Genomic DNA, 42,658 nt, shown 5'->3' with positions numbered 1-42,658 from the left:
TTTAGACAAGATAATTACAGCCACGATTTAAGCTGATTTATATGGGACAGCCCTGCCCTAAAGGGGCAGTTGTGACTAGCTTTGCTAAACGATTCTTTAGCACGGAACTAGGCTTCCTGCCTGGCCAATTGCTTGAAGGCAGGTATTGAGTACTTCTGTTGTTACCCTGGCCCTATTAAAAACGATGTCACATAGGATAGCAAAGACAAAACTCAAGTAGCCAACATATGCAAAACCGGTATAGTCATTGTAAATGATTGTGTAGAGCCAATTTTGCTCAAAGAGATAAAAATATGAGCACATAACTGTTGATATCAGCATTAAGCCACCAGGTAGGAATAACTGTTTGATAGCCTTGGGCTGCATAAATGAAGCAATTAATAAAAAAATAAAAACAATTGAGTTTGCAGCCAAGAAAATACGTACGTCCAGAGTTAATTTATGAACAATTTCCATGTACTTGACATGGCTGAAATCAATTAGCTTAGACTTTGTCATTTCAAGCGAGGCAAGCTTGGATTGCATAGATACTTTGATGGATTGTTCCCATTTTTTACGACACTCACAATCCAAATTTCGAAGTTTTGCAATTTGAGTTGCCAGAATGGCTGGTGCATCTGTCTTAAGTTGTTGCTTTACCTTTTCAAGATCTCGTTCAGTTTTAGCTCGGAATTCTCGTGCCTTGGCTCCTAGCAGTCCTTCTAGCTTGGTTGGCGCAGGAAGTCGTAAGGCCTCAATCTTCTTATCTGCTTCAGATTTAAGCTTCCACTCGATAAAGGACTCGCCTGATTTCTCTATGGTATGAGGGGCGGCGAATGTAAATAGGAATAGAGGGGCAAATAAAACCATCCCCAGAATCCCCCAAACTCTTAGTGATACTTTTTCCATGTATTACTCAGGTACCATTTAATAGCGTTTTCAAAAGAAACTGAATTATATCACTGGTTAACATACCCCAAGAATGGGAAACCACTCCAATTAAAAAAGAAAATAAATCAGTACATTAGCCAGGGCTAGCATAAAATCTCTTTAGTGGATATATTGAGGCTTCAATATATCTCGGTATTTTGTTCCTTTTGATTACAAGTGCAAACCATTAAAACACAATAAGTTAGCGCCTAGGTTACTGTGGATATACGAAGATGCTCTTGATTTTTGGTTTTGACGACATAAGAAATCGTCAAATGCTGTGCCGTATATGAAAACAGAACAAAGAAAGTGAGATAGATGATATCTGCCCAAAACCATCAGCTAAACCAGAGTGCTTTATAGACATTCTGGATCAGCATATTCGCAAGCAGGGGCTATCATACCGGATAACCCTAGTCTTAAGGGCTAAATGAAATAAGGCCACCACAGCCAATAGCGCAGCCACCCAAATTTTACAGAGAACCTTTCAGCTCAGAGGGGCCTTCACGCAAGCAGACAGGGTTGGAATTGCCCAGCTCGTGAATACCCCCCCAAAGTGCTGCAAGCACCGCGCCCTAAATATCTAAAGCCTAAAATGGTTAAAGCCTTAAACAATTCGTACCCTAAGCGCGGCGCAGTAGCGCGCGCTTGCGTAGACAAAAAATGGCATAAACCACAAAGCACAGCCCATATAAAATAGCCAGGCCATACATAGCCCATGCGGGATCGTTGGCACTAAACTGAAGGGCAAATAACAGCGGCATATAAAAAGCACCGAAAGCACCCAAAGCCGTGCCCCAGGTCCAAAGAGAGCGCAATTGCAGAGGGGAAAAGGTGCCCAGCAGGCTGTGTACCAAGCCCCCGCTGGCGCCGCCGAGCGCCATAAATAAGAGTACTATACGCCACGTTAACGGCGACAAAACCACCTGGGGGTTCTCGGCATCAAAGGCTACCTGGACAAGATTCCCGCCGGAAAAGGCTGCCCATCCCATTACAATGAGGCAGGCGAGCGTAATCCAGCTGCCGCCGAAGCGCTTCGCCAGCCAGCCACCCAAAGCGCGTGCCAGCAGTGCAGCTGGGAGCCCCAACAAGGCAATCGAAAAGATCGACAGACTATTAACTTCCGAATTCATCGCGTGGCCAAGTCTGATGTCACCGCGGAAGTAATGTTGATACTCAAATAGCGCCTTAAACAGCATCGCCGAGACGCTCAAAAGCCCGGTAAAGCTGGCAAAAATAATCCCGTAAAGTGCCCCCATCAACCAGGCTTCACGGCTGACAGTGCCAGACCTCCCGCTATCGTAGAGTCGATATCGGCTTTCCTTTGTTGCCAGAAAACGCCAGACCGCGACGAAGTAGGGCCCTGCGATTAGCAGCCCAAGGGCCTGCATCACCCCAAAACTGATTACCGGCTGCCTCCATCCAAAAAACTCCACCTGCGCCTCAAGCCAGTGTAAGGGTGCCCGCAACCAGGCAGTTAGGCCGCCTTCTTGCGCAAGAAAAAAAATGCCCACCGAAAAGGCGAGTAGCAGCCCCAGCCACAGGAGCCCTCCCATTTTAAAAAGAGCCCCAAATAGCCCAATCTTTTCTTGCCCCACGCTAGTTTTAACAAAGCGGCCTGGTCCAAAGCACAGATAGGCAAACAGGCAGTTCCCGTAAGCCGCCAGCAAAAGTCCCCACCATTCCACGCGCTGGGTATAAAAGCGAATGCGATAGAGATAGACCGCGAGCGCACCACACACCAGCAGGGCGAAGATCAGGCTCTTGCGCCAACCAAATCGCTGCAAAAAATAGCTGCTGGGTAGCCACAATACCGCCGCCAGAAAGCCCACCTCAGCCAAATAGGCAAACTGAGAGACAAGCTCAAAACGATAATCGCCCGACAGCCCCTGCCGTGACATCTGGCTCCAAATCAGCCACACCACCAGGGCGCCGAAGAGTGCCGGTAAAGTTATCCAGAGACTACGCCATACTTTTGGCTCGTCGGAGGCGGACGATGGTTTCGGAGGCTGAACGTGCCCGGTGCCAGGAGTTAAAGTTCGCGATTTGTTGGCGATATCCATTACGTTTTACCAATACACTTTTTTGCATAGACACCTCGGGGCTCGATTTCGAGTCGAGGATTTAGGAGGGTTCAAGGGGAATATTGCTGGAGTCTTAGCAGGCGCTGGGGAATTTAAGCCGACAAGCTAATACATACAAGCTCTGCTTCCAGCCAAAAAGCCGGGGAAAAATGCCTTTCATACAGAGCATTGAGTGTTTTTGGATTTGGATTGCAGTCCTGACCCCTCGGGGCCGGGGAGAAAGGGTGTTTTAATCAGAGCCAAGCGCCGCCTGTATCTATAGTTTCGCAATCTATTAAACAGCAATAAGTGAGTGCTTTATAAATATCCTTGATTAGCCTACCCGTAAATGGGGCTATTGTACCGAGTAGCACTGATCCTAAATAAAAATTGAAAGCTGTATTATCAATAGGGCGGATACCCGAATCTTATAGAAATATCTTCAAAGCCCGTAAGATACTTAGGCCATCGAGCAATCTATGGCTGCCCAAGATTGCTCGATAGGGTAGACGCCCAAGTCTCACAGGGAATCCTCCAAAACAGAGAGGCGTTACCTTTGTCAGTGGAGGCTTCACGCAGGTAGTCCGGGTTGGGGTTGTCCTGCTGGTGAACAAACCTTCGATAATGTACAGCAGGCACCCGCCTCACCAATATTGAAAACCAAAGCGGTCAAAGATTTAAGCGATTCGCGCCCTAAGAGCGGCGCGATAGCGCGCGCATGCGCAGACAATAAATGGCATAAACTACAAAGCACAGCCCATATAAGGCAGCCAGCCCATTGAAAACCCTTGCGGGATGATAGGCACTAAACGGCGTGGCAAATAATAGTGGCATATAAAAAGCGCCGAAAGCCCCTATAGCCATGCTCCAGGTACAGATAGCGCGAAATTGCAAAGTGGAAAAGGTGCCCAGCAGACTGTGTACCAAGCCCCCACTAGCGCCGCCGAGCGCCATAGACAAGAGTGCAATGCGCAATGTCAGAGGCAGGATCAACTGGGTATTCTTGGTATAATAGAGCAGCTTGCAATGGTTCCCACTGGCATAAACTGCCCATCCCATTAACCCGAGGCAAGTGAGCGTAATCCAGCTGCCGCCGAAACGCTTCGCCAGCCAGCCACCCAGCGCGCGACCCAGTAGTGCAGCCGGTAGCATCAGCAAGGCATTCCAAATGAGAGATAGCTCCCCAACCTCAAAAATAATCCAATCACCAGCGCTGGAATCGACCTCTAGGTATAGCGCCTGATACAGTATTCCCGAGACGCTCAAAAGGCCGATCAGGCTGCTAAAAATAATCCCGTATAATGTCCCCATCAACCAGGCTTCACGCCTGACAGTAACGGGCATCTCACTAATGCACGGCGGATATAGACGGCCTTTTTTGGCCAGTAAGCGCCAGGCCACGATAAAATAGGGCCCAGCCAGTGGCAACGCAAGGGCCTGTACCCCCCTGAAGCTTAGCTCCGGCTGCCACCACTCAGCAGACTCCGCCTGCGCCTGGAGCTGATGCCAGGGGGCCCGCAGCCAGTCGTTTATGCCGTCCGCATGTGCAAGAACAATTAGCACTGAGAAGGCGACTATCAGGCCCAGCCACAGCAGGGCCCCCATTTTAAAAAGAGCCCCAAACAGCCCGATTTTTTCTTGCTCCACAGTATTTTTAACAAAGCGGCCCGGTCCAAAGCACAGATAGACAAACAGGCAGTTTCCGTAAGTCACCAACAGTAGTCCCAACCATTCCACGCGCTGGGTATAAAAGCGGATGCGATAGATAGAGAGATAGATCGCGAGCGTACAACTGACCAGTAATGCGAAGATCAGACTATTGCGCCAACCAAATCGCTGCACAAAAAAACTGCTGGACAGCCACAACACCCCCGCCAGAAAGCCCACCTCGGCCAAATAGGCCAACTGATTGACGAGCGTCAAACGGTAATCGGTATCCAGCCGCTGCCATGACATATCGTTCCAGGTCCACCACAGCACCAGGGCGCCAAGGATGGCCGGTAAAGTTATCCAAAGACTCCGCCATACCGCGGGTTCGCCGGGAGCGAATGATGGTTTTGGATTCGGAGCATGCCCGGTAGCAGGGGGTAAGTCTCGCGGTTTATTGGCGATATCCATTACGTTTTTCCAATACACTTATTTTGCATAGACCCCTCGGGGCCCGATATCGAGTCGAGGACTTAGGAGAGTTCAAGGGGGATACTGCTGGAGTCTCAGCAGGCGGTGGGGAATTTAAGCGGACAAGCTAGTACATACAAGCCCTACACCCAGACAAAAAGCCGGGGAAAAATGCCGTTCACACTGAGCATTGAGTGTTTTTGGATTTGCGTTACAGTCACGTTCTCTCGGGGCTGGGGACAAAGAAAATGTAACCCAGAGCCTGTAAGATGCTTTTTACCAAGGCTTTCCTAGAACTCCCAAACTGGATTTAGTGCTGAACGGAAACAGTACGCCACCGTATGTAAAGTAACCACTTCTCAATCTATAGACTTCCCCAATTGATTTCGACACGAAATACAGGCTGTATATGAGCCCTATTTTTAAAAGTAAATTTAAAGGGCTGGGTGGTAGTGCCTTTATGCAAGAAAAGTTTGCCAAATCTATTTGCTTAGACACATCGTAGGAATTAACTATTTCTAATTGTTAAAATCAGAAGTATAAAACATCAAAAAAATTCAAATATTCCCTACAAATATCAATCTCATAAGTTATCAATATTGGTGTGTACTTCTCTTTCGCTGATAATTTTCCAGGTAAGATAATTCTCGTAGGGGCCTTGCAGCCGCTTTAGCAACTTTGACACCCGTTATCTGCTAATGAATGTTTCAGTTGTTCATTGAGCCCACTTTCGAGGAACATCTTTTTCGATTTTATTGTGTTTGTTCCTGTATTCGACCTCGGCAAAGCTTATTTTATGTACGTTATGTGACAATAGGCTGATATTTTGCCCCATTTTGGGGACAAACTAATTCCGAAGCTTCTTAGCTCTCTGGAAATTCAGCCTAAATTCAAAATGCTGCCTATATTTTTATAAAATCATAAACCACCAGAGGCTTAATCATGAAGTTTATCACCACCTTAGTTGCTGCTGTCATTTATGTATTACAAGCAACTATTCAAGATTATCGAATTAGGGAGCGGGAGTATTCCACTCCACTTTCAACTATGCCAGGTAATGTACAGGCACTCGCTGATGAAATGTTTGAAGAGGCAACACGAGACAAACAACTCAGTGCAGACCAAGCTCAACAAATTGAAGCCGGTATTTGGAAGATGTTGGGCGAGGGCGCTGTACTACAGCGGAATCATGAACTCAAAAAAACCAGAGAGAAAATCTCATACTTAGGGCAGCTCTTATCGTGGTTTATGAAGGCAAAAGGGCTGAGCTACGCTCAGATAGAGGAAAAATATAGAAATGATTTTACGGATTCAGAAAAGGAGTTACATAGAACAATTGTAGAATCAGCTTCCCGATCCAATCAGGATCTAGTTGGCAAACTTTGGAAGGCCATCAGCAAAAAATTCTGGGGTGCTCAAGCAAAGTTATGATCGAGAACTTGTTATATAAATTCACTTAACTGACATTTTTCGAACTTCCGAATATGTTTGTATTAGGAACCTTTAATCAACAAAGTTATTCATGATCGGATTGAGCTGGTTAATAAGTGTACTTTCTTGAGAAAGTATAACATTCATAATATGAGCACTCTAATAGTGCACCTGAAACTCACCATACAAGAACTTCAGGTGCACCTCCCCTTATTGGTAAGATTCTGTTTTGATAAAAAATATCTTCTAATGTTTATAGAAAATTCTCATCGCGAGAAAAATGTTTATCTGGGACGCTGCCAAATAGGCTTATACCTAGGCTCATTAGTGTGAAGTCACCGCAAAGACCACTGTGCAACAACCAGTACTGTTACGTTAAAATTGAAAGATATATTTTACTGTTTAAATCAGTAACGTAGGAACATTGCTAATTTTCACTCTCACGTCCCCTAGAAATATTAATAGGGCTTAACCAAATAATATGCTTGTTGCTATTGTAGAAAATACAATTGAGCAGAAGCTGACTTTATTAGTAGCTTCTGCCAAGTGTACGGTAAGCCAATAAATGAAAGGTATGGCATTATATTAATTTCCTGCATTCAACTCTGAAGTGCATCACCCTTTAGGCTGCTGCAGCAGCCTAAAGGGTGATGCACTTCAGAGTTGAATGCAGGTGGGATTCATAGCTATTATTTTTTCCTTATCTGTAATCAAGCCATGATCCTATCAGGTATAGAAATAGGAACACTAGCGTATAACAGCTTGTAAAATATAAGCTGCATCATATCACGTTACCAACGTGTTAAAAAAATGAGAGACCGCCCTAACCAGAGAAAAACCAACTGGTATGGTTATTTAGTAGTGGCACTGAACTACTTTAGTTTGTATATTACAGCTGCTTTAAGTAGCTATATTTTATTGCTTTTAACCATAGCCGTACACCATTCAATAATAAGTAAATTTATACGTTACTATTGATATATGAAGCCGTTCTTGATCCTTGACTTTTACAAAAAAGTCAAATGCCGATATGCATGTAGAGCAGATGGAGTTTTAGTTGATATCTACGAAAAGCTACTTACACAAGCAAAGTACTTTATAGATATTTTTGGTCGGAATATTCATAAGTAGGAACTACCGTACCAAAAAATTCTGCTCTCAACCACTAGACGAAAACAACGCCGCCACCGCCAACAAAGTAGCCACCCAAATCCCACAAAGAACCTTCCAAAAAAGGGAAGCATCCCCTTTCTCAGTAGGATCTTCCCTTAAGTAATCCGGGTTCGGATTGGCCAGATCGCGCATAAATTCCGTCAGCGTGGAGTAGCGCTGTTCCAGGTCGATGCTGCATCCGCGCTCCAGGGCGCGGTCAAACCAGATGGGGACTACGGGATTAAACTGGCTGGCGGTGCGGTAACGCAGGCGTTCGAAGTCGGCGTGGGAGCGGCAGTTCTCGATGTCCTCGCCGTAGGGCAGTTCGCCGGTAAACATTTCGTAGGCAATGGTGGCGAGGGCATAGATATCGCCGCGAATACCGCTGTTGTGGCCGAGGATATAGTGGGGGTCGGAGTAGCTGGCGGTGCCCAGCGCTTCCGGGTGCACCAGGGGGCGGAAAATCTCGGCGCTGCCGGCGACATAGACTGAGCCGAAATCGATAATTTTCACCCGCCCATCGTCGTCGATCATGATATTGGCCGGGCGCAAATCCTGGTGAATGGTTTCCTGATCGTGGAAGGCCTGTAGCCCGGTGGCGATCTCCTTAAGGATACGAAACGCCTCCGCCGGTTTGGGGAAGGGATTATCAGTGATCCATTGCTCCAGGGTGCTGCCCTGCACATACTCCATCAGGTAATAGAGCGCGGTGCGCGGGTGGGTCTGGCGGTGCAGGCGCACTACCTGGGGGCTGCGGATACGCAGGCCTATCCACTCTTCCTGAATAAAGCGGTCGATATAGTGGATATCGTCCTCGTAATTGACCGAGGGGGTTTTCATCACCAGGATTTCCCCGGTGGCACTGTCGCGCACCAGGTACAGCTGGCTGCGCTGGGAGGAGAACAGCTCCCGCTCCACCTGGTAGCCATCCAATACCATGCCCGGTTCCAATTCCGGGGGAAAGGGCAGGCGGGTAAGCTGGCGGCTGTAGTCGTCCAGGGTGGTTTGTGGCAGTGCCTGCACCTTTACCACTAATGCGGAGAGGTTATCGTCACTGCCGTTTTCCTCGGCAAGGCGCACCAGGGTTTCGGCTTTTTCCTGTTCGCTTATTTGGGAGTCTGCCAGCAATTCACGCACTAAATCCTGTTCGATAAAGTCGTGTACCCCATCGCTGGTAATCAGCAGCACATCGTTCTCAGCCAGGCTGAGCTGGCCGTAATCCACTTGCAGGCCGGTATCCATACCCAGCGCGCGGGATAGCATCTGCTGGTGGTGGGCCAGGGTAATACTGTGGTCGCGGGTCAGGCATTTGAGGGTGTCGCCGCGCAGGTGGTAAATACGGCTATCGCCGATATGGAAGTAGTGGGCGGTGCGGGATTTAAATACCAGGGCGGAGAAGGTGCACAGGAAGCCCTTTTCCTGTTGGGGGAAGTCGTGGCTCTTGCGGTATAGCTTGCTGTTAATGGAGGCGAGAATTTTTTGTCCGGCGTGGGCCACAGACCAGGTGTCCGGGACCTTGTAGTAGTCCCGTATAAATTGTTCGGTGGCGGTGTGGCTGGCCTGGGCACCGGCTTCGGCGGAGCTGACGCCGTCTGCCAGCGCGGCGACTGCGCCCAGGTATTCCTGCAAGTGCGGGCTGTCTGGCCAGTGATAGAGTGCGGCGTCTTCGTTCTGCGGTTTGATACCGGCACGGGTGCAGAGGCCGTGGCTCAATTGTGGTGCTTGGGCTTCAAGGTTGGCAGTATCTTCTGCTTGGAGCCCGGAATGGGTTTCGCTCACAGCGCTCTCCTCTCTTCTATCGTCCCCTTTGGCAAACAGCGAAAAAGAGGGCCAGTGGCCCTCTATTACGGGTGTTACTTGGTCAGTGCTATCCGATCACTCCACGCTGATCAACTGCACGGTACCATCCGGCAGCACTTCAGCAATATTGCCTTTGGGCTCTTCCAGGAACAAGCAGGCGAAGAATATCACCGCTGCGGCGCCGCAGATAATCAGGAAGAACTGGCTGTAGCTGACATAAGACAAGGCGGTAAGGAAGGTTACTGCACCGACGTTACCGTAGGCTCCGGCCATACCGGCAATCTGCCCGGTCATACGGCGTTTTACCAGGGGTACGATGGCGAACACAGCCCCTTCACCGGCCTGCACAAAGAAAGAGCAGCACATGGTGGCAATAACCGCGGCGGGAATCCACCAGCTACCGTCGATCTGGCTCAGTACAAAGTAACCCACGGCCAGGCCGCCGATCAGGAACATCAGGCTGCGGCGGCGTCCCAGTTTGTCGGAGAAGTAGCCACCGGTGGGGCGCGCTACTAGGTTCATAAAGGCGAAGCCTGAGGCGAGCAGGCCGGCTTTAACTGGGCTCAATCCTTCAAAGGTTTCCAGGAAGAACAGGGGCAGCATAGAAACCACGGCCAGCTCTGAACCGAAGGTGACGAAGTAGGCCAGGTCGAGGATGGCAACTTGCTTGAAGTTGTATTTCTCCAGCTCCGGTACACCCTCGCGCAGGTGCTCTTTGTTTACATTCCAGATCATACGGGTCTGGAAAGCGAACAGTGCTACCAAGAGTCCCCACATCACGTAGGTGGTATTCTGGCTCAGTAGGGCTACGCCGCTGGGAGACAATTTGTAAGCCAGCGCCGCCAGTGCCAGGTACATGGGCACATTCATCAGCAGGTAGAAGTAGAAATCCCGCTTGCTGGTGACTTCCAAACCGCCGCTCTTTTTCGGCTTGAAGTAAGTAGAGCCTTTAGGCGTGTTGCGGGCAACACGGTAGTAGAGGATGCCGTAAATACCGGCGAGCACGCCGGTGAGGCCCAGGGCATAGCGCCAGCCGTCTTCGCCACCGAACATCAGGGCGAGGGTGGGCAGGGTGATAGCGCCGGCGGCAGAACCGAAATTCCCCCAGCCGCCGTAGATACCTTCTGCCAGTCCAACTTGTTTGGCTGGGAACCATTCACCCACCATGCGGATACCAATCACAAAACCGGCACCGACAAAACCCAGCAGGAAGCGGAACAGGGCCAGGGATTCGTAGCTGTCTGCGGTGGCGAAGCCCAAACAGATTAAAGATGAGGTCATCAGCAGTCCGCTGTACACCAGGCGCGGCCCGAATTTATCCACCAGCATACCGATAATGATACGCGCGGGGATGGTCAGTGCCACATTAAGGATTAACAGGGCTTTTACCTGTTGGCTGCTGAGGTCGAACGCTTCCTTGATAAAAACCATTAGCGGAGCATGGGAGAACCACACCACGAAAGTCAGGAAAAACGCAAACCAAGTAACGTGCAGCGTCTTTATTTTGGGATCGCCCCAATTAAATAAATTGAGGCCGCTGGATTGACTCATGACTATTTTCTCCGGCATCACAGAACTTGAAAGATGGATAGGGTCATGACCGATAGTATTTGAGCAGCGCCAGAGAGAAAGCGCGCAAAGGGGGTAAGTGAAGAGGATTCGAATGGCTGCACCAAGAGGGTTAATCCCTTTGGGGTAGTTGGGAGCTGGTGATACAACAGGCTCTATAGAGGTATCTACCCAAGGAGGGGTAGCGCTAGAAAACCATTGTGGGACAAATGGGTTTTTAGGAGTAATTGTCGGCAGCGGGGATTTTGTGCATCTTGCAGCCCAATGGCCTTTATTGGCCCGGTTAGCTCCACTGCAGTCTGCGCTGGCTATTTTTATGCGGGCCCGGATAGCGGGTGGCTTTTCGGTATAAGCGGCAATTTCCATTGCCGGTACTGAAACTATGGGAGACGTCTACCGTGCAATATACACAGCAACTTGCCGGGCGCGCGCTGATATTTGCCTCAGCTATGTTCGCCGCTAACTTTTCCGTATGGACACTCTACGCGGTACTCGGGGTGGAAGTACGTGAGCAACTTCAACTCTCCGCTACTGAATACGGAATTTTGCTGGCCGCTCCCATTTTGAGCGGTGCTTTGCTGCGTTTTCCGGTGGGTTTCCTGGTGGAGTATTTCTCCGCAAAAAAATTGATTTTGTTGCAAATGTTATTGCTGTTGCCGGTGCTGTTTTTATTGCCGTATATCGATAGCTATCGGGCCCATTTACTGGCGGGGTTGTGGTTGGGTATTTCCGGTGTGTCCTTTGTTCTGGGGATTCGCTATATCAGTCCGTGGTTCGAAAGGGGGCGGCAGGGCACCGCGATGGGCATTTTTGGTGCAGGTAATGCCGGTGCGGCTATTACCCTGGCGTTGGCGCCGGCCATTCAAAACTGGTTTGGGCGGGAGTGGATTGGTCCGGCTTACGGTATTGGTATTTTTCTAATGGTGCTGCTTTTTGAATTATTCGCACCGGAAGAAACCCGCTATATGCGCAGCCGTAGAAAACCCGATCTGCGCAGTCATTTAACCCCGCTATTGCAGATCAGGGTATGGCGCTACGGGCTTTACTACTACTTTGTTTTTGGCAGTTTTCTCGCGCTTTTATTGTGGTTACCCAATTACTATCTGTCGGTCTATCAGGTCAGCACACCAGTGGCAATGACCTTAACCCTGCTGTTTGTGGCCCTTTCCAGTTCAATGCGTGCTCTGGGGGGGTGGTTTGCCGATCGCTACGGTTCACGCACGGTCAATTGGAGTGTGTTCTGGACTTGCCTGGTGTGCCTTTTCTTTCTCAGTTATCCCCCCACCAGCATGACCATTCACGGGGTGGAACGGGATGTGCATTTAAATATCGAAGTGGGCATTGAGCTGTTTACTTTATTGCTGTTGGTCATCGGCATTGCCCAGGGTTTTGGCCGCGCTTCTGTGTACAAGGCCCTGCACGATAATTACCCCGCACATATGGGCAGTGTGGGGGGCACGGTGGCTACGATCGGTGCCCTGGGTGGCTTCACCCTGCCGGTCCTGTTTGGTATCGCACAGGATTTAGTGGGTATTCACAGTGCGGCCTTTATGCTGCTCTATGGGGTACTCGCGTTTTGTATGCTGGTGATGTATCTGGCGATTAAAAGAGAAAATTATATGCAGCGTTTACAGTTCGCCCAGCAAAATAATTTCCTAAATGATGAGGGTGGAGAAACCGGGGCCTTGCCGGATAGGTAGTGCCCACTACCCACTAGGGATTACGCCTGTATAGAGGTTAGGGAGTAAAGATTATTTAGGCAGGAAAAAAACTGTGGTTTCAGTCGCGACTGAAAAACTGTAATTTGTCACTGTTCACTCCGTTGTTGCAAAGGAAAAGCGTCATGACCGTTTCCAAATTTCCAAAAATTCTCGGTGCTTTACTGTTGGGGGCCTGTAGCTCTGTTGCATTACAGGCTGCTGCTCAGGAAAGTGAAAATGCCACTCTTGTCGACGCACTGAAATCCGGTGAAGTCGGGTTGAACCTGCGCTATCGCGTGGAGACTGTCGATCAGGAGGGGGTTGATGATGAAGCGGTTGCATCCACTTTAAGAACCCGCCTTAACTGGCGCAGTGGCAGCTACCGTGGCTTTACCAGTTTCCTGGAGATGGATGATGTCACTGCGGTTGGCAATGACAGCTACAACTCCACCGTGAATGGCGAAGGCGAATACCCGGTGGTGGCCGATCCAGAGGGTACTGAAATTAACCAGGCCTATATTCGCTACAGCGGCGACAATTCCGTAATTACTGCCGGTCGCCAGCGCATTAACCTGGATGGCCAGCGTTTTGTCGGCGGCGTTGGCTGGAGACAAAACGAACAGACCTACGATGGTGTGCGCTATCAGTATGGCAGTGCCGACAGCCTGCAGCTGGATTACAGCTACGTGTACAACGTCAATCGTATTTTCGGTGAAGACAGTGCTAATTCCGATATAGGTGGCGATATCCAACTGCTACACGCTATCTATCCGGTAGCGGAAGACCACAAAGTCAGCGGATTCGTTTACAACCTGGATCTGGATGATGCTGTCGACAATTCCAGCCGCACCTTCGGAGTAGATTACAAGGGCAAATTTGGCCCGGTAAAAGCCAACCTCAGCTATGCACATCAGACTGAAATTGGTGATAGCTCGCTGGACTACAGCGCCAACTATTACCTGGCAGAGTTTGGCGCTGATCTGGGTCCAGTTGCGGCAAAACTCGGTTATGAGGTTTTGGGTTCCGATAACGATGTTGGCTTTAAAACGCCGCTGGCAACCCTGCACAAATTCCAGGGCTTCACGGATCAATTCCTCGCAACCCCTGCAGACGGTATTGAAGACCTGTATGTGAGCGGTTCCATGAAAGTGGCCGGCGGTAAGCTGGGCTTGGCCTATCATAACTTCGAGGCCAGTGAGGGTTCTGCAAATTATGGCGACGAGTGGAACCTGAGCTACGGATACAAAGTCACCAAGGATATTTCTGCCCTGGTTAAGTACGCCACTTACCAAGCAGATGATTACGGTTCAGACACTGATAAGCTCTGGATTATGGTGACCGCGAATTTCTAAGCAGCAATAAGAACTCCTTAGCGAGGCCCCCGGCTCCGGCTGGGGTTTTCCCCGCACCGTTGAAAACTAAATAGGTTTTTTCCCCACTGGATTATCGATAGTGATGCCAGCCAACGCGGCGGTTGGTATCACCACCAGCCCCAAGGGAGTACCACCTTTGCCCCAAGCATAAATTAACCAGCTTGATACACTGACACCAGTTTAAACACCGAGTCCCGCTAGCTAAACAGCGCTGATATTCCATCGCTGCAAGTTATCGGGACCGTGGCCGTACCGGCCACCAGGGTCTAGCGGGAAACTGCGCGGCCTCCCGACATTGGAAAGGCGTTTAATGTTACAAGACAATTTTGGTCGCAGGTTTTATTACCTGCGCCTGTCCGTGACGGACATTTGCAACTATCGCTGCAACTACTGCCTGCCCGAGGGCATTGGCTGTGGCCGCTCCCTGGAAGGGGAAAATCCACTCTCTGTGGCTGAGGTGGGCACCCTGGTGCGCGCTTTCGCCTCCCTGGGAACGGAAAAGGTACGCCTTACCGGCGGAGAACCCTCCCTGCGCAAAGACCTGGTGCCGATGCTCGAAGCTGTGCGCGCCAGTGACAAGATTCGCCGCCTCGCCATCACCACCAACGGTTACCGTCTGCCCAGTCAAATTGACGACTGGCACCGTGCCGGCCTGGATCAGGTCAATGTCAGTATCGACAGTCTCGATCCGGCCCAATTCCGCCATATCACCGGCCACGATCGCCTCGATAAAGCCTTGGCAGGGCTGGATCGTGCTCTGGCGTTGGGCGTTGATACCAAGGTCAATGCGGTGCTGATGCGCAAGTACAACCTGGCGGAGCTGGATAATTTCCTCGCCTGGATACGCGAAACCCCGGTGACCCTGCGCTTTATTGAATTGATGCGCACCGGTGACAACCACGAGTTTTTTGCCAGTAACCATGTCTCTGGGAGTGATATAGAAACCCTGTTGCTGCGCGAGGGTTGGGAACAGGTGATTCGCACTCGAGATGCTGGTCCGGCGCGGGAGTATTTCCACGAGGATTACGCCGGTCGTATCGGCCTGATCACCCCCTACGGCAAAGACTTCTGTGCCAGCTGTAACCGCCTGCGAATATCGGCCCAGGGCAAACTGCACCTGTGCCTGTTCGCCGATCAGGGCTTTGATATGCGCGAGATAATCGCCGCTGGCGATAGTGACGCACTGGCAGCCCATATCCGCGAGTTGATCGTCGATAAGACCGCCGGCCACCAGCTGCACGAGGGCTTCACCGGTGCCACCCGCAACCTGGCAATGCTGGGGGGGTAAGGTTATGGCCAGGGCTCTCTTTGGCAAATCGACAATCGGCGTGGTGCTGGCCGGAGGCCGCTCCAGCCGAATGGGCCGCGACAAGGCCCTGTTGGCACACCCCCAACGGGGCAATTTTTTGCAGCATGCCGAGGCATTGCTGAGTGAACTGCCACTGGAAAAAGTCGTGACCAGTGGAGCCCGCCCCGGAGCTATCGAAGATCTGGTGCCAGAGCAGGGCCCATTGGGTGGCCTCTATTCCGTAGCCCTGGCAACGGGTGCCGATGCGGCCCTAGTAATTCCGGTGGATATGCCCCTGCTGGGTCGGGAACACCTCGCAGAATTATTGGCAGAAGGGCAGGCAAGCGGCCGCCCCTGCTATTTTGAAAACTTCTTTTTTCCCCTGTGGCTGCCTCTGAATAGCGATTGCCTCAATTATTTACGCAGTGCCGTCGAGGGCAGTGCGCGCAATTCTGTCGGCGCGCTACTGCGGCATCTGGGGGCCGAATCCATATCGATAAAAACTGCCGGCGATTGGCATCGCAATATCAATACGCCGGCAGATTATCTTGGCCTGGGTACGCCGGATAAGACTTCTGAAACCAGTTTATTGAGAGACCACTGATTATGTCCGCACACGCCAGTAAAGAATTTGTACCGCTGAATATTGCAGTGCTTACTGTTTCCGACACGCGCAATGAGGAGACCGATACCTCCGGCCAATATCTGGTGGAAGCTTTGAAATCCGCGGGTCACCAGCTCGCAGATAAACGTATTACCCCGGACGATGTCTATCAGATGCGCGCGGTGGTCTCCGCCTGGATCGCAGACCCGAAAGTGCAAGTGGTTCTGGTCACTGGTGGTACCGGCTTTACCGAGCGCGACTCCACCCCTGAGGCCCTGACGCCGTTATTTGATAAAACCGTCGATGGCTTCGGCGAGCTGTTCCGCCATATCTCCCTGGGGGATATCGGCAGCTCCACCGTGCAGTCCCGCGCACTGGCCGGCCTCGCTAACCGTACACTGATTTGCTGTATGCCCGGTTCCACCGGTGCCTGCCGCACCGCCTGGGAAGGCATATTGCTGGAGCAGCTGGATGCCCGCCACAAGCCCTGTAACTTTATCCCCCATGTGCGCTTTACCAGCGCGCCTTGCGAGAGCCGGGGGTAATCCGTGAGCCAGTTAACCCACTTAAACCAGCGCGGCGAAGCCAGCATGGTGGATGTTACCGAGAAGGACATCACCGACCGCAGCGCCCTGGCGGAAAGCAGTATCTGTATGAGTGCGGAGGCTTTTGCATTGCTGAGCCAGGGGGCTCATAAGAAAGGCGACGTGCTCTCTGTAGCTCGCATCGCCGGTATCCAGGCTGCGAAGAAAACCTCGGATTTAATCCCCCTGTGCCACCCACTGGCGCTGACCAAGGTCGCAGTGGATTTTGAATTGCAGCCAGAAAAACACAGCGTGTATATCACCGCTTTCTGCCGTTTGGCCGGGCGCACCGGGGTAGAGATGGAGGCCTTAACGGCGGCTTCGGTAGCGGCGCTGACCATTTACGATATGTGCAAAGCCGTAGACCCGGCGATGGAGATCGGCCCAACCCGGTTGCTGCAAAAAAGCGGCGGCAAGCGCGGAGATTGGCGCGGTGATGCGCCGGAGAACAGTTAAATATTGTAGAGGTAATAAGCGATGGTGAAGGTTCTGTTTTTCGCACGCCTGCGCCAGCAGTTGGGCACGGGCGAACTCAGTCTGGGAGATTTTTCCGGCAGCCTCGGTGACCTGCGCCAAGCCCTTTGTGCGCAATACCCAGACTGGAGCGTGCACCTGCAGCGGGACGATATCCGTATGGCTCTAAATCAAGAGTTGGCGGAGCCCGAGGCGGTGGTGAATGCCGGGGATGAAGTCGCATTTTTCCCGCCGGTTACTGGCGGTTAGAGGTGTCGGTATGAAAGCCGTTGATCGTATCGAAGTCTGTGAAGAGCCGCTCAACGTAGCGGCCGAATATACCGCGTTGCAAGGCAACAGCGGCGATGGTGCCTGCGCTCTGTTTGTGGGTTCGGTGCGCGATTTTAATGCTGGCAGCGATGTCTGTGGCCTGGCCCTGGAGCACTATCCGGGCATGACCGAGAAAAGCCTGCAACGCATAACCCGCGATGCCCGCGATCGCTGGTCCCTGGGACGTGTGACCATTGTCCACCGGGTGGGGCCGATGCAGATTAACGACGAGATTGTGTTTGTGGGGGTTACCAGCCCCCATCGCCAAGCGGCCTTTGCCGCCTGCCAATATATTATGGATCGGCTCAAGACCGAGGCGCCTTTCTGGAAGCGCGAAGCCGTTGCAGATCAGACCGGCAGTGCCGCTGAACGCTGGGTGGAAGCCCGAGACAGTGATGCTGCGGAGTTGGAAAAGTGGTCCGCCGGCTGACCCTGTTGCTATCCGCTTTGCTGGTAGTGATTGCGCTGCCGGTGAAGGCAGATAGTTGCACCTTGCGAGTGGCCGTAGCCGCCAGCTTCCGCCCGGCGCTGCAACAAGTGGTGCCAGAATTTGAGCGCCGCTATCATTGCTCGGTGCAGCTCAGCAGTGGTAGTTCCGGCGTGCTCTACCAGCAAGTATTACACCGCGCCCCCTTCGATTTATTCCTCTCCGCCGATCGCGAGCGGCCCGAGCTACTGGAAAAGCGCGGCGGCGCGCTGGCCGATAGCCGCCACACCTACGCTTTGGGATTGCTGGCCCTCTGGCATCCAGGTTCCGCAGTAAATATCGAGCAGTTATTGCAAACCTGGCCGGAGAAAATTGTTCTCGCCGATCCCAAAGTCGCGCCCTTTGGCCGAGCCGCCCAGCAGGCCCTGCAAAGCCTAGGATTGTGGGAGAAAAAACAAACCCAACTGGCCCGCGTCCACAATGCCGGGCAGGCCTATTTAATGCTGGATTCCGGCAACGCGCAGTTGGGTTTTGTCGCCGCCAGCCAGATGCAAGCAGCCGGTCGCGACAACTTCTGGTTGTTGCCGCAACGCCTGTATACCCCCATCGAACAACAGCTGGTGATCCCCGCTCAAAGTCGCCGACCTGAAAAAGCGAGGGCTCTCGCCAACTATCTGCGCTCAGCCGAAGTACAGATGCAATTGCAGCAGCTGGGTTACGGTTTGTTACCGGCGCAGTCCAAAGGAGGTGAGTTGTGAATATTGCCGCTGCCGACTGGCAGGCCCTATGGCTGACCTTGAGGCTGGCCGGGCTGACCACCTTGTTGTTGTTTATCATTGGCGTACCCCTGGCCTGGCAGTTGAGCCAGTGGCAGAGCCGCTGGCGCCACGGGGTTGAAGTCTTAATCACCTTGCCGCTGGTACTGCCTCCCACGGTATTGGGTTTCTATTTATTGCTGTTATTTTCCCCCAATTACGCCCCCGGTCAGTGGCTATCACAACTGTTTGGGGGCCCTTTGGTTTTTTCTTTCGGGGGCTTGGTTTTTGCCTCGGTCATTTATTCCCTGCCGTTTATGGTGCAACCGCTACTGGCCGCCTTTAGCGCCAATGGTCAGCGCCTGACCCAGGCCGCTGCCGCACTGGGTATTCCGCCCTGGGCGGCACTGTTGAAAGTACTGTTGCCCGCAAGTCGTGCAGCCATTGTCAGCGCCTGCGCTCTGACTTTTGCCCACACCTTGGGAGAGTTCGGTGTGGTGCTGATGATCGGCGGTGCTATTCCCGGAGAGACCCAGGTGGTCTCTATCGCTCTGTACCAGCATGTGGAGGCGATGGAGTACGGTGCCGCGCACCGATTGGCGCTGATGCTGATGGGGATAACGACGGTAATGTTGTTACTGGCCCGATGGCTGGGACATATTCTGGCGCCGCGCGGCGCAAATAAAGAGGGCATTAAACCGGTGATGGGGGTAATGGGCTAATGGACATTACCTTCCCCCTATTCGGAACCACTACTGCCACTTCTGATTCTTGCGGGCTCAGTGTTGAAGGGCTGGAGACTTCGCTCAATACCGCCAATCCCTGGCAATTGAGCTTGCCGGCTACAGGGGTTTTTGGCCTTACCGGTCCCTCCGGTAGCGGCAAAAGTACTTTGCTGGCCGCGCTGGCGGGCCTGCGCCGCTGCCGTGGTGATATCACTTTTGCCAATACGGTCTGGCAGCGTGGACGCCGCGCCCTGGCCACCCACAAAAGGGCTCTCTCCTTAGGCTTTCAGGACAGCCGCTTGTTTGCCGGGCAATCGGTGGCGGATAACCTGGCCCTGGCGCGCAATTATAGCCGCAGGCCACTGCCCGCTGAGGAGTGTGAGCAGCTGCTGAGGGCTTTTGGTATCGCTCCGCTTCTACACCAGCCGATAGAGCTGCTGTCCGGCGGTGAGGCACAGCGGGTGGCCCTGCTGCGCCAACTTTTTCACAATGCGTCGCTACAGCTATTTGATGAACCGCTCTCTGCGGTAGATCGCGCCCAGGTTCTACGGTGTCTATTGCCGACCCTGCGGGATTTTTGGGCCCGCTATCCGGCGCTGGTAATCTGGACCAGCCACGACTTCGATGAAATACAGCTGTTGGCTCAGCGTTGCTTGTGGATGGAATCTGCAGGTTTGTCCGCTCCACTGTCTCTGGGCGAAGTGGCCCGGCGTTTGGATACCAATACCGTGGGGGATAGCTGTCGCAGCCGCATCGAGGCGCGGGTGGAATCTCTGCAGGATGGCTTACTCTCCTTGGATTTGGGGGGTGTTTTTATTTATGCAGATAGAGTGACTGGTCATTACAGCAAAGGCGATACCGCAGCTTTTCTGCTGGAAGCTGGAGATATCAGTCTCAGTGTAGAAAAGCCGGGGCTCTCTAGTATTCTCAACTGCCTGCCGGTGGCCTTGATAGAGAAACAAAACCTTACCGATGGCCGCATACGCCTGCGATTAATCGCGGCTGAGCAAGTGTTTTATGCGGATATTTCTCGCCTCTCCTGCGAGCGCCTGCAACTGCGCGAAGACACTACCTACTTTGCCCAGTTCAAGGCCGGGAGCCTCGCCGGTTTGTAAGTGATTGCCGGGTAAATTTTTCTGATAAGTATTGATTCACACCTAAACCCTCAGCAGATTTTTTGCTAAGTTTTAGCGCCAGTCTTAAGGAAATGGTGCTCAAATGGGTGTTGTGTTGGGAATTTCTCTCTTTAACGAGGGAGTGGAGTTTTACAGGGAAAAGGCACAGCTCGAGGGCATGCCCATGGCGAAAGTTGTGCACGTTGAGGATTTATATCCGGTCCTTGCCCAATGTATCGAAGAAAATGGGCTCAATTATCGGTTAAACCGCTTGGCATCGGGAGCCTTGGATATAGAGGAGGTTGTTGGGGAAAGTGAGACTTTCCGTGTTAATTTCTTCCGCTATCATATTCGTCGAAACGGCAACTCCATCGTTATTCGCTCCACTTACAAAGATGATGCCCTGTATTTTTACTTGGCTTGCCGCGCAGCCAGCGGGCACAAGGTCAAGATCGCTTTTCATGGTGAGCACCCTTTTTATAACCAAGACTCCATTGAGGAATATCAGGGAGGGGGCAACTATCACCTGGTATCCATTTTTGATCTTCAATATTTACCCGCTCATATCGATGAGCACTGCCAGCGCTTAAGCGGCTATTCAGAATACTGGTCTTATAGCTTCTTTATTCCGCACCTGGGAAAAGTTGAGGTAAATAATCACACGTCCGATCCGAAACAGCCTTTCTATAATCTCGATTTCGATCAGCCGGAGCGAAAGTTAAAAATATTCCAGTCGGCTACTGAGAAGGGTGGCTCTTACTACTTTCGCGATTCCCTTACGACCGAAAAGCTTGTGCAGTTATTTGAAGATATGAAGGCAGAGCTACAGGCGGAAGAGGCTACGGCGATCCTGGGGTGTTTTGAGCCTATCCACCAAGCGTACTATGACATAGAGAGCACGATTGAAACTGAAGACAATCTCGCCTCGGTTGTGGAAGATCTTACCGGATACAGACAGTGTATCCATGGCAGTCCCGCTCACTATGAGGTGAGTGAAAATGCAGATGGATCTGTTGCTGTACAGGCTTACTATTTTCAGGCGGCCGTGGGTTATAGCTGTACGATCAGTGATAAGGATTCCGTTGACGGCCATATCTATTTGGACAAACTGCACGATTTGGATTTCTACGAGCAAATGTGCCGCGCTATTGCCAAACATCTATGTCCGACGATGCCGACCGTTGAAGATTTAGATGAAGTGCAAATCTATTATCACAAGGACTCAGACCGAAAGCTGATCGCCAGTACATTTGAAGAGACGGATATCACTGCAGTATTTATTCAGGTGAAATAAAAAAGGGGAGGTTAAACCTCCCCGCAATAGCGGTTTCCCGCCTGTGAGACCAAATTAAGGATTGTAGAATTCGCCGTTTTTGCGCAGGTAGAACCAGTAGTTAACCACCAGGCAGACCGCGTAGAAGATGGCAAAGCCTGCCAGTGCGTATTCCGGAGTAGTGGCTTTGATCTGCTCACCGAAAACTTTGGGAATGTAGAAGGCACCGTAGGCGGCTACTGCAGAGGTCCATCCCAATACCGGGCCGGCCTGTTCTTTCGGGAACACCATGGCGATGGTGCGGAAAGTGGAACCGTTGCCGATGCCGGTAGCCCCGAACAACAACAGGAACAGCAGGAAGAAGGGCAGGAAGAACTCTTCCGGTGAGGCAGAAGCGTAGGCGGCTTTCATGTAGTAAGCCACACCCAGGGCGCTACCCACCATGACCACCGCGCAGATTTGCGTAACCAGAGCACCGCCGATGCGGTCGGAAATCCAGCCACCTACCGGGCGGATCAGAGCGCCGATAAAGGGGCCCATCCAGGCGTACATCAGGGCGCTGGGGCCGTTGTTGTTGATGGTATCGTGAGTCATCACCCCGTCTACCATCACATGGCTATAACCGAAGATGACCTTGATCGCCAACGGGAAAGCAGCGGCGAAACCGATAAAGCTACCGAAGGTCATGGTGTAGATAACACTCATCACCCAAGTGTGCTTATTGTTGAAGATACGGTATTGGCGTTGCAGGCTGGTTTTGATTTCACCAGGCAGCAGTTTCAAGCCAAAAACAGTGGCAGTGATGACCAGCACCAGCACGATTTCCTTGGGCACTCCCCAGCCTGAACCGTTAGCGGCTTCAGGTAAGAGCATCCACAGACCCACGATGGCGGTGAATAGGCCGATACTCAACATCATGGTCATCTTCGCCATGGCGCCGAGAGAGCTGCCTACATCCGGGGTAACTTCATCGGTGCGCAGGTTGTTCATACCGAACCAACCGACAAAGGCCAGCGGTACCAGGAACAGCAGCCATACAAAACCGGCATTTTGAATCCACGCCTCAGAACCGGCAGGTATCTTGCCGATCAGAGAACCTGAGCTGCTCACCAGGGTCATGGGATCGCCACCAGCAGCACCGAAAGCGCCGAAGGTCATAAACAGCGGTACCAGAATTTGCATGGTGGTAACGCCAAAGTTACCCAGACCTGCATTCAGGCCCAATGCCAGCCCCTGCTTTTCCTTGGGGAAAAAGAAGCTGATGTTAGACATGGAAGAGGCGAAGTTACCGCCGCCGATACCGGATAGCAGCGCCAGCAATTGGAATACCCACAATGGGGTCTCCGGGTTTTGCAGGGCAATACCGGTGCCGAGGGCAGGGAACATCAATAGGGCAGTGGTGAAGACAACCGTATTACGCCCACCGAACAGCCGGATAAAGAAGCTACTGGGGATACGCAGGGTGGCACCGGTAAGGCCGGCAATCGCCATTAGGGTAAACAGGTCGGCCTTGGCAATAGGAAAGCCGAGATTGAGCATTTGAACGGTGATGATGCCCCAGTAGAGCCATACGGCAAAGCCGCACAGCAAACTGGGAATGGATATCCACAAATTCCGGTTTGCAATTTTTTTGCCCTTAGACTGCCAGAACTTGCTGTCCTCTGGGGTCCACTCGGTGATGTCAGACACGGCGGCCACTCCTCCTCGAAATGATTCGTGCCACCACTATGGGCCGCGCCTTCAGCCCGCTCAATTACCTACAGTAAGTACTCCCTTTGTCCCCGCGCGTAAATAGCTACCTCTTTGGGGGTAAGCGCAGTCGGTGGGCGCTGTGGTAAAGTCATTGTTTAGATTTAAACCAATTTCCATCACTGAATTAGGGCCCCCCATGACTTCTTCTGCCACGATAATGATGGTTGATGACCACCCCCTGTTCCGCAAAGGCCTCAAGCAGCTGTTTGCGATGGAGCCCAGTTTGGAGTTGGTGGCTGAGGCCAGTAGCGGAGAGGAAGCACTGGAACTGGCCAAGCAGCATGAGCCGGACCTTATTCTACTGGACCTGAATATGCGGGGCATGGACGGGCTCGACACCTTGCGCGCGATGCGCGCCGCCGATGTGGCCTCGCGTATCGTGATACTCACAGTTTCCGATAATAACGCCGATGTGGTGTCCTGCATCCGCGCCGGTGCTGATGGCTACCTGCTCAAGGATATGGAGCCTGAGGATATTCTCGACCAGGTGATCCAGGCCACCCACGGCAAGCTTGCCATCAGCCAGCGCCTCACTGAGATCCTTGCCTCAGCCCTGCGCAAGCCGGATAACTCTGGAGCGGATACGCTCTCAACGCTCACCAGTCGCGAATACCAGATCTTGCAATTGATCGCCGATGGCCTCAGTAACAAGTTAATCGCCCGTGAACTGGATATCAGTGATGCCACGGTGAAGGTTCACGTTAAACACTTATTGAAAAAGTTGGGCATGCGCTCCCGAGTGGAAGCCGCTGTGTGGATGGTCAACCAGAAGCGTCCGGAGTCCCACCAGGACCGGGCACACTGATACCCGCAGTTCCCCCAATACCAAAGGAATGAAGTGAGAGGTTTTCCATGCCCGCGATTGATTGTTGTAGCCAACCTGGCCTAATGCCGATAGAGAGTGCCCGCGAAACACTATTACAGGCGCTGAAGCCGGTGAGTGGAACGGAGGTGATTTCCCTGGCTCAGGCGACGGGACGAGTTTTAGCGGAAAATGTTGTTTCCACCGTGAACCTGCCACCCTGCGACAATTCAGCCATGGATGGTTACGCCCTGCGTTTCGAAGACCTGGCCAGCGGCTTGCCGCTGGAGCTGATCGGCAAATCCTTTGCCGGGGCGCCCTTCGATGGTGTAGTGAATCCGGGCACCTGCGTACGCATTATGACCGGAGCCGCCCTACCCGCCGGAGCCGATACTGTGGTGATGCAGGAAAATGTCGACGCCCAGGGTGAGTCGATACGAATTACCTGTGATGTGCGCCCCGGCGATCATATCCGTCGCTGCGGTGAGGACGTGGCTGAAGGCTCCAGTTTGCTACAGGCCGGAGAGCGTATCAGCGTTCCACATATCGCCCTGATTGCCGCCGTCGGTGTTGGCAACGTCACCGTAGTGCGTAAGCCAGTAGTCGCACTATTCTCCACTGGCGATGAACTGCGCCAGCCAGGGGATGCACTGAGCAAGGGCGATATCTATGACAGCAATCGCATTGCCCTACTGGCAGCACTCGCACAGATGGATTTGGACGTTTTGGATCTGGGCATACTGCCAGACAACAAACAAACCATCAGTGATGCTCTAGAGCGCGCAGCTAAAGAGGCGGATGCCATCATTACTTCCGGTGGCGTTTCCGTTGGTGAGGCAGATTACACTCGCGAAGTATTAGAAGAGCTGGGCGAGATCGGTTTCTGGAAAGTGGCCATGAAACCCGGCAAGCCATTTGCCTTTGGTTTCCTACAGGGAACCCCTTTCTTCGGTCTACCCGGAAACCCGGTTTCCGCATTGGTTACTTTTTACCAACTGACAGTACCCGCCCTCGGCGTGATGAAAGGAATTAAATGGAGTGGCCCGCAGACCTTACAGGCCAAACTGTTAAAACCCCTGAAGAAAAAACCCGGTCGCACTGATTTCCAGCGAGGCGTTTATCGATCTGATGAGAATGGTGAACTGGTGGTAGAACCAGTGGGTGCACAGGGTAGCCATATTCTTACCGGTCTGGCTGCGGCCAACTGCTTTATTGTATTGGCGCGGGAAAGTGGCAGTGTGGAGGCTGGGGATCGGGTGGCGATTGAGCCTTTGGGGGTGCCGTTGGGGTAGGGGGAGGATTAGCTTCGCCCTTTAGGCTCGCTGCTCTACGGCGGCTTTGCTGCCTCCGAGTCGAACCTGAGTTCGAACAAAGCCTGGGAGTAAGCCATATACAAAGAAGCCCGCTTATAGCGGGCTTCTTTGTATATGGCCCGCCCGAGAGGATTCGAACCTCTGACCTTCGCCTCCGGAGGGCGACGCTCTATCCAGCTGAGCTACGGGCGGTTACTTGGCTATCTGTGCCAATGGGAGGCGGATTATACCGAAGCTGGGGGGTAGGTGAAAGGACATTGTGCGGGGTTATATAGTCTTTGGCAGGGGGCGGTGCAGTGCTTATAATGCGCGGCGTAGAAGTTTGCGGCAGTACATTGAACGTTTGCGGGCCAACTCACTTCGGCCCTTTGGGGGAATATGATGAAGAGTATTTTGGGTATTGTGGCGGCACTGGCCGTCAGTGCGGCTGCGGCAGTGGCCCAGCAGTCTGTTAATGAAGAGATCGCAGAGCGAATTGCTCCGGCGGGTGAAACCTGCATGCAGGGCGAAGAGTGTGCGGCTGCGGTAGTGGCGGCTCCAGAGGGCGCTAGTGCTGGTGGGCGCAGTGGAGAGGATATCTACAATGCAAGCTGCCAAACTTGCCACGCAGCGGGTATAGCGGGAGCACCTAAGTTTGGTGATGCCGCTGCCTGGGCCCCGCGTATTGCCAAAGGCATGGATACTCTCTATACCAATGCCATCAATGGTATCAATGCCATGCCACCCAAGGGTCTGTGTATGGATTGTAACGATGATGAGATCAAAGCGGCTGTGAACTATATGGTGGATAACAGTAAGTAAGCTGTTTATTCGCTATCGAAAAGGCCGCTCATTGAGCGGCCTTTTTTGTTTGTGCGTATTGGGTTGTGGAGCTCCACGATCAGCTTTTAGTTTGCGCTATCTAGTGTTGCCATTTAATAGTTTTTAGCTATAGCTGTTAATTTCTTACAACACGGTACAAATGGTTTTTAATGAGGCAAAATATAAATAAAGTTGTATCTGGCTGTGGAGCTACTATTGGATTTATAAAGTGGCTTCCGATTATAGGTTTTTAAATGACTAGGACATATACCGTGAAAACCAAGACTGGATCTGTTCAAGTACAGGATAAAGTAATTGCAGGACGTGTCGTTAAGGTTGCGACATCTGCAGAAGTCAAGAAAGCAACTAGTAAAACGATCTCTAAATATCGTAAAACACTGGAAGCACTAAAGGACCGCTAATGTTTGATTCCAATGGACTGGTTCATCTTGATGCCAAGGATGTTCAGGCAACACATGATGCGATCATAGATACTATTGGCGGTTTACCCGGGAACCGTGAAAATATGTCTATCGAAGCTCCTTTACACCGGGTACATTTTACGCTGGCTTATTCTAATGACCTTTCAAATGTCTTTGATGTTGCAGCATTCTATGCCGAAGCTATTTCTCGAGGGCATGTATTCGCAGATGGAAATAAGCGGACAGCTACAGTCTGTATGTTGGACTTTCTTGAACTGAATGGGGTAGCTATTGAGTTAAACAATAGCTTACTCACAGACAAGATAGTTGATTTGGCGGAAGGAAGAATTGACTTTAAGGTAATGTCTCGGTGGTTGGCACAGTGCGCCAAGGAATCGTTTACAGCATAAAAGAAAGGCCGCTGATTGGGCGGCCTTTTTTGTTTTGGATATCTGCTTTTGCGGGTACGGCAATATTTGAAAATATTTAACCAGTAGGAGGTTAATCAAACATACTCAACAAAGACCCCAGAGTTTCCTCCCCCTTCGCCTGATTCTGCTCCGGCGTAGACTTACCAAATCCTTCCAGCAACACATCTTCTTCCGGCAATTCGTCAATAAAGCGGCTGGGTGTGGTGTCCTGGGTTTCGCCGAACTGTTTGCGCTTGCCTGCCAAAGTCATGGTGAGGGTGCGTTGGGCGCGGGTAATGCCCACGTAGGTGAGGCGGCGTTCCTCTTCAATATTGTCGTCTTCAATACTATTGCGGTGAGGAAGTAAGTTCTCTTCCATACCGATCATAAACACGTGGGGGAACTCCAGGCCCTTGGCTGCGTGCAGGGTCATCAGGCTGACCTTATCGGTGGCTTCCTCTTCTTCCTGGCGCTCTAGCATATCTCGCAGGATCAGTTTGGAGATGGCCTGTTCCAGGCGGATATCCTGCTCCAGTTCATCATCGGTGCCTTCCATAATCTTGTTGAGGCTTTCCAGCAGCCAGTAAACATTCTCCATGCGTTTCTCGGCTACTTTCTCGCTACTGGCGTTTTGCGAGAGCCAGCCGGCGTAGTCGATATCGTCGAGCATCTCGCGCAGGGCGCCGTTGGCGGTGGTATCGCGACAGTTGCGCTGCACTCCTTCGAGCCATAGGGCGAAGCGATTCAGGCGCTCGTAGCCCTGCTCGTTGATATGCTCTTTAAAGCCCAGCTCCGAGCAGGCTTTGAGCATGGAGACCTCGCGGCCCTTGGCGTAGTTGCCCAGGGCCTCCAGGCTGCTAGTGCCTATCTGGCGGCGCGGGGTGTTGATAATACGCAGGAAGGCGTTGTCGTCGTCTGGGTTTACCAGCAGGCGCAGGTAGGCCATCACGTCCTTGATCTCGGCGCGGGCGAAGAAGGAGGTGCCGCCAGACATCTGGTAGGGAACCTGATGTTCTTGCAGTTTCATCTCGAGCAGGCGTGCCTGGTGGTTACCGCGGTAGAGCACGGCGAAATCCATAAACTTGCAGCCGCGGCGGCTCTTTTGCAGGAAGACCTCGTTGGCGACTCGCTCTGCTTCTTCGGTTTCATTGGCCACCTTGAGTACGCGAATCTCTTCACCCAGGCCGCGATCGGACCACAACGCTTTATCGAAGTCGTGTGGGTTGTGGGCAATCAGGTGGTTGGCTACTTTGAGGATGCGGCTGGTGGAGCGATAGTTCTGCTCCAGCTTGATCAGACGCAGGTTGGGGAAGTCGCTCTTGAGCGCACTCATATTCTCCGGACGTGCGCCGCGCCAGGCGTAGATAGATTGGTCGTCGTCCCCTACCACGGTGAGGCCGCCGCGCCCACCGACCAATAGTTTTACCAGCAGGTACTGGGAGTTGTTGGTGTCCTGATATTCGTCCACCAGCAGGTAGCGGATCTTCTTGCGCCAGCGTTGTAGCAGCTCCGGGTCCTTGTCGAACAACTGTACCGGCAGCTGGATCAGGTCGTCGAAGTCGACCGCATTGTAGGCTTTGAGGGCTACACAGTAGCGGTCGTAAGCGATGGCGATGGCCTGCTCACCGGGGCTTTGCGCCTGCTCCAGGGCACGGCGCGGGGTGAGCATATCGTTCTTCCAGTTGGAGATCTGGGTTTGCACCCGGTCGAGCAGGTCGGTATCCAGGTCGCCATCGCGCAGCATCAGTTCCTTGATCAGGGCGCGGGCGTCTTCGGCATCGAAGATGGAGAAGCCGGGCTTAAAGCCGGCTGCGCGGTATTCCTTGCGCAGGATGTTCAGCCCCAGGTTGTGGAAGGTGGACACAGTGAGGCCGTGGCTCGCCTTGGAGCGCTTGCCGTCCGTGCCCGCCAGCAGCTTGCTGACCCGTTCCTTCATCTCCCGCGCGGCCTTATTGGTGAAGGTCAGGGCGGCGATATTGCGCGCGGCGTAGCCACATTGCTCGACCAGGTAGGCGATCTTGCGGGTGATAACGCTGGTCTTGCCGGAACCGGCACCGGCCAGTACCAGGCAGGGACCATCGACATACTTCACGGCTTCAGACTGGCGGGGGTTGAGCTGGGTCATAGATGGGGTTGCATCTTTGCGTGACGAGAAAGCGGGGGATTCTATCAGCCTTGACTCAAATCCTCCCAGCATGAGTGTGAACGCCCGGCCACAGATGTACTTTGCCGGTGGAATTGACTATAACTGCGCCTCATTCATTGAATCGATAGTCCCATGCAGCAACCCATCGCCGGTTATCACCTGGATGAAGAAGACCACTGGGTAGCCGAACTTACTTGTGACCATTTCCAGCATGTGCGCCACAATCCGCCCTGGACCAGCAGGCCCTGGGTGATTACCGGGGAGGGGCGAGATTCCATGCTGGGCTATCCACTGAACTGTAAGAAGTGCGATGAGGGCGCGCCGCCCGATACATTCAATAAGGCTTTAAAACCATGACAAAAATCTGGGTCGATGCCGATGCTTGCCCGGTAGTCATCAAGGAAATTCTGTTCCGCGCCGCCGAGCGCACCGCCATCGAGATGACCCTGGTGGCCAATCAGGCGGTGCGAGTGCCGCCATCGCGCTATATCAAAGCCCTGCAAGTTAGCGCCGGTTTCGATGTGGCCGATAACGAAATTGTACGGCGCTGTGAGGCGGGAGATCTGATTATCACCAGTGATATCCCCCTGGCATCGGAAGTGATTGACAAAGGTGCTGAGGCCCTCAATCCTCGTGGCGAGCGTTATACCAAAGCGAATATCCGTGCACGCCTGAATATGCGGGATTTTATGGATACCCTGCGCTCCAGCGGCGTGCACACCGGCGGGCCACCGGCCCTGAACCAGGCGGACCGCAAAGCCTTCGCCGATCAGTTAGATCGGTGGTTGGCAGAAAGTCGCAAGTAAGTCGAAGGGAAATCGCCTTGGAACATTTAAGCCTGAAGCCAATAGAAATGTGGCAATTCCCAATATTGATGTCCTGGTTGCCAGATAGGGAGCAGTGCCAACAGTGGGGTGGTCCCGATTTCAGGTTCCCGTTTAATCAGGGATCTTTTTTGGAGGACTGTCGTTGGCCGGAGTTGCCCAGTTACGCACTTCAGGATAGCGACGGCGATGTGTTGGCTTTCGGCCAATATTACCAACACCTGGGCCGCTGCCATCTGAGCCGCTTAATTGTCTCCCCCAGTCATCGCGGAGCCGGGTTGGGGCGCGCTCTGGTAACCCAACTTGCACAAACCGGTGCTAGCGCCCTGGATGCAACAGAGTGCTCCTTATTTGTCCTGCGTACTAATACAGCGGCACGCACTCTCTACGAGAAGTTGGGCTTTGTGGGGGCTACTTATCCAGGGCAGCGAGAATGGCTGGACCGGTGTGATTTTATGGTCGCACCGTCTAGAGCTTTTCAGAAGAAACAAAATACTGAGTAGCGAATATCCCATGCTTGAATTAATACAACCCACGACCGAACGCTTGCAGCTGCGCCAGTGGCGAGAGGAAGATAAGCCTGTATTTTCCGAAATGAATGCCGACCCCAGGGTGATGGAATTTTTCCCCTCACTGCTGACGCGGCAGGAGAGTGATGCCGGTGTCGATCGCAGTATTGCGCATATTGAGAAGTATGGTTGGGGCTTCTGGGCATTGGAGATGAGAGAGACAAAGGAGTTTCTCGGGTTTGTCGGTATGAAAAATGTGACCGACGATTTACCCTTTGCACCGGCAGTAGAGATTGGCTGGCGTTTGGCCTTCCCCTACTGGGGAAAGGGCTATGCCAGTGAAGCTGCCAGGGCATTTTTAGATGTAGCTTTTAATACCCTGAATTTCAGTGAAGTGGTTTCCTTTACGCCCTTACAAAATATTCGTTCCCAGCGGGTAATGGAACGGCTGGGTATGCAGAGAAACACCCTTGTCTTTGAACATCCTCTGGTTCCCAGTGAAAGCCGTCTACTGCGGCACTGCCTGTATCGGTTAAGTGCTGATGATTGGAAAAAAATTTAATGTAATTAGCTTCCGTTAGCACGGGAACCATTACTTTTACTTGAGTTCGGATAGGTGGGTGAATATGAGGTTCGCCTCTTTACCAACAATAACCAAGCAAATGTAGCCTCGCCTTTAATTTCAGGTGAGGGCAGGGAGTTCTCGCTATGGGTTTTCTTAAATCGATATTTATAACGGCAACTGGTTTTCTGCTAGCGGCTTTTCATCTCGGCGTGTCCGCCGAGCCTCTACTCAAAGTCAGTAAACGCCCGGATGGATCAGCGCTTTATTGGGCTTTAGAGCAACCATCGACTAACGGAAAATATGGTTTGTTCCTGATAGCTCAGGGTTCCGGCTGCCTGCCAGCTGTAAAAATACTACCATCCAACAGGCAAAAGAGCTGGCGGCAGGATATGCTGTTTTAATGGTAGAAAAATATGGTGTAACTCATTCCGACAGCCCGGAAGAGCAATTTAAAGATTGTTCAAAAGAGTATGTAGCTAACCACACCGTTGAGCAGCGTGCGGTAGATGTAGAGCAAATTGTTGACGAACTGCGCGGGGCTGATTGGTGGAATGGCAAGCTGGTCATATTTGGTGGTTCCGAGGGTGGTGATCTAGTTGCACGACTGGCGCCCAGGCTAAATCCCGATGCCGCAGTGGTCTTTTCAAGTGGGTTGGGAAAGTCGTTCCCACAAGTGTTAAAGAGTTTGGTTCCTCCTCATGTAGTTAAAGAGGTGGATGCCAAACTCGCCTATGCTCGAGCTAATCCTAAAAGCGCGGAAGTCTGGGGTGGAAACTCTATGCGTTGGTGGGCCGATGTCGTCGATCGGGTACCGGTCAATGACTTACTGAAAAGCCATGCCCCTGTATTATTGATCCAGGGTACAGAGGATAAGTCTGCCCCGGTCAGTTCCGGCCGTGCAGCGCGAGATGCCTATGCGTCAGCCGGACGTTGTGAGCTGACATATTGGGAGTACCCCGGTTACGATCACTATATGACAGATATGGATGGTGTAAATCATCGGGGAGAGGTCTTTGAAAGAATTACTGGGTGGATTAACAAGACTGCACACAATGGGGCCCCTGGGTGTATCTCTGGTGCAGGTAAAAACAGAGACTGATCGATGAATATAAGAATTAAATCAGCCGCAATACTAATGGCAGTTTATCCCAGTTTTTTGGCAGCGGAAAATTTTGCTGTATTGCCACAACTGGAAACCTACAAAGTACCAGAATCCTGGCGTCAGCCAGTAGCGCCTCTAAAAATAGCAGATAATACATGGCAAATAGGTACCCAGGGAATTACCTCACTGCTATTAAAAGGCAAAGAAGGCTCGATTCTAATTGATGGGGGCATGGAGCAGACGGCCGAGCATTTATTGGAGAATATACGCAGATTGGGAGTCGCCCCCACGGACCTCAAATTAATCTTACACAGTCAGGCCCATGCAGACCACATTGGTTCCTTAGCCAAGCTAAAACGCGTGACTGGTGCTCAGGTAGTAACCAATGCGGAGTCAGCCGTGCTGATGGCTCGCGGCGGCGCCAATGATATCCACTTTGACGATGAAATTTTATATCCCCCAATAAAGGCGGATCGTATTCTGCATGATGGCGAGCAAGTGGTTCTCGGAGATTTGCGTTTACGCGTACATTTTATCCCAGGCCATACCCCGGGCAGTATGGCCTGGACCTGGGAAGATAAAGTGGATGGTAAAACTGCAGATATAGCTTATGTGGATAGCCTTACAGCGCCAGGTTATCAACTGATTGATAATCGTCGCTACCCCAATATCGTAGAAGACTTCCGCACAAGCTTCGCCCGTGTACAGGATTTTCCTTGTGATTTACTACTTACCCCTCATGCACCTGCCAGCGGCTGGGAGTTTAAAAACATAGCTATACAGAAGAAAACAGTAAGTTGTCGTCAATATGCACAGAAAGCGGAAGCAAAATTAAATAAAAAGCTAGAGGCTGAGAGAGATACAGCTAATTAGATATTGGCGATATAAAATATGGCCTGGCAAAATTAATGCCGGGCCAAAAATTGATGTACCTTTGGCACAAGATAGAAGTACATCAGTGGAACCAGAATAGCGGTCATTATTAGCGCTTTTAAACTAATTGCAATTTTTAATTCCAGTGCCTGCATCCCTAGTAGTAATAGTGTAACAATAGGGTAAATCAGTGCCCATATACACAGGGCGTGTAGTAATGGTTTCTTCATTTATTCAATTCCTTCATAAAGTTAGATATTGCCTTAAAATATCCAGGCAATATTTCCTGTAAAAAATTTTCCCCACTCTTAGTGAGTGCTACACATTTTGCCCGACCATCACTGGAATTTGTTTCCATAGCGATAAGCTCATCTTCCACCATACTTTTCAGGGTTCGTGTCATTACGGGGCGAGAAACATCGATGCGCTCTGCGATTTCTGAAGCTAATAAGCTGTCTCTTTGCGGCTCCCGGTCGATAACGATCATCACTAAGAAACGCAGCTGGGAAGTTCCGTGCTTGGAAAAATAGCCCTCCAGTTCCCGCAAAAGCAGGCTCGTATCCCGCATCATGGTAAGAGCACCCTGAACGGCAGTGGGATCTTTTACAGAAAACCGTTTGGCATATCCCTCAACCATCTGTTGCGAGGGAAGTTCTTTAAGAAAAAACATTACGCCAGTCTCTCCAACTTATTGATCTCCACCGGCTCTTTTAGCCACTCTTGATAGGCTTCGAATATCGGGGCGATATAGGGCATGGCGTAATGTTTATCGAGATCCTCCTGACTGCGCCACTCTTCGTATAAAAACAAACACTCCCCGTCTTCGTGCACAGCAAACTGTAGACAGCCTTCTTCCTTAAGGGTATTTGGCACTATGGAGAGAATGGCTTGTTTGGCCTGCTCGAAGAATTCGGCCTTGGGGGAAATTCTGGCGATAATGAAGAGATTGTGATTCATAAGAGCGACTCATCAAGATTAACATAGTTACCATGATAACTATATTGTTGTGATGGTCAATAGAACAATGGTTTCTATACCAAATTAGGATAATGTTATTTATTAATGGCAGGTTTGAAGAAATGCTTTCTAGCTTTAAGAAATTACTGCCTGGCGCCTATCCAAATTGCGATAAGCCAAGGCCTCAGCAATTTGTGCTGAGCTGATCCTCTGCAAACTAGCGAGGTCCGCGAGGGTGCGGGCTACTTTAAGTACCCGGTGGTAACTGCGTGCGGAGAGCCCCAGTTTTTCTACTGATTGCCGTAATAGGTGTTTCTCCTCTTCCCCCAGGGCGCAGTGGGTTTCCAGTTCTGCGCCCTTTAACAGGCTGTTGGTGGTTCCCTGTCGCTGAATTTGCAGTTGCCGTGCGGCACAAACCCTTTTCCTGACACATTCCGAAGGTTCTCCGGGCGCTGAGTCTTGTAATTGCACGGCATTCATAGAGCCCACTTCCACTTGCATATCGATACGGTCCAGCAGGGGGCCGGATAACTTACTGCGGTAGCGGTCTATCTGGTCTGGGGTGCAGCGGCAGCGCGGTTCCCCTTGATAGCCACAAGGGCAGGGGTTCATTGCGCCTACCAGTTGGAAATGAGCCGGATAGGTGACCTGGGCGCGGGCGCGGGAAATTCTCACTTCGCCATTCTCCAGCGGCTCTCGCAGTATCTCCAGGGCATTGCGGGGAAACTCGGGCATTTCATCCAGGAAGAGCACACCGCGATGGGCGAGAGAAATTTCGCCAGGTCTCGGGGTACTGCCACTGTAAATTACATAAATAGATGCGACAATCTCTACACAATAGCTGTACCTATATGAAGAATTTAAGGCAATTATTGCGACATCTTTAAAGGAATAGGTGCGATGCAGTCCATAAAAGAGCCAAATAGCTGCGACAAGTTTAATTCTGCCCCAAAACAGACACGAAAGATCAATCCAACTAGGCGTAGCGTCTCCGGGCAATATGCATTTAGGGGAGATAGGGCAATCCCTTTCGAATCCACTCTCGAAAGGGATTTCCTTGTTAGATGTGAATTTGACCTATCTGTACTAGATGTCATTCCCCAGCCAGTTGAGGTGCCATTCACTGATTCAAATGGTGGCAAGTACATTTATACGCCAGATTTTCTAGTTTATTATCATTTAGGTACTGGATCGCATGTTAATTATCCAAAACCATTACTTATCGAGGTGAAACCTACGGAACAATGGCGTTCCCACTGGCGAAAATGGTTACCAAAATGGAAAGCTGCCCTCAGATATGCAAAATTTCAAGGGTGGGGATTTCATATTTATGATGAATCAAGGATTCGCGATATCTCTTTTAAAAATATTAGATTCTTGGATCGTTATCGACGTATGAATGTCGACCAAGAAGAGCGAGATCAATTAATTATTTGCATTCAAGAAATGGGGTCTTGTTCTATTGAATACCTGCTTGCGCGATACTTTTCGGGTATATATAAAGATCGAGGACTTGCTCTAATTTGGCATTTACTATCCGTTAGAAAACTTGAATGCGATATTTCAATTCCTTTGAATGTATCTACTGAATTGTGGGTTCCTGAACATGGATGATGAATATCAAGGATACATGAATGACGAAAAATTCAAGCCTAAACGTTCTCGTTTACTTATAGATGTTGATGCCATAGTTCAAAAGGGCAATGATGTATATCGAATTATACAGGTTTTAGATTTTAACTCTGTTATTGGTGTTGATCTTGTTTCTGGTAGAACCGCGAACTTACGAGTTGGTGAACTTAGGGCGGTCGAGGATGATTCTGCGAGCCTACATGTAGAACTAGAAGAAATAGGTGATAAAGACTGGCAGGTTGCTCAGAAACGATATGCAGCGATAAGCCCTCTTGTAGGAAAGCTTACTATTGGAAGAGAAGATGCAGAACTAAGGGCTGAGGAAATTGGTGTAAATGTTGCCACACTTTATAGATGGTTAAAAAAGTTTAATGCAACGGGTTCTGTAATATCTTTGATCCCAAGGAAAAGAGGGTGGAAGTCAGGTAATCGTAGAATATCGTTAGATACCGAAGCGTTAATAACAGATGTAATTGATAACTTTTATCTTACACCACAGCGCCCTACATCTAAACAAGCAGTAACTGAGATTTTACGAAGATGTAATGAGAAAGGAATCGAGCCACCATCTCATACGACAATTAGAGCTAGAATAGCTGAAATTCCTGAGCGAGATAGACTCCGTGCGAGGGGATATAGAGAGAAAGCAATTAATCGCTTTACACCAGCGCCAGGTAGTTTTCCAAATGCGGATTACCCACTGTCAGTTATCCAAATTGACCACACTCCCGCAGATATTATTCTAGTTGACGATATACATCGATTGCCTGTGGGGCGCCCATGGATAACTCTAGCAATTGATGTTTTTTCAAGAGCTGTGACGGGATTTTATTTATCATTTGACCCTCCATCTGAAACTTCTGTGGCTATGTGTGTAGCTAGTTCCATTCTGCCAAAAGAAGAGTGGCTAATTACTCATAACATTGACGTTGAGTGGCCGGTGTGGGGCATCCCTAGAACTATTCATGTGGATAACGGTGCTGACTTTCGTTCAAATTCTTTTCAGAAATCCTGTTTAGCTTATGGGATAAACCTTGAATTCCGTCCTGTTCGTCAGCCTCGTTACGGTGGGCATATTGAACGCTTATTGGGAACATTACTCAGGGAAATACATGTGCTACCTGGTTCTACCTTTTCATCTATTAAAGAACGGGAAGGATATGATTCAGATAAAAAATCAGCCATGACACGATCAGAATTTGAAGTATGGCTGATGACAATGATATCTAAAGTATATCATCAAAAAGTACATTCTCGTATTGGTATGACTCCATTAAAAAAATGGGAGTTAGGAATTTTTGGCGATAGTGTAACTCCAGGTGTCGGTTTGCCTGCAAGACCAGCTGATCGATTAAGTGTTTTACTCGATTTTTTACCATCTTTTTTTCGTACCGTTCAAACATTCGGCGTGATGGTGGATAATTTGACATATTATGCTGAAGCATTACGACCCTGGATCAATGCAATTGATAGTGACAATGGAAATAAAAGAAAATTGTTATTTCGTCGTGACCCAAGAGATATTAGTTCCCTGTGGTTTTTTGACCCTGATATAAAACAATATTTTAAAATCCCCTTCGCAGATCAGGCATTACCATCAATGAGCATCTGGGAGTATAAACAAGCTCGTGAACGGCTTAAAAAGCAGGGTGCTGGAGACGTAAATGAGCATGAAATACTGCGTGCAATAACAGAATTGCGGGCTCATGTTGATCAAGCTGAAAAGAAAACCAAGAAAGCTAGGAGACAAGCTCAAAGGAGAAGAGAGCATGAGAGACCAGTTGCACAAGTATTACCGTCGGTTAAGAAAAGCACGTTACAAACGACATCGGGAGGCAAGAAAGAGCTAGATAATGACCAGTTAGTGGATGGTGATATTGATACGTTTGGAGATATATCATGAATGAATTCAACCATATTCATACAGAGTTCCAACATGTCATGACACTTTCGGCTAGTGAAAGACTTTTATTTTTGGATGAACCTCGATGGATCGGTTACGACAGAGCACAAATAATCATTGACTCATTGTGTGCCCTCATGGATAAACCTAAGAGACCGAGAATGCCAGGGCTATTAATAGTTGGCGACTCTAATAATGGGAAAACAACTATTATTCGTAGGTTTTATGATCTTTGTGGGAAAAGCTATGTTAGTAAAGATGGTGATCCCATTAAACCAATAATCTTAGCTGAAGCACCACCATCCGCTGATGAGAAAAGTCTATACATATCACTACTAGAACGTTTCTTTGCACCATATCGAGCTAGTGACTCAACGGCTAAATTACGTTATCAAGTAATTCATCTTTTCCGAACCTGCCATGTACGTATGCTGATTATTGATGAATTTCATTCTTTGCTTACTGGGACTGCAACAAAACAAAGAGAAGTCATGAATGCTATTAAGCTCCTTTGTAATGAGTTATGTATACCTATAGTTGGAGTCGGTACTCGAGAAGCTGTACGTGTTCTTCATAGCGATCCACAACATGCAAGCCGCTTTGACGTAATTACTTTACCTTTATGGGAGTTAAATAAAGATTTTCAAAAACTTCTTGCATCTTTTGAAAAGGTTTTACCCCTTCAGAAAAGATCTCGTCTGCATCAACCTGAGTTTGCATCCGCATTTCATGCCATATCTTCTGGAAACCTTGGAGATTTACATAGACTGCTTATTGAGTGTGTTCGGCATGCAATTGAATCTGGTACAGAGTGCATAACACCTAAAATCATCAAAGACAAATCATGGGTTCGACCTACTCGTGGTATTCGAGAAATTGGCTTCTAATGAATAAATGGCCAATTCGAGTGCCAATGCAGATTCAGGAAACGATTTCTTCATGGTTGGTACGCCTAGCTATAGGCCAAGGCTGTGATCCCTTAACCTTGACCGGTACTATTTGGGCAGATTGGAGAGCTTGGACATTTGATTTAGATAGAGGAATTCCGAAAGAAAGAATTGATATACTTCTTGAACTTTCAGACATCAGAAAAAGTGCCCTCAAGCAATCAGCACTAGCGTGTGAAATTTCAATTATCTCCAGTTTACCATTACTTAAGCATGGCATCTGGCCCTGGCTATTGGGAATTGGCATAAGAAATCGTCGTTATCGTGGAGGGTTACAGTACTGTCCATTATGTTTTAGTAGTGATACGCAGCCTTATTTCAGACGCCAGTGGCGGTTTGCTTGGGCTACAAATTGTGAAAAGCATAACGTACTTCTCCTTGATCGATGTATGCAATGTGCCTCTCCTGTTGAGCCACATAGATTAAGTGTGCTGCATGTAAAGCAACTATCTTTTTGCGCAACGTGTGGAATAGACTTACGCAAATGTGTTCCTCAACCCAATCTCTCTGGAGCCTTGAGATTTCAGGAGTGCGCCAGAAATTTCATAAATCTTAAACAAGGAGAAATTTGGGGAAGATCTATTGACATCAGAGAGTGGTTTGATGCGTGCAGACAATTTATAAATATGATTCGTCGTGTTGTATGTCAACCAGAATCTAAACTAGGCCGCATGTTTACTGATATTGGAGTACCTTTTCACAAAATTGAACCAGAGCAGCTAAATCTCCGTTTAGAGCTGTTGTCAGTAGGGTGTAGAGAACAACTTTTTGACTGTCTGAATACACTTATGAGTATCCATATCAACGATATTTCAAATATACTTAAGTACTATTCAATAACAAAAAACAGTTTCTGGAGCAATAATTATGAAAATCCATCGCCATTACATTTTTTAAATTCAGCTCTTTCTATACAAAATAGACGCTATAAATCAAGAACCAATAGAACCTATGGAGTACCAAAGTCCAAGATAGCAGTTCTTAAAGCATGGACAAGGCTTAAAAGGAGAGGAATAGTCGATTGAGCGATGACCTCGAGATACGTTGTGATGAATGCGGACGAAAGACGTTACATATTCATCGTAGGTACAGAGGAATTGGATATTGTGGATCATGTTATGCAAGGGAATTCCGTATAATTCCTTGTCCGAATTGCTCATCGAAAGCACGATTGCCTAAAAAGATTCAAGATGCTTGGTGTCGATCCTGTGAAAAGCTTACCCCCTGTATACGTTGTGGAAGAGTCCATAGCTCAACAGGGAAATTGACTTCTTATGGACCTGTTTGTGCTTCATGTGCTTCTTATTTCCGACCTGAAGAGCCATGTGAGTGCTGTGGAAGATTATCTCGTCGTTTAACAAAAGTTAACCGTCTAGGAGATGAATTAAGACGTTGTGATTCGTGCGCAAGAAAAGATTTCGGTACGTGTAAAAATTGCCATCGTTTTCGCTATCTTTACTTTATGTGTGGAGAGTTATTATGTAAACCTTGTATTTCTGTTGGTTCGCTATTATGTCAAAATTGTGGAGCCTCAATGCCAGCGGGACGGGGTAGACAATGTGAAGGATGTTACTGGGCTTTTCTAGTTGAAAAGAAAATTACGATTAATGGGGCTCTTCTTGAATGTGTAGATATAAAAAATTTGTTCGAAGAGTATATTTACTGGCTTTGTGATAGATCAGGCCATAAAAAAGCAGCCCTATCCATTGCTAAAGATGTGTTGTTTTTCCGATGTATAGAAAAAAAGTGGATAAATATACCTTCTTACACAGATTTATTGACTTTTTTTGGAGCTGGAGAATTGAGGCGCTTCATAAACATTGTTAAGTGGTTGTCGGAATCTGGATATATCGCTATAGACTCAGTAGAGAAAAACAAAATTACTGAAGAACAACGAATTGTGCGTATATTAAAAAGGCTTCAGCCTGGCTCTGTTGCGTCAGAAGTAGTTTTAAAGTATGAAAAAAATTTAAGGTCCAAATTAGCTAACGGAAAGCTTACTCTTTTGACCATTAGGCTGTCACTTAGCGCAGCGACTGGTTTAATGCTTGAGCAGTTTGCAAGTAACGATACTTTGCCTAGCAAAGAATCGTTAGTTAAATATTTATCACAGCGTCCTGGACAACTGGCTACAATTTCTGTTTTTATTAGATTTCTCAATAAAGAGATGGGACATGATCTTACATGTGAGTCCACAGAATTAAAAAAAATAGTAGATAAAAAAAGAAAGATAATTTTGGAAAATAAGCTTTCCCGTCTTTCCAGAAAAAAGTGGACAAAGAATGACCTGTACCAATGGGTTAAAATTACTTTAGAATATTTTCATGATCAGAAATGCATAAGGAAAAAGGATCTACTTGGACTAGAAGATTTTGTTTTAAGTAGCAAGAAGGATCTCTATGTTATTCTTGGCGGAAAGAAATATTATATTCCATTGCCTTCATTTGGAGGTACGTAGTAGAAAACTGACATGAAAAATCTCGTTATAAAGGCATAGGATAGTTTCTAGTACATGGTTTGAATTCGGTGATTCTGAAGGAAATGGCACTATCTTCCTGGACAATTTGGGGTGCTTACTATATCCTAAACGACTGAACTACAGAATTTCTTATTAGCGAGTCAATTACATTGAAAGCTGCGCCAACATTTATTGATCTTTTTTCCGGTTGCGGAGGACTTTCTCTCGGTCTTCTATCTTCAGGTTGGCGAGGACTTTTTGCTGTAGAGCGATCCCCACATGCATTTTCTACATATCGTCATAACTTGGTTGATAATAAGAAATTTAATTTTGATTGGCCTTCGTGGTTGCCTTGCAGAGAAGTGGATGTCGAAGTTTTAATAAAGAAATACTCTGTTAATCTTAAGGGCTTAAAGGGTAAAGTGGATCTTATTGCCGGTGGTCCTCCATGCCAAGGATTTTCTCCCGCTGGACGTAGAAATCCTGATGATCCAAGAAATAAAATGGCAGAAAACTATATTAAAATAGTAAAAATAGTTAAACCCAAGATGCTTCTTCTTGAAAATGTTAGAGGGTTTAATATTCCTTTCAACGGTACTTCCGGAAATGATGAATCAATTCCCTATTCTGAAGTTGTTAAGAGGAGATTAGAAGCAGTAGGATACAATGTAGAGTATCAAGTAGTTTTATCTGCGGACTGGGGCGTCCCTCAACTTCGCCCAAGATTTATTCTGATTGCTGTTAGGTCTGATATCGGTATTAACTGGAGTCCATTTATAACTCTTAAAGAAAACAGAAAAGATTTTCTCTTAAAGAGAGGTTTAAATCCAAATAGGCCTGTTACGGTTAAGCAGGCAATAGATGATCTTAAGGTGTCTAACAAAGAGCTTATTGATTGCATTGATAGTGATGTGAAAGGATTTAAACAAATACTATATCGATCCCCAAAAGGAGGCAGCAGATATATAAAGCTCATGAGGAAAGGTATGAAGCCAGATCGCATGCCAAATAGTTTGAGAATTCCAAAGCACAGACCAGAGGTTATAGACCGATTTTCACAAATTCTTACAGAAAGTCCCAAGGGTAAAAGTTTGAGTCCAGAGATAAGAGCTAAATTTAAGTTAAAAAAGCATACGATAACTCCCTTATGTCCTAACAAGCCTGCAGCGACAATAACAACATTACCGGATGACATTTTACACTATGAGGAGCCCAGGATTCCTACTGTTAGAGAAATGGCCCGGTTACAATCATTTCCTGATTGGTTTGATTTTCTAGGTAGATATACTACGGGAGGCAAATTTCGCAGAGAAATGTGTCCAAGATATACTCAGGTGGGGAATGCTGTACCTCCCCTTCTAGGGGAGGCTCTAGGTGAACTAATGTTTAGCGCCATGACAAGTACTAGAGTTTCACGACGCGAGGGTGTTCAAAACTCTGTGTCAGCTAAACGGTTTATAGGCTGATGTATTTCTCCAGGCGATCTGGAAAGTGGATCGCCAGCTGTGACAGTGTCAAATTCCAGTTTTGAATCGGGTGCGTCCAACGCTCAGAGGCTTTTAGTGTACCGGCG

General features: G+C 49.6%; 43 protein-coding genes, 1 tRNA gene and 1 riboswitch. Of the genes, 31 read left to right on the top strand and 13 right to left on the bottom strand.

What is annotated here, in order from left to right; genetic code table 11:
* Positions 1–96: 96 nt before the first annotated feature.
* From MO867_RS09525 to MO867_RS09510, 4 genes are all read right to left on the bottom strand, one after another.
* Entirely contained in the window at positions 97–888 is a 792-nt protein-coding gene (locus tag MO867_RS09525; protein WP_252466152.1) for a hypothetical protein, read from the bottom strand.
* Between the two features lie 644 nt (positions 889–1,532).
* Positions 1,533–2,972, bottom strand: coding sequence for an MFS transporter (locus MO867_RS09520; protein ID WP_252466150.1), 1,440 nt, complete (start codon positions 2,970–2,972; stop codon positions 1,533–1,535).
* A 477-nt stretch (positions 2,973–3,449) separates the two neighbouring features.
* Complete coding sequence (locus MO867_RS09515) at positions 3,450–3,611, bottom strand: hypothetical protein (RefSeq protein WP_252466149.1); 162 nt, start codon at positions 3,609–3,611, stop codon at positions 3,450–3,452.
* A 54-nt stretch (positions 3,612–3,665) separates the two neighbouring features.
* Positions 3,666–5,090 carry a hypothetical protein gene (locus MO867_RS09510; RefSeq protein ID WP_252466148.1) on the bottom strand — a complete coding sequence of 475 codons (1,425 nt, stop codon included), beginning with the start codon at positions 5,088–5,090 and terminating at the stop codon, positions 3,666–3,668.
* 942 nt (positions 5,091–6,032) lie between these two features.
* Here MO867_RS09510 and MO867_RS09505 point away from each other — a divergent pair.
* Entirely contained in the window at positions 6,033–6,521 is a 489-nt protein-coding gene (locus MO867_RS09505; RefSeq protein WP_252466147.1) for a hypothetical protein, read from the top strand.
* A 1,158-nt stretch (positions 6,522–7,679) separates the two neighbouring features.
* Here MO867_RS09505 and MO867_RS09500 read toward each other — a convergent pair.
* Both MO867_RS09500 and MO867_RS09495 read right to left on the bottom strand, forming a co-directional pair.
* Positions 7,680–9,452, bottom strand: coding sequence for a bifunctional protein-serine/threonine kinase/phosphatase (locus MO867_RS09500; RefSeq protein ID WP_252466146.1), 1,773 nt, complete (start codon positions 9,450–9,452; stop codon positions 7,680–7,682).
* 96 nt (positions 9,453–9,548) lie between these two features.
* Entirely contained in the window at positions 9,549–11,024 is a 1,476-nt protein-coding gene (locus tag MO867_RS09495) for a NarK family nitrate/nitrite MFS transporter (RefSeq protein ID WP_252466145.1), read from the bottom strand.
* Between the two features lie 416 nt (positions 11,025–11,440).
* Here MO867_RS09495 and MO867_RS09490 point away from each other — a divergent pair, with 416 nt between their 5' ends.
* From MO867_RS09490 to MO867_RS09435, 12 genes are all read left to right on the top strand, one after another.
* Positions 11,441–12,742 (top strand): MFS transporter, encoded by a 1,302-nt coding sequence (locus MO867_RS09490; RefSeq protein WP_252466144.1) that lies wholly within the window; start codon positions 11,441–11,443, stop codon positions 12,740–12,742.
* A 143-nt stretch (positions 12,743–12,885) separates the two neighbouring features.
* Complete coding sequence (locus tag MO867_RS09485; protein ID WP_252466143.1) at positions 12,886–14,094, top strand: porin; 1,209 nt, start codon at positions 12,886–12,888, stop codon at positions 14,092–14,094.
* 194 nt (positions 14,095–14,288) lie between these two features.
* Positions 14,289–14,437: riboswitch (molybdenum cofactor riboswitch) on the top strand.
* Positions 14,426–15,403 carry a GTP 3',8-cyclase MoaA gene (gene moaA, locus MO867_RS09480; RefSeq protein ID WP_252466142.1) on the top strand — a complete coding sequence of 326 codons (978 nt, stop codon included), beginning with the start codon at positions 14,426–14,428 and terminating at the stop codon, positions 15,401–15,403. It overlaps the preceding riboswitch by 12 nt.
* Before the next feature lie 4 nt (positions 15,404–15,407).
* A complete protein-coding gene (gene mobA, locus MO867_RS09475; RefSeq protein WP_252466141.1) occupies positions 15,408–16,007 on the top strand; it encodes a molybdenum cofactor guanylyltransferase in 600 nt (199 codons plus the stop codon).
* Between the two features lie 2 nt (positions 16,008–16,009).
* Entirely contained in the window at positions 16,010–16,552 is a 543-nt protein-coding gene (gene moaB, locus MO867_RS09470) for a molybdenum cofactor biosynthesis protein B (RefSeq protein ID WP_252466139.1), read from the top strand.
* A gap of 3 nt (positions 16,553–16,555) precedes the next feature.
* A complete protein-coding gene (moaC, locus tag MO867_RS09465; RefSeq protein ID WP_252466138.1) occupies positions 16,556–17,047 on the top strand; it encodes a cyclic pyranopterin monophosphate synthase MoaC in 492 nt (163 codons plus the stop codon).
* A 21-nt stretch (positions 17,048–17,068) separates the two neighbouring features.
* Positions 17,069–17,314 (top strand): molybdopterin converting factor subunit 1, encoded by a 246-nt coding sequence (moaD, locus tag MO867_RS09460; protein WP_252466136.1) that lies wholly within the window; start codon positions 17,069–17,071, stop codon positions 17,312–17,314.
* A 10-nt stretch (positions 17,315–17,324) separates the two neighbouring features.
* Positions 17,325–17,804 carry a molybdopterin synthase catalytic subunit MoaE gene (gene moaE, locus MO867_RS09455; protein WP_252466134.1) on the top strand — a complete coding sequence of 160 codons (480 nt, stop codon included), beginning with the start codon at positions 17,325–17,327 and terminating at the stop codon, positions 17,802–17,804.
* Positions 17,789–18,559, top strand: coding sequence for a molybdate ABC transporter substrate-binding protein (gene modA / locus MO867_RS09450; protein WP_252466132.1), 771 nt, complete (start codon positions 17,789–17,791; stop codon positions 18,557–18,559). The genes moaE and modA overlap by 16 nt, the downstream gene beginning before the upstream one ends.
* On the top strand, positions 18,556–19,278 hold the full coding sequence (gene modB, locus MO867_RS09445; RefSeq protein WP_252466130.1) for a molybdate ABC transporter permease subunit: 723 nt from the start codon (positions 18,556–18,558) through the stop codon (positions 19,276–19,278). Before modA ends, modB begins: the two co-directional genes overlap by 4 nt.
* The gene (locus tag MO867_RS09440; RefSeq protein WP_252466128.1) at positions 19,278–20,396 is read left to right on the top strand and encodes an ATP-binding cassette domain-containing protein; all 1,119 of its coding nucleotides are present in this window, start codon (positions 19,278–19,280) and stop codon (positions 20,394–20,396) included. Before modB ends, MO867_RS09440 begins: the two co-directional genes overlap by 1 nt.
* Before the next feature lie 103 nt (positions 20,397–20,499).
* The gene (locus tag MO867_RS09435; protein ID WP_252466127.1) at positions 20,500–21,690 is read left to right on the top strand and encodes a hypothetical protein; all 1,191 of its coding nucleotides are present in this window, start codon (positions 20,500–20,502) and stop codon (positions 21,688–21,690) included.
* A gap of 54 nt (positions 21,691–21,744) precedes the next feature.
* On the opposite strand, the gene MO867_RS09430 is transcribed toward MO867_RS09435, so the two are convergent.
* Positions 21,745–23,358, bottom strand: coding sequence for an MFS transporter (locus tag MO867_RS09430; RefSeq protein ID WP_252466126.1), 1,614 nt, complete (start codon positions 23,356–23,358; stop codon positions 21,745–21,747).
* A gap of 199 nt (positions 23,359–23,557) precedes the next feature.
* Here MO867_RS09430 and narL point away from each other — a divergent pair, with 199 nt between their 5' ends.
* Both narL and moeA read left to right on the top strand, forming a co-directional pair.
* Positions 23,558–24,226 (top strand): two-component system response regulator NarL, encoded by a 669-nt coding sequence (narL, locus tag MO867_RS09425; RefSeq protein WP_252466125.1) that lies wholly within the window; start codon positions 23,558–23,560, stop codon positions 24,224–24,226.
* Between the two features lie 47 nt (positions 24,227–24,273).
* Complete coding sequence (gene moeA, locus MO867_RS09420; protein ID WP_252466124.1) at positions 24,274–25,515, top strand: molybdopterin molybdotransferase MoeA; 1,242 nt, start codon at positions 24,274–24,276, stop codon at positions 25,513–25,515.
* Between the two features lie 136 nt (positions 25,516–25,651).
* On the opposite strand, the gene MO867_RS09415 is transcribed toward moeA, so the two are convergent.
* Positions 25,652–25,728, bottom strand: a tRNA-Arg gene (locus MO867_RS09415).
* Positions 25,729–25,917: 189 nt separating this feature from the next.
* Between MO867_RS09415 and MO867_RS09410 the strand changes: the two genes are divergently transcribed.
* From MO867_RS09410 to MO867_RS09400, 3 genes are all read left to right on the top strand, one after another.
* The gene (locus tag MO867_RS09410; RefSeq protein ID WP_252466154.1) at positions 25,918–26,337 is read left to right on the top strand and encodes a c-type cytochrome; all 420 of its coding nucleotides are present in this window, start codon (positions 25,918–25,920) and stop codon (positions 26,335–26,337) included.
* Positions 26,338–26,609: 272 nt separating this feature from the next.
* The gene (locus tag MO867_RS09405; RefSeq protein ID WP_252466123.1) at positions 26,610–26,759 is read left to right on the top strand and encodes a hypothetical protein; all 150 of its coding nucleotides are present in this window, start codon (positions 26,610–26,612) and stop codon (positions 26,757–26,759) included.
* Positions 26,759–27,169: a type II toxin-antitoxin system death-on-curing family toxin gene (locus MO867_RS09400; RefSeq protein ID WP_252466122.1), complete on the top strand. Its 411-nt coding sequence runs from the start codon at positions 26,759–26,761 to the stop codon at positions 27,167–27,169. Before MO867_RS09405 ends, MO867_RS09400 begins: the two co-directional genes overlap by 1 nt.
* Before the next feature lie 91 nt (positions 27,170–27,260).
* Here MO867_RS09400 and rep read toward each other — a convergent pair whose 3' ends face one another.
* A complete protein-coding gene (gene rep, locus MO867_RS09395) occupies positions 27,261–29,294 on the bottom strand; it encodes a DNA helicase Rep (RefSeq protein ID WP_252466121.1) in 2,034 nt (677 codons plus the stop codon).
* A 153-nt stretch (positions 29,295–29,447) separates the two neighbouring features.
* Between rep and MO867_RS09390 the strand changes: the two genes are divergently transcribed.
* The 7 genes from MO867_RS09390 (at position 29,448) to bla (ending at position 33,188) form a co-directional block, all read left to right on the top strand.
* Positions 29,448–29,672, top strand: coding sequence for a DUF3565 domain-containing protein (locus MO867_RS09390; protein ID WP_252466120.1), 225 nt, complete (start codon positions 29,448–29,450; stop codon positions 29,670–29,672).
* A complete protein-coding gene (locus MO867_RS09385) occupies positions 29,669–30,121 on the top strand; it encodes a YaiI/YqxD family protein (protein ID WP_252466119.1) in 453 nt (150 codons plus the stop codon). Before MO867_RS09390 ends, MO867_RS09385 begins: the two co-directional genes overlap by 4 nt.
* A 17-nt stretch (positions 30,122–30,138) precedes the next feature.
* Positions 30,139–30,642, top strand: a complete 504-nt coding sequence (locus MO867_RS09380) for a GNAT family N-acetyltransferase (RefSeq protein WP_252466117.1) — start codon at positions 30,139–30,141, stop codon at positions 30,640–30,642.
* Between the two features lie 10 nt (positions 30,643–30,652).
* Positions 30,653–31,210, top strand: a complete 558-nt coding sequence (locus tag MO867_RS09375; RefSeq protein ID WP_252466116.1) for a GNAT family N-acetyltransferase — start codon at positions 30,653–30,655, stop codon at positions 31,208–31,210.
* 146 nt (positions 31,211–31,356) lie between these two features.
* Positions 31,357–31,614 (top strand): hypothetical protein, encoded by a 258-nt coding sequence (locus MO867_RS09370; RefSeq protein ID WP_252466114.1) that lies wholly within the window; start codon positions 31,357–31,359, stop codon positions 31,612–31,614.
* On the top strand, positions 31,614–32,312 hold the full coding sequence (locus MO867_RS09365) for an alpha/beta hydrolase family protein (RefSeq protein WP_252466113.1): 699 nt from the start codon (positions 31,614–31,616) through the stop codon (positions 32,310–32,312). Before MO867_RS09370 ends, MO867_RS09365 begins: the two co-directional genes overlap by 1 nt.
* Positions 32,313–32,321: 9 nt before the next feature.
* Positions 32,322–33,188, top strand: coding sequence for a subclass B3 metallo-beta-lactamase (bla, locus tag MO867_RS09360; protein WP_373565877.1), 867 nt, complete (start codon positions 32,322–32,324; stop codon positions 33,186–33,188).
* A gap of 32 nt (positions 33,189–33,220) precedes the next feature.
* On the opposite strand, the gene MO867_RS09355 is transcribed toward bla, so the two are convergent.
* The 4 genes from MO867_RS09355 to MO867_RS09340 all read right to left on the bottom strand — a co-directional run bounded on the left by MO867_RS09355 (position 33,221) and on the right by MO867_RS09340 (position 35,144).
* Positions 33,221–33,418 (bottom strand): putative antibiotic biosynthesis monooxygenase, encoded by a 198-nt coding sequence (locus tag MO867_RS09355; protein WP_252466111.1) that lies wholly within the window; start codon positions 33,416–33,418, stop codon positions 33,221–33,223.
* On the bottom strand, positions 33,415–33,858 hold the full coding sequence (locus MO867_RS09350; RefSeq protein WP_252466110.1) for a MarR family winged helix-turn-helix transcriptional regulator: 444 nt from the start codon (positions 33,856–33,858) through the stop codon (positions 33,415–33,417). Before MO867_RS09350 ends, MO867_RS09355 begins: the two co-directional genes overlap by 4 nt.
* The gene (locus tag MO867_RS09345; RefSeq protein WP_252466109.1) at positions 33,858–34,145 is read right to left on the bottom strand and encodes a putative quinol monooxygenase; all 288 of its coding nucleotides are present in this window, start codon (positions 34,143–34,145) and stop codon (positions 33,858–33,860) included. Before MO867_RS09345 ends, MO867_RS09350 begins: the two co-directional genes overlap by 1 nt.
* Before the next feature lie 135 nt (positions 34,146–34,280).
* Positions 34,281–35,144 carry an ATP-binding protein gene (locus tag MO867_RS09340; RefSeq protein ID WP_252466108.1) on the bottom strand — a complete coding sequence of 288 codons (864 nt, stop codon included), beginning with the start codon at positions 35,142–35,144 and terminating at the stop codon, positions 34,281–34,283.
* Between MO867_RS09340 and MO867_RS09335 the strand changes: the two genes are divergently transcribed.
* The 6 genes from MO867_RS09335 (at position 35,046) to MO867_RS09310 (ending at position 42,551) form a co-directional block, all read left to right on the top strand.
* The gene (locus MO867_RS09335; protein WP_252466106.1) at positions 35,046–35,759 is read left to right on the top strand and encodes a TnsA endonuclease N-terminal domain-containing protein; all 714 of its coding nucleotides are present in this window, start codon (positions 35,046–35,048) and stop codon (positions 35,757–35,759) included. The two genes, MO867_RS09340 and MO867_RS09335, sit on opposite strands and share 99 nt — an antisense overlap.
* A complete protein-coding gene (locus MO867_RS09330; RefSeq protein WP_252466104.1) occupies positions 35,752–37,680 on the top strand; it encodes a TnsB C-terminal domain-containing protein in 1,929 nt (642 codons plus the stop codon). Before MO867_RS09335 ends, MO867_RS09330 begins: the two co-directional genes overlap by 8 nt.
* Positions 37,677–38,567 (top strand): TniB family NTP-binding protein, encoded by an 891-nt coding sequence (locus tag MO867_RS09325; RefSeq protein ID WP_252466102.1) that lies wholly within the window; start codon positions 37,677–37,679, stop codon positions 38,565–38,567. The genes MO867_RS09330 and MO867_RS09325 overlap by 4 nt, the downstream gene beginning before the upstream one ends.
* Positions 38,567–39,652: a TniQ family protein gene (locus tag MO867_RS09320; RefSeq protein ID WP_252466101.1), complete on the top strand. Its 1,086-nt coding sequence runs from the start codon at positions 38,567–38,569 to the stop codon at positions 39,650–39,652. Before MO867_RS09325 ends, MO867_RS09320 begins: the two co-directional genes overlap by 1 nt.
* Positions 39,653–40,161: 509 nt before the next feature.
* Positions 40,162–41,085, top strand: coding sequence for a hypothetical protein (locus tag MO867_RS09315; protein ID WP_252466100.1), 924 nt, complete (start codon positions 40,162–40,164; stop codon positions 41,083–41,085).
* A gap of 170 nt (positions 41,086–41,255) precedes the next feature.
* The gene (locus tag MO867_RS09310; RefSeq protein ID WP_252466099.1) at positions 41,256–42,551 is read left to right on the top strand and encodes a DNA cytosine methyltransferase; all 1,296 of its coding nucleotides are present in this window, start codon (positions 41,256–41,258) and stop codon (positions 42,549–42,551) included.
* Positions 42,552–42,658 lie beyond the last annotated feature (107 nt).

The sequence above is a fragment of the Microbulbifer okhotskensis genome, from assembly GCF_023895975.1.
GTDB lineage: Bacteria > Pseudomonadota > Gammaproteobacteria > Pseudomonadales > Cellvibrionaceae > Microbulbifer > Microbulbifer okhotskensis.
Note: the sequence above shows the minus strand (reverse complement) of the source record. Positions and strands in the feature narration are given on the sequence as shown.

Excerpts from the sequence above, each read along its gene's own strand:
- MO867_RS09525 (WP_252466152.1), bottom strand. The coding sequence starts at position 888 with ATGGAAAAAGTATCACTAAGAGTTTGGGGGATTCTGGGGATGGTTTTA.
- MO867_RS09520 (WP_252466150.1), bottom strand. The coding sequence starts at position 2,972 with ATGGATATCGCCAACAAATCGCGAACTTTAACTCCTGGCACCGGGCAC.
- MO867_RS09510 (WP_252466148.1), bottom strand. The coding sequence starts at position 5,090 with ATGGATATCGCCAATAAACCGCGAGACTTACCCCCTGCTACCGGGCAT.
- MO867_RS09505 (WP_252466147.1), top strand. The coding sequence starts at position 6,033 with ATGAAGTTTATCACCACCTTAGTTGCTGCTGTCATTTATGTATTACAA.
- MO867_RS09495 (WP_252466145.1), bottom strand. The coding sequence starts at position 11,024 with ATGAGTCAATCCAGCGGCCTCAATTTATTTAATTGGGGCGATCCCAAA.
- MO867_RS09485 (WP_252466143.1), top strand. The coding sequence starts at position 12,886 with ATGACCGTTTCCAAATTTCCAAAAATTCTCGGTGCTTTACTGTTGGGG.
- moaA (WP_252466142.1), top strand. The coding sequence starts at position 14,426 with ATGTTACAAGACAATTTTGGTCGCAGGTTTTATTACCTGCGCCTGTCC.
- mobA (WP_252466141.1), top strand. The coding sequence starts at position 15,408 with ATGGCCAGGGCTCTCTTTGGCAAATCGACAATCGGCGTGGTGCTGGCC.
- moaB (WP_252466139.1), top strand. The coding sequence starts at position 16,010 with ATGTCCGCACACGCCAGTAAAGAATTTGTACCGCTGAATATTGCAGTG.
- moaD (WP_252466136.1), top strand. The coding sequence starts at position 17,069 with ATGGTGAAGGTTCTGTTTTTCGCACGCCTGCGCCAGCAGTTGGGCACG.
- moaE (WP_252466134.1), top strand. The coding sequence starts at position 17,325 with ATGAAAGCCGTTGATCGTATCGAAGTCTGTGAAGAGCCGCTCAACGTA.
- MO867_RS09440 (WP_252466128.1), top strand. The coding sequence starts at position 19,278 with ATGGACATTACCTTCCCCCTATTCGGAACCACTACTGCCACTTCTGAT.
- MO867_RS09435 (WP_252466127.1), top strand. The coding sequence starts at position 20,500 with ATGGGTGTTGTGTTGGGAATTTCTCTCTTTAACGAGGGAGTGGAGTTT.
- narL (WP_252466125.1), top strand. The coding sequence starts at position 23,558 with ATGACTTCTTCTGCCACGATAATGATGGTTGATGACCACCCCCTGTTC.
- moeA (WP_252466124.1), top strand. The coding sequence starts at position 24,274 with ATGCCCGCGATTGATTGTTGTAGCCAACCTGGCCTAATGCCGATAGAG.
- MO867_RS09410 (WP_252466154.1), top strand. The coding sequence starts at position 25,918 with ATGAAGAGTATTTTGGGTATTGTGGCGGCACTGGCCGTCAGTGCGGCT.
- MO867_RS09400 (WP_252466122.1), top strand. The coding sequence starts at position 26,759 with ATGTTTGATTCCAATGGACTGGTTCATCTTGATGCCAAGGATGTTCAG.
- rep (WP_252466121.1), bottom strand. The coding sequence starts at position 29,294 with ATGACCCAGCTCAACCCCCGCCAGTCTGAAGCCGTGAAGTATGTCGAT.
- MO867_RS09390 (WP_252466120.1), top strand. The coding sequence starts at position 29,448 with ATGCAGCAACCCATCGCCGGTTATCACCTGGATGAAGAAGACCACTGG.
- MO867_RS09385 (WP_252466119.1), top strand. The coding sequence starts at position 29,669 with ATGACAAAAATCTGGGTCGATGCCGATGCTTGCCCGGTAGTCATCAAG.
- MO867_RS09375 (WP_252466116.1), top strand. The coding sequence starts at position 30,653 with ATGCTTGAATTAATACAACCCACGACCGAACGCTTGCAGCTGCGCCAG.
- MO867_RS09370 (WP_252466114.1), top strand. The coding sequence starts at position 31,357 with ATGGGTTTTCTTAAATCGATATTTATAACGGCAACTGGTTTTCTGCTA.
- MO867_RS09365 (WP_252466113.1), top strand. The coding sequence starts at position 31,614 with ATGGTAGAAAAATATGGTGTAACTCATTCCGACAGCCCGGAAGAGCAA.
- MO867_RS09355 (WP_252466111.1), bottom strand. The coding sequence starts at position 33,418 with ATGAAGAAACCATTACTACACGCCCTGTGTATATGGGCACTGATTTAC.
- MO867_RS09350 (WP_252466110.1), bottom strand. The coding sequence starts at position 33,858 with ATGTTTTTTCTTAAAGAACTTCCCTCGCAACAGATGGTTGAGGGATAT.
- MO867_RS09345 (WP_252466109.1), bottom strand. The coding sequence starts at position 34,145 with ATGAATCACAATCTCTTCATTATCGCCAGAATTTCCCCCAAGGCCGAA.
- MO867_RS09335 (WP_252466106.1), top strand. The coding sequence starts at position 35,046 with ATGCAGTCCATAAAAGAGCCAAATAGCTGCGACAAGTTTAATTCTGCC.
- MO867_RS09330 (WP_252466104.1), top strand. The coding sequence starts at position 35,752 with ATGGATGATGAATATCAAGGATACATGAATGACGAAAAATTCAAGCCT.
- MO867_RS09325 (WP_252466102.1), top strand. The coding sequence starts at position 37,677 with ATGAATGAATTCAACCATATTCATACAGAGTTCCAACATGTCATGACA.
- MO867_RS09320 (WP_252466101.1), top strand. The coding sequence starts at position 38,567 with ATGAATAAATGGCCAATTCGAGTGCCAATGCAGATTCAGGAAACGATT.
- MO867_RS09315 (WP_252466100.1), top strand. The coding sequence starts at position 40,162 with ATGCCAGCGGGACGGGGTAGACAATGTGAAGGATGTTACTGGGCTTTT.